Genomic DNA, 57,671 nt, shown 5'->3' on the forward strand with positions numbered 1-57,671 from the left:
ATTTGAAGCACTTCGCGTAATGCTTCAAGAGCGATTTATACAGAAAAAAGAGATAAATGATAGGTTATTGGAGTGGGATAGACTTTATAAGATGTTTTTTGCCCTTATAAATGAAAATAAAGCTTCTATTTTTGTTGTTTACGAGTCTGGTAAACCCATATCTATTTCCTTAAATTATATTTTTGGAGATTTTTATTTTAATGCCATAGCATCTTACAATTTAGATTACTCCAAGTTTGGACTAGGGAATGTAATTATCTATAAACAGCTAGATTGGTGTATAACCAATAAATTTAAGCATTACGAAATGGGTAGGGGAGATTATGACTATAAGAGAAGGTGGAGTAATCAAATTTATATCTTAGATCATTTTTTAGCAATTCCGAAGAAAACAAATTTCACATCAGCTTTAGCCTTTAAAATTGAAAGTGTTAAAATTCAGTTTTTTGAATTTTTGCGTTCTAAAAAGTTAAATCTGATTTATAATAATATAAAAAACAAACTACATTTTTTAAATAAAGAAAAACTAGAACTAGAATATCGTTGCAGTGCTTTTAATGACATGGAAGCTCTAAAAAGCATGGAAGTATTAAATTATGAGCAAAATGATTATTTAAAATTGTTGAAGCCTATTAACGACTTTTTATTTTCTAATTCAGCTCATAAAAGTATATTAAAAGTGTATAAAACGCCAAATAAATCAGAATTTGTATTGGCAATTAAAAATAAGTTTCAAAAAGTTAACTTGTTATAAATCAAGCCTGTTTTTATGAAAAAGAATTTAAGTAAATTAAATTTATTTTTAGAATTATTTCAAAAAGGACAAATCCCTAATTGTTATTTGGGTATTAAATATAAAGATCAAGATATATTAAAAAAACTTATTACAGTTACTAATACAAATAACTTAGTTTATTCTCATAGTCTATCTCCTAATTACCTTGAGTATTATGTAAATAAAAAAGAGTATAAAATTGTTAAAATTAAGCAGGCCAATAAAGGGTATGCCATTGATGTTGGGGAGTTTGAAAATTTACAAACATTTTTGGAGGTACAAATGAGTCGTAGAACAAGAAAATCGATAAGGCAATCTATGAGAGGTTTAGAAACTAATTGTAAAGTAAGTTATCGGATGTTTGGTAGCGATATTTCTCAAGATGAATATAATGCCTTGTTTGATGAATTAAGGATTATGCTGGATGATAGGTTTGAGGAGAAAAATGAAGCTGACGAAAAATTAAGCCAATGGTCGGAAATTAAATTAGATTTTTATGAGGCTTTGAACCGTAATAAGGCAGCTATGTTGGTAATTTACAATTCTGATATTCCAATTGGAATATCATTAAATTATTTGGTAAATAATATACTTTTTTGCTGGATATCGGCTTATAATACAAATTACGCAAAATTTAGTTTAGGTTATGTTAATCTTTATAAGGTTGTAGAATGGAGTCTTGAAAATAACTATAAGCTAATAGAATGGGGATATGGCGACCATGATTATAAAATTAAATGGAGCAATAGTGTTTATAATTTTGAACATCATATTATTTACAAAAGGAATTCTTTTATAGGTGTTTTGCTAGGTAAATTTGAATGTAGTAAAGTCTATACCAAAGAGTTTTTAAAACATAATGGTATAGTGGATTGTATGAAAAAAATTAAAAGTAAGCTGAATTGATTTTTATAGCTATAAAAATTACTTAAATAATAAATAAAAGCCTTGAAATTTTAAACCTATGTCAACCTTAATTACTAATCGAGTTAATTTTTATGATGCTATTTTTGAAAGACAAATTATGCCAGATTGTATTTTGAAAATTGGTTACAAGGATACTGGTATTTTACTATATAGTGATGATGATAACTTAAGTAAAGGTATAGAGCAAGAAAACTTCTCAATTCAAATTATACCAGAATATCTTGATATTGGTTATCAAGACCATTTAACTAAAAAAGTAATTAACGAGTATCGATTAGGTTATGCCTCAAAATTAAATGATTTTAAGGATGTAAATAGCTATTTAAGAAGTCAATACGGGAAAAACGCTAAGCCTATTTTAAAGAACGTTAAGCGCTTAGAAATGTGCTTTGATGTTAATTATGTTTTTTACCATGGAGAGATTAAAAAATCGCAATATGATTTTTTAATGGAAGCGCTGCGTAACATGCTTACTAAAAGATTTAAACAAAGAAATGATGCTAATTTTCGCCTAAATGAATGGCAAGAGTTACTTCAAAGAACATACAAGCTTATAGAATTAAAAAAGGCATCTCTTTTTGTTATTTACAATAATGATGAGCCTATCCAAATCAATGTACAGTACCATGTTAAAGATATTTTAATTGGGTCTATAGCTTCTTATAATATAGATTATCAGGTATTTGGTTTGGGGAATACAGGGGTCTATAAACAGATAGAATGGTGTATTTCAAACAACTATTTTATATATGATCAAGGTCATGGCGATTTGGAGTATAAGCGTAGGTGGAGTAACTTAATATATAATTTTAAGCATCATGTTGTCTATTCTAAAAGTGATTTAAAATCTAAGTTTAAAGCAAATATCGAAGTTTTAAAAGTTAGCACGAAAGCATTTTTAAGAAAGAAAAAAGCTGTTGAAACTTTAAAAACAATTAAAAGTAAATTTTCAAGAGAATCACAAGACAAAACGCCCTTTGTTAAAAGCTTCGAGATTATAGAATTAGCAACTATAACGGATGAAATTAATACGTTTACATCAATAAACTGGAAAGCGTCAGAATATCAGTTTTTAGTTAAAAATATTTGTGATTTTTTGTACTATAAATTCGAACACTTTAATAATATAGTAGTACTTCAACACAATTCAGAAAGTGATATCTTTATTATTAAGGGGAAAAATGCTTATCAAAAAGTGGTATTTCATTAAATATGCCTGTTAATTGTATTCTAACCATATTTTTAATGTTGTTTAGGTCCTTAAATTTTATTTTATAATTTCACAGATATATTTAATTTATGATAATAGATTTAAGAAGTGATACAGTAACCAAACCATCGAAAGAAATGCTAGAGGCAATGATGGATGCTCAAGTAGGAGACGATGTGTTTAGAGAGGATCCAACAATTAATAAATTAGAAAAGCATATTTCTGAAATGTTTGGCAAAGAGCAAGCCTTGTTTTTTCCTAGTGGAACTATGGCAAATCAAACAGCCATAAAATTACATACCACTCCTGGAGATCAAGTAATTTGCGATAAATACGCCCATATTTTTAATTATGAATCTGGTGGTGCTGCATTTAATAGTGGTGTGTCTTGTAATTTGATTAATGGAAATAGAGGGATGTTTACAGCTAAGCAAGTTGAAGAAGCTATAAACCCAGATGCTTATTATTATAGTAAAACAGCGTTAGTTGAAATTGAAAACACCACAAATAAGGGGGGTGGAGCAAGTTGGGATTTTAAAGAAATCCTAAGGATTAAGCAAGTTTGTAAGGATAATAAATTAGGTTTTCATTTAGATGGTGCACGATTATGGCATGCCTTAATTTCTAAAAATGAAACTACTAAGCAATACGGCGAAGTATTTGATACTATATCGGTTTGTTTAAGTAAAGGCTTGGGAGCACCAATTGGATCTGTATTAGTTGGAGATTCTGAAATCATGTCTAACGCACTTAGAGTTAGAAAAATCTTTGGTGGCAATATGAGGCAAGCGGGTTATTTGGCAGCGGCTGGATTATATGCTTTAGAAAATAATATGTCGCGTTTAAAAAGTGATCATAAAAAAGCAAAGGAAATTGGAGCGGCTTTAAAGAGTTTGTCGATAATTGCAAGTGTAGAGCCTATTGAAACTAATATTGTTATTTTTCAATTAAAGGAATATATTGTTGAGCAACAATTTGTAAAGAAACTAGCTGATAAAAATATTTTTATTATAAGTATGGGAAGTAGAAAGCTAAGGATGGTTACACATTTAGATTATACAGATAACATGCACGAAATATTATTAAAACAGCTAAGACTTATATAATAAGTAATTGGTTTATATAATTAGGAGTAAATATCCAAAAAAAAAAAAGAGGAGCTAAATTAGCTCCTCTTTTAATTATGTGTTTACACTAAAAATATTAATGATGATGACTGTAATATCTACATTTGCTATAGTATTTACAACTCCAGTGTCTGTAACATTTAGGCTCTGGTTTAACGTACTCACATAGCTCACCACCATTACTGCTAGCACCACTAATTACATTAAATACACCTTTTTCATATCCTGGTCCTATATTAACATCACAATCGGTTGCTATTTTAGTGTAGTAACAGTTGTTAATGTATATATATATGTATTTACCAAAAGTGCCATCATGGTTAGCACCACTAATACTAATAGTTTCACCTGGTTGTACACTTCTGTTACAGTAAATTCTTTTACCGTAGCAAGTGTTTTCATTTCTTTGTACAATGTCAATTTTCTTAGCACATCCCCAATCAAATTCTAATTCTAATTCAGTTACTTCTCCGTCACAATCACTACAAACGTCTTCTTTTTCAGGAACTTCTCTAGTAATTATAAGAGATTGAGATGTGGTAGAAGCAAGAACAATAGCGATTTGTTGTCCACATTGTGGAATAAAACCTTCTCCAGCTTCAGCAGCAGAAACTAATTCCAAACCTAAACTTTCGTTATATGTTTTATCGTTATCCCATTGGTTTATAGGATCGCAAGACAGGTAATCACAATCATTTGTACAGTTGTTTCCTTCACCTTCAATAATTTGCCATATAGCCCATTGGATATGACCGAAAGTATAAGTTCCACCTAGTGGACTTTCAGTACCAATAATATCTTGGTTTAATAACCAGTTAATTTTATCAAAATCATGAGCGTTTTCAAATAAAGGAACTCCAGCGCTTTGCTCTAAACCACTTAGGTCTTCGTAACTTGAATACACATCATATGTGTAAGTAGCAGGAATGCTTATAGTGCCTTCCAAATCGGCACAATAACCATTGTTATCAAGACTTGCTAAGTCACCTTCAGCAATATCAATAGAAATAAAAGCTCCACCAGTATCGCTACAAGCAGCAAATTTAGTATTCACGGTTACCGTTTCTGGTAAATTTAATTCAAATCCTTCGATATCTGGCTCACATGATGATGAACCTCCAGAATAAGACTTACTTGCTAGAGAGAAAGAAAGGTCTTGAGCTGGCATATCAGCTGTTAAATCATTGTTTAAAACAAATGTTTCGTCCTCTTCGCCATCAGAGACTAAGATTTCGTTTTCCATTTCTAATTCGTTTAAAACCACTTCTTCTTCAGAAAGAGCAGAAGCGTCTTCTGTTACTGTCTCATTTTGACAGGAAGCAAATGCTACGAGCATCGCTAACAATAAAATTTTGGTAAGATTTTTCATAATATAATATTAGTTTTTACAATTTACAGTTACAAAGATATCCTAAGGAGCAGATGTTCGCTGTTTTTTTAGATTAAATACCAAACTATTAGTTTTATGAATTTTTGCTTACATCTTGTCGGTTTTATTTACATTTCATAAGGTATTTTAACTTTAAATCATGAAGTTAAAAACAATTTTATTATGAATTTAACGTTTTACAGAGCTCTATTTGAAAATAAATTATTAAAAGCGAATTTTATATGAATTTATAATAAAGGAAGCGTTTTTACTTAAACATGTCCATACCAGGAATATTGGGCATGCCATCCTTGGCTACAGCCGCCAATTCTGTCTCATTTATTTGAGTTGCTTTCTCAATGGCCTTATTTAAGGTTATAACAAGATAGTCTTCCAATTGCTCTTTATCCTTAAGCAACTCATTATCAATTTCAATAGATTTTATTGTTCTATTGGCTGTTAAAGTTACTTTTAGCTTGTTGTCGTTACTCGCTTCATCAATTAAAACGGTATCTAAGCGCTTTTTTGTAGCTTCAACTTTTTTCTGGGTTTCTTTAAGTTTACCCATCATATTCATCATATCTCCAAACATAATTTTAAATATTAGTTATTTTAATACAAAGCTATTTAAATTTTCTATTTTTGGAAGCTTATATTTTATGAATTAATACGCTTTAATTGAAAAACACAAATCAATATCCAGTAGCAAAGAAAATAGCCAAAGAATTAACAATTCATAACGACACACGTATTGATAATTATTATTGGCTTAATGATAAGGAGAACCTAGAAGTAATTGAGTATTTAAATGCGGAAAACGCTTTTACTAAGTCCGTGCTTAAGCATACTGAGGAATTTCAGAAGACTTTGTTTGAAGAAATGAAAGGCCGAATTAAAGAGGATGATACATCTGTACCTTATAAATTAAATGGGTATTGGTATTTAACTAAATACGAGACAGGTAAGGATTACCCCATTTATGTACGTAAAAGAGATACTTTAGATGCAGAGGAGGAGTTGCTTTTTGATTGTAATGGTATGGCAAAGGAGCACTCATATTTTAATTTAGGAGGTATTTCTATTAGTCCTGATAACAAATTAGCAGCTTTTTCTACCGATACTGTTAGCCGACGTCAATATACTATTCAAGTAAAAAACTTAATTACAGGTGAGATTTATTCGGATAAAATAGTAAACACAACAGGTAGTGCTACTTGGGCGAATGATAATAAGACTTTGTTTTATGCCATGAAAGATGAAGTAACCTTGCGCTCTCATAAAATATATAAGCATAAACTAAACGCTGCAAACGATTCAGATGAAGTTGTATTTCATGAAAAAGATGAAACATTTAATACCTTTATATATAAGACAAAATCAAAAAAGTATTTAGTTATAGGGTCTTCAAGTACATTATCTTCTGAATATCGATTTTTAAACGCTGATACACCAGATGGCGATTTTAAAATTTTTCAAAAACGCACAAAGGATTTAGAGTATAATATAGCCCACTATAATGAAAGTTTTTACATTATTTCTAATATTGATAATGCTACAAACTTCAAGATTTCTACGTGTAATGAAACTAATACAGGCAAGGCGTTCTGGAAAGATGTTATTCCGCATAGAAAATCTGTGTTAATTGAGGATATAGAGATTTTTAAAGATTATTTAATCGTTAATGAGCGCGAAAACGGACTTAATAACATTAGGATAATTAGTTGGGATAAAAAGGAAGACTATTATTTACCGTTTAATTCAGAAACCTACACTACATATATAGGTAATAATCCCGATTTTGATAGTGATTTATTACGCTATGGATACAATGCCTTGGACACTCCAGGTTCTGTAATAGATTATAATTTAAAGACAAAGCAAAGTGAAGTAAAAAAAGAACAGGAAATACTTGGTGGCGCATTTAAAAAAGAAAACTATGAGTCTAAGCGCATTTGGGCAACAGCGTCTGATGGTGTAAAAATTCCTATATCGTTAGTATATAGAAAAGGCGTAAAGCTAGATGGTTCAAACCCTGTTTTACAATATGCCTATGGTTCTTATGGTTCAACCATCGACCCTTCATTTTCAAGCGTGCGATTAAGTTTGCTCGATCGTGGTTTTATTTATGCCATTTCACATATTAGAGGAGGAGAGTATTTAGGTCGCGAATGGTATGAAGATGGAAAATTACTCAATAAAAGAAATACGTTTACAGATTTTATAGATTGTTCTAGGTGTCTAATTAAAAAAAAATATACATCTAACAAGCATTTATACGCTTACGGAGGATCGGCAGGTGGTTTGTTAATGGGAAGCATCATTAATATGAATCCCGAATTATATAATGGTATTTTGGCCGCTGTGCCTTTTGTAGATGTGGTTACAACAATGCTAGATGATTCTATTCCTTTAACAACAGGTGAGTATGATGAATGGGGTAACCCAAATCATCCAGAGTACTATAGTTACATGAAATCATATTCTCCTTATGATAATGTTGAAGCTAAAAACTATCCTAATATGCTTGTTACTACAGGTTTGCACGATTCGCAAGTACAGTATTGGGAACCAGCAAAATGGGTAGCGAAATTAAGAGAATTAAAAACAGATTCAAATAAATTATTGTTTCATATTGATATGGATTCTGGCCATGGAGGAGCCTCTGGGCGTTTTGAAAGTTTAAAGGAATTAGCCTTAGAGTATGCGTTTTTACTAGATTTAGAAGGAATTTGTGGTTAATAAAAAAAAAAGTTTTATTTTTGTCCGGTTTAAATTATGATTAATTGCATAATTATGATTTATAAAAAGCTTATATGAAAAACAGAAATCAAGTATTTGATAATGTATTAGATTTGGTAGGCAATACTCCGCTTGTTAAACTAAATAGAATAGCTTCGAAGTTTAAAGGTAACTTTTACGCAAAAGTTGAATCTTTTAACCCAGGACACTCATCTAAAGACAGAATAGCACTTTATATTATAGAAGAAGCCGAAAGAAAAGGAATTTTATCTCCAGGCGATACCATTATAGAAACTACCTCTGGTAATACTGGATTTAGTATTGCAATGGTAAGTATCATAAAAGGGTATGATTGTGTTTTGGCAGTAAGTTCTAAGTCCTCGCCAGACAAAATAGATATGCTAAAAACAATGGGAGCAAAGGTTTATGTTTGTCCAGCTCACGTTAGTGCAGACGACCCAAGATCCTATTACGAAGTAGCTAAGCGTTTACATAGTGAGATTAAAGGTTCGGTTTATATTAACCAATACTTTAATCAATTAAATATTGATGCGCATTATAGATCTACAGGTCCAGAAATTTGGAATCAAACCGAAGGTAAAATAACGCATTTAGTAGCGTGTAGTGGAACAGGTGGTACTATTTCTGGTACAGGAAAGTATTTAAAAGAACAAAACCCAGATATAAAAATTATTGGAGTTGATGCTTTTGGTTCTGTTTTAAAGAAATATCACGAAACTAGAGAGTTCGACGAAAAAGAAATATATCCATATAGAATTGAGGGGTTAGGGAAAAACTTAATTCCTTCTGCCACAGATTTTGATGTTATAGATGAATTTATTAAAGTAACAGATGAGGATAGTGCCCATACAGCAAGGTTAATTGCTAAAAAAGAAGGTATGTTTGTAGGATATACTTCTGGAGCAGCTACCCAGGCATTACTTCAACTTGGCGACGACGGATTGTTTAAAAAAGATGATTATGTAGTTGTTATTTATCCAGATCATGGCGCTCGTTACATGAGTAAAGTGTATAGTGATAAATGGATGAGCGATCAAGGTTTCTTTGATAGCGTAAACGAGGCGGCTGCAGAAAATATACAATACATTAAATAATAGAATTATTAGGATATAAAAAGAGGTAATATTTTGCTAAAATGGTAAAATGTTACCTTTTTTTGGTTTTGTTAATAATTGAGCCTTAAAAATTATGCTCAAACCATATAAATATTTAATTTTGCAGTTACTAACTAAATACTAAAAGCTTCTTTAATTTTAAGCATATCTTGTTTAATTCTCTTTAAAAGCGATTAACTAGTTGTAGTTATGTCTTAATTTTAATAGCAATACGATTATAATAAATGAAAGATTTATTCGAAAAAATTTACAAAGACAAAGGGCCATTAGGTAAATGGGCGTCACAAGCAGAAGGTTACTTTGTATTTCCTAAGTTAGAAGGAGCAATTTCTAACCGTATGAAATTTCAAGGAAAAGATGTTATTACCTGGAGTATCAATGATTATCTAGGTTTAGCAAATCATCCTGAAGTACGTAAGGTTGATGCTGAAGCAGCTGCTGAATATGGTTCTGCTTATCCAATGGGAGCTAGAATGATGTCTGGTCACACAGATTTACATGAAAAACTTCAAAATGAATTAGCATCATTTGTTAGCAAAGAAGCTGCTTATCTTTTAAATTTTGGTTATCAAGGTATGGTTTCTACTATAGACGCATTGGTAGCTAAAGATGATATTATTGTTTATGATGTTGATGCGCACGCATGTATTATTGATGGTGTTCGTTTACATATGGGAAAACGTTTTACCTATAAGCACAACGATATTGTTAGTTTAGAAAAGAATTTAGAGCGTGCTACTAAAATGGCCGAACAAACAGGTGGAGGGATTCTTGTAATTTCTGAAGGTGTTTTTGGAATGCGTGGTGAGCAAGGGCGCTTAAAAGAAATTGTAGCACTTAAAAAGAAATTTAATTTCAGATTATTTGTTGATGATGCTCATGGTTTCGGAACTTTAGGAGCAACAGGAGCAGGTGCAGGTGAAGAGCAAGGTGTTCAAGATGATATTGATGTTTATTTTGCAACTTTTGCTAAGTCTTTAGCAAGTACAGGAGCTTTTATTGCGGGAGATCAAGAAATAATTGATTACTTAAAATATAATTTACGTTCTCAAATGTTTGCAAAATCTTTGCAAATGCAATTGGTGGTTGGTGCACTTAAGCGTTTAGAAATGCTTAAAACTATGCCTGAGTTGAAAAATAAATTATGGGAGAATGTTAATGCATTACAATCTGGTTTAAAAGAGCGTGGTTTCGATATCGGTACAACTCAAAGTTGTGTAACGCCAGTATACTTAAAGGGAAGTATTCCTGAGGCTATGGCTTTAGTAAGAGACTTGCGTGAGAATTACGGAATATTCTGTTCTATAGTAGTTTACCCTGTTATACCTAAAGGGTTAATTCTACTTAGATTGATACCTACAGCAACACATACTTTAGAAGATGTTTCCGAAACTCTAGATGCTTTTGATGCAATTAGGGACCGATTAGAAAACGGAACATACAAGCGTTTATCTGCAGCTTTAATAGCTGCTATGGGCGAGTAGATTATCACATATATTTATAAAAAAAATCCGATTCAAAATTGAATCGGATTTTTTTTATGCAAGATTTTTTCTGAATGTTTTTCGTCGTTTATAAACTTCTGGCGAAAAGTGCTTCCATATTTTATGAATGGCTTCGTTATCTTCTAACTCCGGAGTTCTGTAGCAAGTTTCTATGCCTTTAGCTTTAAAGGTTTCGTAGTATTCATTAAATATTACAGCATGAACCCCTTTGTTTTGGTAGTCTGGATGAATGCCTATTAAATAAAATATAACGTCTTTACTATTCTTTTTTGCATTTAATATATGTCTAAATCCAAATGGAAATAATTTACCATTCATTTTCTGTAAAGCTTTAGCGAAAGCGGGCATAACAATAGCGAAACCAATCATTTTATCATCTTTATCTACAACAAATTTGATGTATTCAGGATTTATAAAACTTATAAATTTCTTTTTAAAATAGGCTTTTTGTACCTCATTAATAGCAACAAAAGAAGACAGGGATGCGTAGCTTTCATTAAATAAATCGAACATTTTATCTGCATAGGGCATAACCTCTTCTGTAGTTGTTAATTTTAAAGCTTTAAGTTGATAGCGTCTTTTAATAAGTTCTTGTGCTTTTTTGAAAAACTCGGGCTTCACATTTTCAAAAGGAAATTTACTTTCAGAATATGATTTTTCAACCTCGTAACCAGCATCCCTATAATGTTTAGCATAGTAGGCATGGTTGTACCACGTTACCATTGGTGCTATAGAATCGAAACCTTCTGTCATTACACCAACTTTATCTAAATTAGAAAATCCTACAGGACCTTCTGTATATTCCAAGTTATAAGTTTTTCCAATTTTTTCTACTTCATTTAATAGTGTTTTAGATACGTCTTGATCATCAATAAAATCAAACCATCCAAAACGCATTTTTTTTATTTTCTGCTCTTTAATTTCTAACCAGTTTACTATAGCAGCTATTCTACCTACTATAACACCGTTTTTGTATGCTAAAAACAGTTGTGCTTCTGCATCATCAAAAACAGGGTTTTCTTTTTTACTAAAGGTTTTTATTTCTTGGCTAATAATAGGAGGAACCCAGAATTCTGAGTCTTTATAGAGTTTAAAAGGAAACTTTACAAAAGCTTTTAGTTCCTTTTTATTTTTTACTTCTTTAAGTGTTATCATATATTTTGGTTAGCAATTAATGAGGTTTAATCATCAAAATCTACGTCTTTCTTTTTGCGTTTATTAATTTTTTCAGGATTATCTGCTTCTTTATTCTTTTTCTTCTTTTTTCCTTTAGCTTCTGGTAATTGAAATCCGCCTTGATCATCAGCAGACGTGCCGTTGTCAATCTCTTTATCCTTATGGAAATCCAAGCGGTAAGACGCTCCAAAATTAACACCAAATACCGATGGTGTGTCTTTAGTGTTAAAGGTTGCGGCGGTGTCTAATTGAAAGTTTTTAGATAATAAATAGGCGCCACCAAATCTAAAAAGATTGTCTGCATAAAAATCACTATGTATACCTTGTGTTTCACCAAAAACAACCCATTTAGGACTAAAGGAGTGTGTTAAAGTTAAAATATATTGAAAATCAGATTGTTCTGTTCCAATTCTGTCTTTTATTAAATTCATTACAAACACCCATCCTCCAGAAAAATTGTTTTGCGTAGCAATCATTACCTTAGGGCTAAACCCTTCAATACCAGAATAGGTGTAAGGATTAGGTTTTGTGTCGTAATTTGCTCCTAAGTATACAGATACTGCAGGAATTAAAGTTTTCCATTTAAATTGTCTATTAGCTTTCCAACTGTAAAGGTTAGGTTTATCCTCTTCAGCGTTCTTATAAGGGTCGTATACAAGGTATTTAGCGCCTATAGCCAAAAATTTAAAATTACCTCGATCTTCATCAGAAGAAAAATTGGAAGCAAATGTTTTTGTGTCATTTTGGTAGGTACCTTCAATATTTAATTCTAATTCTTCAAATAATAGTCCGTATCGTGCGGCAAAATCAACTCCAAAACCAGAAACTTCATAGGCTGCTGCCGGTGTTCTTTCTTCCTTAACACTATAAGGTCCTATTTCTAATTGTGCCACATTGGTACCTACAGAAAAAGCACTTCTAGATACTCCAGGTCTATTAGAATTAATTACATCTGTATATTGACAAAATGCCTGAGTAGTTACTAAGCATAGCAGGAAAAATAATTTAGATTTTATTGGGGTCATAATACTAAGGTTTAATTTTTTCTTTAATAAAATGTATTAAAGGTTGTCAAATATAGATATTTTATGCTTTTTTTATCATTCTTGAGCCTTTTTTAAACGGATAGAATTGTATTTTTGTTAAATTAAATCATAAAAGTAAAAAAATGGGTTTATTAAAAACCATTCTTATAATAGCCTTAGTATATTACGGAATTAAAATTCTTTCTAGGATTTTCGCGCCTTTACTGCTTAAATTCGCTGCTAAAAAAGCCGAAGAACGTTTTGGAGGTCAGTTTGGTCAATTTCAAAAAAGACAAAATCAACAGTCTCAAAAAAAGGAAGGCGAAATAACTATTGATAAAATCCCGGAAACAAAAACTTCAAACAAAAATGTTGGAGAATATGTGGATTATGAGGAAATAGAGTAGTGCTCTCTTTTTAATTGTTTCGCTTACTAGGAATTATGCCCTTAAAGTTTAGTAATCTCATTATACTTAATTCTGAAAAATTATAACTATTTTTCAGAATCATTTTCTTAAATACGATTCATGCCATTATCAATTAAAAAATTATTACCCCACGTATTAGTTTTATTAGGTTTTATAGTAATTTCATTAGCATATTTTAGTCCTGTTTTACAAGGTAAAGCTATTTATCAAAATGATATCGTGCAGTACATTGGTATGAGCAAACAGCAAAAAGACTTTAAAGCTGATACCGGCGAAGAAACGTATTGGACCAATAGTGCTTTTGGAGGTATGCCAACGTATCAATTGGGTGCAAAATACCCGCATAACTACATTAAAAAATTAGATTTAGCCTTACGGTTTTTACCTCGTCCGGCAGACTATTTATTTCTGTATTTGTTAAGTTTTTATGTGTTTTTACTAGTGTTAAAAGTCGATTTTAAATTGGCTGCTTTAGGCGCTCTAGCCTTCGGTTTTTCTACGTATTTAATTATAATTTTAGGAGTTGGGCATAATAGTAAAGCGCATGCTATAGCTTATATGCCGTTGGTTTTAAGCGGTATCTTATTGGTGTTTCAAAAACGATACATTCTTGGTTTTTTACTAACAACTATAGCTATGGGGTTGGAGTTAGTATCTAATCATTTTCAAATGACGTACTACCTAATGTTTTTGGTTATCATATTAGGTATTGCATATTTAGTAGATGCTTATAAAAAACAAATGTTGCCTCATTACTTTAAATCCCTTGGTATTTTGGTTGTTGCTGTTATTTTATCTATAGCGCTAAATGCTACTAACTTTTTAGCTACCAACGAATATGTTAAAGAGAGTAAACGTGGTAAAAGTGAGCTGACAATCAATCCTGATGGTTCGCCTAAAGAAATTACAAATGGTTTAGATCGAGACTATATAACTCAGTTTAGTTATGGTATTGTGGAAACTTTTAATCTATTTATACCTCGTTTTACAGGTGGAGGAAACTCCGAAGATGTTGGTAAAGGCTCTGCTACTTATGAAGCCTTTAGAAAATTAGGAGCAACCACAACTCAAGCAGCACAGGAAGCGAGTCGTGCACCAACGTATTGGGGCGACCAGCCTATTGTTGAAGCGCCAGCATATATAGGGGCAGTCGTATTATTTTTATTTGTTTTTGCTCTGTTTTTAGTAAAAGGCAGATTAAAATGGTGGCTTGTTGGAGGTACATTACTGTCTTTATTGTTGTCTTACGGAAAGAATTTAGGTTTTTTAACGGACTTATTTATTGATTTTGTACCGCTATATAATAAATTCCGAGCGGTTAGTTCAATTCAGGTTATTTTAGAATTATGCGTACCGGCTTTAGCTATTTTCGGGTTGGTGAGGCTTTTTAGTGATTATGAAGGTAAAGAAGTTAAGCTTAAAGCCTTAAAATATTCGGTAGGTATTACCGCAGGTTTGGCTTTGTTGTTTTTGTTGTTTAAATCGTCTTTATTTGATTTTGTTGGAACTAACGATGGTTTTTATCGTCAAAATTACGGGCAAGATTTTGTTGATGCTCTAAAAGCAGATAGAAAATCTATGTTTACAGCAGATACTTTTAGAACTTTGGTTTTAGTGTTATTATCAGCGGGTACTATTTATTTCTTTTTAACCGAAAAGCTAAAAGAAAAATGGGTTATTGTAGCCTTTGGGGCATTAATCCTTTTTGATTTGGTTGGTGTAGATAGACGCTACGTTAATAATGATGATTTTGTTTCTGGAATTCAAATGAATAAACCATTTCAGGCAACAGAGGTGGATCAATATATTTTAAAAGATAAATCGCATTATAAGGTGTACGATTTGGTTTCAGGGCCATCAAAACCATCATATTACCATAATTCTTTAAATGGTTATAATGCGGCGGAATTAAGACGTTATCGCGAAGTATTCGATTTTTATATTTCTAGAAACAATATTAATGTGCTAAATATGCTAAATGCAAAGTATATTGTAGCGCAAGATGAAGAAGGAGGAGCGTTTCCTTTTAAAAATGAAAGTGCTAATGGTAATGCTTGGTTTATAAGTGCTTTAGAAGAAGTAAAGTCGGCTAATGAGGAAATTAAGGCCTTAGATAGTTTAGATTCTAAAAACAAGGCGGTTTACATGAAACCTGCGTTATTAGATGAGAATATTAAAAATAGTTATGCCGTAGATTCTTTAGCGCGTATTGATTTAAAGGCGTTTACACCTAACTACTTAAAATATGAAACCAATAACTCAAATGATGGTTTTGCGGTGTTCTCGGAAATCTATTACCCTAAAGGCTGGAAAACTTTTATCGACGGAAAAGAAACAAATCATATGCGCGTAAACTATATTTTACGTGGTATGCAAATTCCAAAAGGAACACATATTATTGAGTTCAAGTTTGATCCAGATGTGGTTAAAATGGGAAGTAAAATAACCTTAGCAAGTTCAATATTGTTAGGTTTATTAATACTTGGTGGTTTGTTTTATGAGTTCAAAAAGAATAAAAGTGTCTAAAAAAACGCTAATAATAACCTACTATTGGCCACCTGCTGGCGGACCAGGTGTTCAGCGTTGGTTGAAATTTGTTAAGTATTTACCAGAGTTAGACATTGATCCTATTGTTTTTATTCCAGAAAACCCTAATTATCCTATTGTAGATGAAAGTTTGGAGCTTGAAGTATCAGATAAAATAACTATAATTAAACATCCAATAAAGGAGCCATATAGATGGGCGGGGTTATTTTCGAAAAAGTCTTCAAAAACCATTAGTAAAGGGATTATTTCAAATGAGAAACAGCAGACTTTTGTCGAAAAGGTTATGCTTTTTGTGCGTGGAAACTTTTTTATACCAGATGCTAGAGTAGGCTGGGTAAAGCCTTCGGTGGTCTATCTTGGTAATTATATTAAAAACGAAAATATAGAATCTATTATTACTACAGGGCCGCCACATAGTGTGCATCTTATTGGTTTAGAATTAAAACAGAGGTTAGGCGTAAAGTGGTTAGCAGATTTTAGAGATCCATGGACAACCATTGGTTATCATAAGCAGCTAAAGTTAATGGCTAGTTCTGGAGCTAAGCATAAAGCTCTAGAGAAACAAGTTTTAAACACTGCAGATCAAATTATAGTTACAAGCTTTACTACTAAAAAAGAGTTTGAAGCTATAACCAGTAAACCCATTGAGGTTATTACAAATGGTTATGATAACGAAGCTCATGTAGATTTTAATTTGGATTCTAAATTTACTTTGGCTCATATAGGTTCTTTATTATCCAAAAGAAATCCTGAAATATTTTGGAAAGTTCTAAGCGATTTGGTTATCGAAAACTCAAGTTTGGCTAAAGACCTACAACTTAATTTTGTTGGTTTTGTTAGTGATGAAGTATTAGGTTCTATTGAAAAGTATGATTTAAGTAATTATGTTAATAACATAGGGTATGTGTCGCATAAAGAAGCTATTAAATTTCAAAAACAATCTCAAATTTTATTGTTGATAGAAATAGATTCAGAAGATACAAAGTGTATAGTTCCGGGTAAATTGTTTGAGTATATGGTTTCAAATAGACCTATAGTTGCTATTGGTCCAAAAGATTCCGATGTTCAGGAAATTATAAAAGAAACCAATACGGGGCACTACTTTAATTACAATGATTACGACTCATTAAAAAGAATTATCTTAGAGCATTATAATGCTTTTCTTAATAATAGTTTACAAACGCATCCCGTTGGTTTGCAAAAGTATCATAGAAAAGCGCTCACCAAATCATTAACTAGTTTATTATAATGGGCGTCGTTGCAACACAATCCTTTAAGAATATTATTTCAACCTATTTAGGGTTTTTTATAGGCGCTATAAATACATTATTTCTTTATACTGAGTTTTTAACCGACGATTATTACGGAATGGTAGGGTATATGCTGTCTTTGGCTTATGTTATTATGCCGTTAATGTCTTTTGGTATGCATAATACTTTGGTTAAATTCTATTCTACATTTAAAACAAGAGTGGCGTTAAATAGTTTTTTAACACTAATGTTAATACTGCCTATTTGCATTATACTTCCATTAATATTGATTGTCTATTTTAGTCATGATGCCATTGCTGATTTTCTATCAAGTGAAAATGAAATAATAAAAGGTTATTTATGGCACACCTTTATTATAGCGGTTGCTTTGGCTTATTTTGAAGTGTTTTTCGCTTGGGCAAAAGTGCAAATGCAAACGGTGTTTGGGAATTTCATGAAAGAAGTTTTTCATAGGGTTGGCACTATGCTGCTGTTGCTTGCATTGCATTTTGAGGTAATAAGTTTGGAGCAGTTTATGGTTGGCCTTGTGGTTATTTATGTATTGCGGATGTTGGTTATGAAAGTGTATGCTTTTAGTATAAAATTACCAGTTATTACATTTAAAAAAGTAAGTGGGTTAAGTAGTATTTTAAAGTATTCTGCTTTAATTATTGTTGCAGGCCTAATAGCTACTCAGCTTTTGGATATCGATAAAGTTATGATGGGGCAGTACCTAAACCCTATGCGGAATATTGCGTATTACAATGTAGCTATTTTTATTTCGACAGTTATAGCGGTGCCGCAACGCGCTATGCATCAATTATTGTCGCCTATGTCGGCAAAATATTTAAACGATCGAGATTTTAATTCCTTGGAAGATTTGTATAAGCGTAGTTCTTTAAGCTTATTTGTAGTTGGTGGATTAATTTTTTTATTAATTATTTTAAACATAAACCAATTATACCTTATTATAGATGAAGAGTACAGCGTAGGCTTGTATGTTGTACTTTTAATTAGTGTTTCTAAACTTTACGATTCGCTTTTAGGTAGTAATAATGCCATTCTATTTAATAGTGATTATTATAGATTGGTTTTAATAATAGGTGTTGTTATAATAGCGGTAATGATTTTATTAAATATTGTGTTAATACCCATGTACGGCATAAATGGCGCTGCGATTGCCACCTTTGTAGCGGTTTTTTTATACAATACCATAAAGCTGTATTTTGTTTACAGAAAGTTTAAAATGTTTCCGTTTACTAATTCTACCTTAAAAATAGCTTGCCTTTTACTATTTTGTGCGCTCCTGTTTTACTTTTGGGAGTTTCCTTTTCATCCTATTTTAAATATAGGAATCAAAACCATTTTAATTAGTCTGCTTTATATTTTTGTTATTTATAGGTTCAATTTATCTGATGATATTTCAGCGGTTATTAAAAAGTATTTAAAGCTGAAATAATTGCTTATTATTTCCGCGAAAGCGAAAACAATAACCGTGTTTAGTGGGGAATAGGGGATTGAATTGTGAAGAGTTCTGCATTTATTGAAATAACTAAACTCACGTAAAAAGAAAAACCCCACGATGTTGCTTTGAGGCAAACTTTTCGTAGGGATTTTCAAACTAACCAACCAAAATTGTTATGATCTTCGTCTTGTCGATGTCGATCTTGTATTGTTGCTAGAGGTACTTCTGCTTTGTGTTGCTCTTTGTGTTCTGTTTTGCGTAGACTTCGAAACTGTACGTTTTTGAGTTGTTCTTGGTTTACTTACAGTACGTTGAGCTACTTGCGTACTTCTAGTTTTATTATTGTTTCTATTATATGTACGTGTATTTGTTGCTTTTGGTTTTTGAACTGTAGTAGTTTTTTTATTACGTGTTACCGTATTGTTTCTAGTACTTGTTCTATTACCAATATTATTAGTGTTTCCTGTAGTTCTTCTGTTAACTATTTTAGTGTTATTTCTATTAGTTGTTGTTGTTCTTGAAATGTTATTATCAGTTCTATTATCGCGTCTGGTAACTTGCTTATTTGCTTTACCATTAGTTCTAGTGCTTCTATTTACTGTGCTATTTGCGCGTCTTGTGTTTGAGTTGTTGTTAGCTACAGTTCTTTTATAGTTTGCATGTCTATTAACTTGTGTTACATTTCTTTTGCTTCTATTTACGGTTGCGTAACTTCTGTTTCTAGAAATTGTATTTCCTCTTCTAGTTGCAATAGCTGTTCTTGGTCTGTAATTGTTTTGAAACGCTCTATGATACGTGTAACGTACAGGGTTGTAAAATTGTCTGTAAGGTCTGTTGTATACTACACAGTAGTCTCTAGCTGGGATGCTGTAATATCTGTGCCATGGTCTAAAAACATAGCCTCTGTTGTAAATATTGATAAACCCAGAGTAGTGAGAAAACACATTGTTTCTGTAATATACATTTAAACCACCAATACGGTTTATATAACCAAAGTTGTTATAATAGATGTTTACATTTCCTGCTTGACTAATACGGCCGTAGTAATCATAGTAAATAGGAATATTTTCTATTTGAATTATTGCTCCGTATTCATCATATTGCACGTAAGCGTTGTAATCGTAACCAGTATTAAAACTAACGTTTACGTTTCTTGTGTTAATACTTACTCCAAAATTAGAGGTGTTTCTAAGTAAATTGAAATCGAATTGTCCATCTCTAAAAACAGAAAACTCTACACCATCTACATTAAATATAAAAGAGTTTCCATAACCTCTATAATATGTTGCGGCTTCATTTGCGTTTGTTTCGGTGTTGGTTGTGGTTGCGTTAACAGTAAATCCTGTAAGGACTAAACCTGCTAATAAGAATATAAACTTTTTCATAACTATAATTTTTTATGGGTTACTGTTTTAGTAATTACAACCATCGTGCCAAAAAACGAACATAGGGTTTTAGGCCTTGTAAACATTGAAGAAATAATTTAATTATATGTAGATTTGGAAGTCTTTTAGATTGATATTGATTAAAAAAAATAGAGTATTTACTATTTGTATTGTGTGTTGGTTAGATTGTAAATGGTTTTATTTATTATCAATTCTGAAACATTAAAAGAATAAGGATATTTAAATAATTTTTTAAACAATAAGAAATTTGATTTAATACATACAGCTTTATTTTGAGGAAGCTCTGAGTTTATTGTTAGGTTTGCTGTTAAAACCAAGAGCAAATGCATTAATAATATTTAAAAAGAGTGTAATTAGTTACCAGCTGAATCTCTTTGTGGTAGGTAAGTGTGTATAGGTTAAATATTATAAATAAAAAACCTCGAAGCCATACAACTTCGAGGTTTTCATCTTTAACTAAACTAACTAATCTCAAAAAAAAATTATCTTTTATACTTTTTATTATGCCTTGTTTTTACGTAATGTTTTACTTGTCCTCGGGTTTTAACAATTTGTCCTTTTCGATTATAGACAACTTTTAAACCGCCAACTTTGGTTAAAACAGTATGCTTATTTCGGCTGTAGCTCATGTTAACGGTTCCAGCGCGGGTAATACGTCCGTAACGATCGTAATTTATGTTTACATGGCCAATGCGTTTAATTTTTCCAAATCTGTCGTGGGTAATTGTTAGACCTTTATTAGAGAAACGTGTATATTGTACATTGGCATTTGGGCCTCTATAACTTGTGTTTCTATAGGTGTTTCTTTTATATGCTAATGGATTAAAGTGTTTTGTGTGTTTTGCATTAAAATCGAAACTACCATCTGAGAAAATTAAAAACTCCACACCGTTTTCTTTAAACGTAATAGGTTGCGATAGGTGATTGCTTTTTCTTTTTTCTAGCTTTATGTTTGGTTTGTGTGTATTGGTTTCGGTTGCTGATGCAGTTGTTAATCCTATCAACAAACTTGCAAATACTAGTACTACTCTTTTCATAATCATAAGGATTTCATTGTGCCTACTCTTTAGCTTTTCGGCTTTCGCTTTGTTGTTTAGTGGTTTTCAATTTGCGTGCCAAAAAAATGGTTAGTTTGTTGAATTAACTTGGTTTTAACAATCTTGTTATTGTTAGTTGGTTGGTTTTTAGTAAGTTGTGGTTTGCGCTAAAAAAGAGATGTTTCTTTTTTAAGAGGGAGTTATTTTATTGAAACACCTCTTTAAAAAAAAGAAATAAGTAAAATGGACTAGTTTGTGGTGTTAAACCAAAATGTAGCAAATAGGTGCGTTAGGGATTGAGCAATTGTTGGAGCTCCTCGAAGAGAGCGACTTGTGAAAGCCCGACCCTTGTGGTAACGCCCAAATAATTAAAAGTGAATTAAAGTTTTTCTTTTAAATATTTACCAATTTGAGATGCTTTTATGTTAGATATTTCCTCTGGAGTTCCTGTTGCTACTAGATTTCCGCCTTTTTCGCCGCCCGTTGGGCCAAGATCGATAATATGATCGGCACATTTAATTAAATCGATATTATGCTCGACAACAATAATAGAGTGGCCTTTGGCTATTAAAGCATTAAAAGATTTTAGTAGCTTTTGAATGTCGTGAAAATGTAGTCCGGTTGTAGGTTCGTCGAAAATAAATAGTGCTTTTTCTTTATTGTTTCCTTTACCTAAAAATGAAGCCAATTTAATGCGTTGTGCTTCGCCACCAGATAGGGTAGACGAGCTTTGTCCTAAAGTAACATAACCCAAACCAACATCTTGTAGTGGTTGGAGTTTGTTTTTAATTTTGGTTTGCTCGGTAGCCTCGAAAAAAGCAATGGCATCGTCGATGGTGGCGTTTAAAATATCGTCTATGTTTTTATCGGCAAATGTAACTTCTAGGACTTCCTTTTTAAAGCGTTTGCCTTTGCAGGTTTCGCATTCTAGATGCACATCGGCCATAAATTGCATTTCAATGGTTACTTGACCTTCACCCTTGCAAGTCTCACAACGCCCGCCATCTACGTTAAACGAAAAGTGCTTTGCTTGGTAATTTCGTATGGTGCTTAATTTCTGTTTTGAAAACAGCGCACGAATATCATCGTATGCTTTTATATAGGTTACCGGATTGGATCTTGATGAGCGTCCAATTGGATTTTGATCTACAAATTCGATGTGATTTATATTGCTAAAATTACCTTTTAGCTCGGTAAATTGTCCTGGTTTATCTCCAAAATCGGTAAGTTTCTTTTGAAGCGCTGGGAATAATATTTTTTTTACCAATGTACTTTTTCCACTACCTGAAACTCCTGTAATTACGGTCAGCATGCCTAAAGGAAAGCTAACATCAATATTTTTTAGGTTGTTTTCGCGAGCGCCAATAATATCGACATGGTATTTTGATGTTCTGCGCGTTTTTGGAACTTCTATTTTTAACTCTTCGTTTAAGTATTTGGCTGTTAAGGATTGCGATGCTAAAATATCGGTATAAGTGCCATCTGCAACTACATGTCCGCCAAAGGTTCCTGCTTCGGGGCCAATATCGATAATGTATTCGGCGGCTTTCATGATATCTTCATCATGTTCAACCACAATTACTGTGTTACCTAAATCGCGTAAGGATTTTAAAACAGAAATAAGGCGTTCGGTATCTTTAGGATGTAGGCCAATACTAGGTTCGTCTAAAATATACATGGAACCAACCAAACTACTTCCTAATGATGTTGCTAGGTTTATACGCTGACTTTCGCCACCGGAAAGGGTGTTCGATTTTCTGTTTAGCGTTAAATAATCTAAACCAACATTGGCAAGAAATGATAGCCTGTTATTTATTTCTTTTAATAATCTATTGGCTATATGCGTATCGTGATCGTTTAGTTTTAGCGATTTAAAGAAGATGGTGAGCTTATCTAATGGCATTTCTACCAAATCGGTAAGTGTGGCGCCGGCAATTTTTACGTAATTAGCTTCTATACGTAAGCGCTTACCGTTACAGGTTTTGCATTTGGTTTTACCGCGGTAACGTGATAACATTACCCGATTTTGAATTTTATAAGCTTTAGACTCTAACTCGGCAAAAAAGGAGTTTAAACCTTCAAAATGTTTATTTCCTGTCCAAACCAATTGTTTTTGGGAATCGCTTAGCTCAAAATAAGGTTTATGAATAGGAAAATCGAATTTATGAGAGTTGTTTACCAATTGGTCTTTATACCAACTCATGCTTTCTCCTCGCCAAGCAAAAATGGCACTTTCATATATGGAAAGCCCTGTGTTTGGAATTACTAAATCTTCATCAATACCAATAATATCCCCATAGCCTTCGCATTTTGGACAGGCGCCATAAGGATTGTTAAAACTGAACAAATGCACATTAGGTTCTAAAAAATTAATGCCATCTAATTCAAATTTATTGCTAAATGGTCGTTGTTTGTTATCGCTTAAGGTTTCGATAATACATTCGCCTTTACCTTCAAAAAATGCGGTTTGTACGGCGTCTGCTAATCGGTTATAAAAATCCTCTTCATTTTTGGTGATCACTCTATCTACAACTAATAGTATGGTGTCTTTTTTGGTTATAGACAGAGCTTCGTCTATTCTTACAACATCGTCGTTAACTTTTATACGTGCGTAACCTTGCTGGTTTAATGTTTTTAATTTGTCTTCAATGGTGCGTCCTTCTTCTAAATAAATAGGAGCGAGGAGAAGTAGTTTTTCTCTTTCTGGAAATGTTTTAATGTATTCTAAAACATCTGTGACCGTGTCTTTTTTCACTTCTAAACCAGAAACTGGTGAGTAGGTTTTTCCGATTCTAGCAAATAGTAGCTTAAGATAATCGTAAATTTCGGTAGTTGTACCTACTGTAGAGCGTGGATTTGTAGAATTTACTTTTTGCTCTATAGCAATAGCAGGGGCAATGCCTTTTATATAATCTACTTTTGGCTTGTTTAATCGCCCTAAAAACTGACGTGCATAACTTGATAAGCTTTCTACATAGCGTCGTTGACCTTCGGCATAAAGCGTATCGAAAGCTAAACTTGATTTTCCTGAACCAGATAAGCCCGTAATAACCACTAATTTGTTTCTTGGAATAACAACATCGATATTTTTAAGGTTATGCAGTTTTGCACCTTTTATAATGATGTTTTCTTTTGGGTTAACTTCGGAAATATTAGTGTTCATAGGATGTTTGTCGAAATAATTTGTAAAGATAATACAAGTGGACGAGCATAAAAAATAACCGTTTATCGAATAAAAAGTTAAAAAAAATTATGATTTATTGTTTTTTAGGAACGATTGTTGTTATATTTGACTTATAATAACTTCATAAACACGTATCTATAGCATAAAATTACTTTTAAACTTAATAACCCCCAAGCAACGAGGTTTTACTTCGTGCATTAAAAGTAAACATTATGCAACAAGAACTTATTACAGATGCGACTCTAGTAAGCAACTACATTAAAGGTGATGAAAGCGCACTAGAAATTTTAATTAAAAGGCACAAACAAAGGATTTACAGTTTTATTTATTCAAAAGTATACGACAGAGATGTTGCAGAAGATATTTTTCAGGATACTTTTATTAAAGTTATACGTACACTAAAGCGAGGTGCTTATAACGAAGAAGGTAAGTTTTTGCCTTGGGTAATGCGTATATCGCATAATTTAGTGATAGATTTCTTTAGAAAAAATAACCGGATGCCTAAATTTGATAATGCGGGCGATTTTAATATTTTTTCTGTTTTAAGTGATAGTAGCTTGAATGCCGAAAAAACGATTATTAAAGAACAGGTAGAACATGATGTAAGACGATTGGTTGATGAACTTCCTGATGATCAAAAAGAGGTGTTAATGATGCGTATTTATAACGATATGAGTTTTAAAGAAATATCTGAAAGAACAGGTGTTAGTATTAATACTGCGCTAGGAAGAATGCGTTATGCGCTTATTAACTTACGTAAAATAATAGATAAGCATAATATAGTTTTAACGAATTAATGCAATAAAGTAAATGTTGTTTCGTTTTCTATTTGAATTAACCTTTTAAATAGATATAATGGAAAAAATTTACTCTGAAAATTCTTTAAAAAACATTGAAAAACTTGAGCCGAAAGGGGAGACAGTTAATTTTCTTCTTAATTACTCAAAAGCTTTAAGTGTTAAAAATTATAATAACATGAAGTTTGAAACACTTCTGAATTAAATACAAATAAATAAAAAGCCCTGATTCTATGAATTAGGGCTTTTTTGATTTATAATACTCGTCCAAAACCGATTGTCTACCTATAGTTTTAGTAATAATATCTTTTTCTAAATCCCAACCTCGAGCGGGAGAATATTCACGACCATACCAAATAATTTGAAGATGTAAGTCATTCCACAATTCCTCTGGAAATAAACGTTTCGCATCTTTTTCGGTTTGTGCTACATTTTTTCCGTTGGTTAAATTCCATCTGTACATTAATCTGTGGATGTGAGTATCAACAGGAAATGCAGGAACACCAAAGGCTTGGGACATAACTACGCTCGCTGTTTTATGGCCAACGGCAGGTAATTCTTCTAAATATTCAAAACTTTGTGGTACTTCGCCATTATGTTTTTCAATTAATATTTTAGATAAGCCGTAAATACCTTTGCTTTTCATTGGTGATAAACCACAAGGTCTAATAATTTCTTTAATTTCTTCTACCGACATTTTAATCATATCAAAAGGATTGTCGGCACGTTCAAATAATAAAGGGGTTATTTGATTTACGCGAACATCTGTACATTGCGCCGAAAGTAAAACGGCTATTAATAGGGTGTAAGGATCTTTATGGTCTAACGGAATTGGTATTTCAGGGTAAAGCTTGTAAAGTGTGTTAATAACAAATTTTACCTTTTCTTGTTTAGTCATAAGTTGTATTTTTGATAAAAATCAAAGTTAAGACTATGAATACACTAAAACAAGGCGATGCTGTTCCTAATTTTACAGCTAAAGATGAGCAAGGAAATAATATTTCGTTAAGCGATTATAAAGGTGAAAAACTGGTTGTGTTTTTCTATCCAAAGGCAAGTACACCAGGTTGTACGGTTGAAGCTTGTAATTTAAGAGATAATTACACCGAACTTAAAGCGCAAGGTTATGAGCTGTTGGGTGTAAGTGCAGATTCTGCAAAAAGACAATCAAATTTTAAAAATAAACATGAGTTTCCTTTTCCGTTATTAGCCGATGAGGGTAAAACGGTTATTAATGCCTTTGGTGTTTGGGGGCCTAAAAAGTTTATGGGTAGAGAGTATGACGGTATTCATAGAATGACTTTTTTAATAAACGAGCAAGGTGTTGTAGATCGTGTTATTCAAAAAGTAAAAACCAAAGATCATGCGGCGCAAATTTTAGAAAATTAATTAACCAGTGTGTATAAAAAAAACGGCTATTTATATAAAATAGCCGTTTTTTATTTTTTTTATTGTGTTTTACTTTTTCTTTCTAGTAATGTTTCTGCTTAAGGTGAGAGGCCTTCTAGTGTATCCAAATAACCTGTAGTCTTTAATTAACTCTGCAGTTCCTTCTGGTACCATTTCTTCCCAACCTTTTTCGCCTTGCGAAATTTTTCTTAGTATTTCTCTAGAAAATATATTCATGATGCTTTCATCGTAATCTTCTATATCGATAACTTTTCCGTTGTATTTAAAGAATTTGTATAATTCTTTCATACGCGGGTAAACTTTTAAATTTTCACTAGTAATAAGCTCTCCTGTTTCGGAGTCCCTCATTGGGTATAAGTAAACTTTCAAGTCTTTAAAGAATAATTTGCCAAAGGCTTCTAGAATACCCCCGCTCATATGGCGATAGTATTTTTCATCAAAAATATCAACTAAATTACTAACACCCATGGCTAACCCCATTCTAGCTTTTGTATAATTAGAGAAGTATTCTACTACTTTAAAGTATTCTTGAAAGTTGGATATCATAACCGATTGTCCTAGAGAGCATAATAAATCTGCACGATCTATAAAATCTTGCTCGTCAATTTCACCTTCGGCTCTTAAATTAGATAATGTAATTTCAAAAACCACAACAGTTTTCTTTTCATCCACTTTATTTTCCTTGATAAACATTTCGTATGATTTCTCATACATTGCCATGTTTACTTTGGTTACCGGTCTAAAACTACCTCTAAGAGCTAAAATGTTTTTCTTATAAAACACACGAGCCGGTAAAACGTTGGTGCCGTCTGGACCAAACATTACGGCATCCGTCATGCCATTTTTAACAAGCTGCAAACTCATTAATCGGTTGTCGATATCTTTAAAAACAGGTCCTGAAAAGTTAATGGTGTCAATTTCTAACTGGTCTTTATCTAAGTGATCGTATAAATAACGCAATAACTTTTTAGGTTCATTATACTTGTAAAACGCACCGTATATCAAATTTGTACCTAGAACACCAAGCGTTTCTTGTTGTAGTCGTGCATCAGTTTCTTTAAAACGTAAATGCAGGATTATTTCATTGTATTCAGCTCCAGCTTCAACTTGATATTTAATTCCTACCCAGCCATGACCTTTAAATTGCTTAGCAAAATCTATGGTTGCAACGGTATTGGCGTACGTAAAAAATATTTTATTCGGGTTTTTTTCACGGGTTAGCCTATTCTCCATAAGGTCCATTTCGTGAGCAAGCATTTTTCTTAAACGCGCTTCTGTTACGTAGCGTCCATCGTCCTCGGCACCATAAATGGCATCACTAAAATCTTTATCGTAAGCAGACATAGCTTTAGCAATAGTTCCTGAGGCTCCTCCAGCTCTAAAAAAATGACGACAAGTTTCTTGTCCAGCGCCAATTTCCGCAAAGGTTCCATAAATGTTTGCGTTTAAGTTGATTTTTAATGCCTTAGATTTTAACGATGGGATATCGTCAAACTCTTTATCGCCAGTAATGGTTATTTCCATAATTTATATAGGTTACGTCTTGTCCTTACAAAGGTATCAAATAAGTATAGCAAACAAAAAAATAAACTTATTTTTGTAAAAACTTAAAATTTTTGAAAATTACTTTCCTCGGTACCGGTACTTCTCAAGGCATTCCAGTTATAGGAAGCAATCATCCAGTTTGTTTAAGCGAGAACCCTAAGGACAAGCGCTTAAGAGTGTCTGTTTTAGTAGAGTGGGATAATTTTACTTATGTAGTAGATTGTGGGCCGGATTTTAGATATCAAATGCTAAGGGCACAGGTAAAACGAATTGATGGTATTGTGTTTACTCATGAGCATTCCGATCATGTTCTAGGTTTGGATGATATTAGGCCGTTTTATTTTAAGCAAGGAGGTATTTCCATTTATGGACATAAGCGCGTTTTAAAATCTATAAAAAAACGATTTGATTATGTTTTTAAAAAGGAAAACAGGTATCCAGGAGCTCCAGAAGTTATAACTCACAGGCTTAAAAACAAGCCTTTCAAGTTGAAAAATTTAACGGTTGTTCCTGTAAGCGGTAAACACCATGAGTTGCAAGTTTTTGGTTTTAAGTTTAAGGATTTTGCGTATTTAACCGATATGAAAACGGTTTCGGATAAGGAGGTTGAAAAAATTAAACATGTAAAAGTTTTGGTGGTTAATGCTTTACGTATAGAGCCGCATCACTCGCACTTTAACTTAGAGGAAGCGCTGGAGTTTATAAGAAAGGTTAACCCTGAAAAGGCCTATTTAACACATATAAGTCATCTGTTAGGGTTTCACGATGATGTTGAGAACAAGTTGCCGAACAATGTGTTTTTGGCTTACGACGGATTAAAAATAACAGTTTAAATAAAAATTATAATGAAGCAGAGAATTTTCATGTATTTATTTGTGTTTACGGCGCTTTTGGTGTTGTTTCAATATGTTAGCTCGAAACGAATTTTTGAGGATATCGACAAGCAGTTGGTAACAAGTAATACGCAGCTTAAAAAATATAAGGACTCTGTTGCTGTTTTACATAATGATATTCTAGAATTATCGCATTTCAATCTTTATAGAAATGAAGACGCTATTAGTTATTTTGAAAATGATGGCTATAAAATAGATGAATTGATTCCGTTTATTAAAGATGAATTGTATAAGATGAATGAAGTAAAAGGCGATCACCCAATTATTCCTTATGCTTCAGGTGAAGGGAGAAAGATGCTTTTGAATACAGTAAAAATGCTAAATCATAAATGGATTATAGCTGATTTTTCCGATGGTCAATATTGGGGAGAAGTACTTCTAACTTATGAAATTACGCAAGAAAAACAACTAAAATTTCAACTAGTAGAACATTTTTTATATCCTTTTGATTGAATAATAGTTTTCTAATAACATAATGAGGAAAGCTGCTTAGTCAATTTTAATAGCTATTCCTTTTTCTTTTCGCTGGGGCTCGCCTTCGTTAAAAGAAGCTTTTGCGTATTCAAAAGTGTACGAGCTATCTGTGGTGGTTAATATTTTCATATGGATAGGATCTTTCTCTGCGATTGATTTTGGGTTTATCTTGTATAATACAAACTCGCAATCATTTATCCATTTCACTTCAGAGCTGTCTGTTTTCCCATCATAAAAATTAATACTATAGCGTTCTGTTCTCTTAAAGTTAGCGCTTTTTGAAACGCCATCTACAGCGTAGTCAAAACGAAATGTACCTGTTTTGTAATCTTTACAGTTTCTTGTTGATTCATAGCAGCTTGTTAAACTAAGAAGAAAAGCTAAAAGAAATAATGCACGCATATTTTGTTGTTTTGCTTACAAAGCTACTAAACAATACTGTTAATTTTCGTAGTTTTTAAAACTTCCGTCAGAATAAAATACAACAATACGATCTATTGTTTTTTTGCTATCGATTTCAATTGGGGGTAATTTGGGGATTGAAGGTGTTGCTGTGATATTTTCTTGAATGGGCTCTTTAGTTTTTTCTTCAGAAGGAAAAGCTCCCTTGCCGTTAAATAACCAATACAAATCAACTTCGGGGAAGGCGGAGAGTACTTTTAAAATAAAGTCTAAACTCGGTTTGTTTCGGCCTGATAATATATGTGAAATACTGGAGCGTTGTACACCAATTTTTTCGGCAAAAGAAGACGCAGACTCACCGTAGTAATCTATAACTTTTTGTAGTCTTTTAATAAAATCTTCTGTGTTTATCATTGTAAATAGTGGTCTGGGGTAATCGCTGTTACAAATGTAACAATATAACTTTAAATCAGGAAATATATTGTGTTGAAATTGTTTTTTATTTTAAGTTTTAGTTTAATTTAAGTTATTTAATTAACTGGAAATATGTGTTTTATGTAAAAATTTTAATTCAGGCAAATTTTTGTGATTGAAAAATTGTCTAAAACTCAACTTTATGTTTAATATTGTAAACAAAGTATCCAATTTTAATGTTTACAAATGTAAAAACTTAATTGTTTACATTTGTCTACACAAAATAATCAAGATGCAATTACAGGATATTAAGGTGTTATTTTTACAGCACAAAGAAGATCAATTATCTCATCGATATATAACCAATAAAGACATTGAGCCTTTGTTGGAAAAATTATCAAAACATGTTCAAGTAGAAACTATTGGTAAATCTGTTTTATCACATCCTATTTATGGTTTAAAAATTGGAAGTGGTAAAAAAAGAATACTCATGTGGTCTCAAATGCACGGTAATGAGTCGACCACTACTAAGGCTATATTCGATCTCTTAAATAGCTTTTTAGATAGCAAAACGGAGCTTAATTACATTTTAGAAGCTTGTACCTTATATATCATTCCTATTTTAAATCCTGATGGTGCTTTAGCTTATACTAGAATTAATGCTAATCAAGTGGATTTGAATAGGGATGCTCAAAACAGAACACAGCCGGAAAGTGTAGTGCTTCGCAACGCTTTTGAGAAGTTTAAACCTCATTTTTGCTATAATTTACATGGACAGCGCACTATATTTAGTGCGGGAAATACAAATAAATTGGCAACCGTTTCTTTTTTAGCACCAGCGCAAGACGAGGCCTGTACAGTTACGCCTAATCGAAAAATAGCCATGGAGGTAATTGGGGTAATGAATAGCGCTCTGCAGGGTATTATACCCGATCAAGTTGGCGTGTATGACGATGCTTTTAATTTAAATTGTGTTGGAGATACATTTCAAAGTGAGAACGTACCAACTATTTTGTTTGAAGCAGGACATTCTGCTAATGATTACGGAAGGGAGGTGACGCGTGAGTTGATCTATATATCATATTTAGCATCGTTAGACTATATAGCTAAAACAGAGGTTACGGGAAGTGCTTATGAGCCTTATTTCACCATTCCAGAGAATGGAAAATGCTTTCTTGATTTTATTATTAGGAATGCAAAAGTAAACGGCATTTTGGTAGATGTTGGCGTATTGTTTCAAGAACGTTTAATTGATAATAAGGTGAAATTTATACCAAAAATAGAGAAAATTGAAAAGTTAAATGCATTTTATGGACACAAAGAGATTGATGCTAAAGGGGTTGCCATTTATAACGGAGAAGGTGGTGAATTGGAAATAGGTTACGAAAACGTTTTCGTAATATTAAATAATGAGAAATTATTGCTTTTATCGAAATAAAACATAGAAATAGTTCTGTATTTTTAATAAAAATGTATTAATTTTGCCTCATATATAAGAATAGTTAATTATGGGAAAAATCAAATTAGACGAAATAGATCATCAAATTCTTGACATGTTAATCGACAATACAAGAATTCCTTTTACTGATATCGCAAAAAAATTATTAATTTCTGCAGGTACAGTTCATGTTCGTGTAAAAAAAATGGAAGAAGCTGGGATTATTAAAGGTTCTTCATTAATGTTAGATTATAAAAAATTAGGCTATTCATTTATTGCTTACGTAGGTGTTTATTTAAATAATACGTCTCAAACTAAATTTGTTTTAGAGCGAATTAATGAGATTCCTTTTGTTACTGTTGCACATATTACTACAGGTAAGTTTAATATTTTCTGTAAAATTAGAGCAAGAAGTACAGAGCACGCTAAAGAAGTTATCTTTTTATTAGATGATATTGAGGGTGTTTATAGAACAGAAACTATGATTTCGTTAGAAGAGAGTATAAACGATAAAAAACGTTTGATGCATTCTATTTTTAATGATATGTAAATTTAAAAGTAAAGAATATATTTTAAAGCTCTGTGAAAACAGGGCTTTTTTAGTTTTATAACGTAACCTGATTTTTGATTTTAGTTGTTATTTTGGCATTGATGTAATATTTTTTACCGTTTAAAGAAAGTATTTGGTAATATTCTCGACTTCAACCATATTTGAGTAATATTTAGAAAAACATGATATTTAATTCTTTAGAGTTTTTTTTATTTCTTTTTGTGGTTTATGCGCTCTATTGGTTAGTGTTTAAAAAAAGCCTTAAAGGACAAAATATTTTACTTCTTATTTCAAGTTATATTTTTTATGGCTGGTGGGATTGGAGGTTTTTGTTTTTAATTGTTTTAAGCACAATCGTTGATTATTTTATAGGCATTACTATTTATAAAACAGAAAAGCAAAAGACCCGGAAAGCTTGGTTATGGGTTAGTGTATTATTTAATTTAGGGTTATTAGGTTTTTTCAAGTATTATAATTTCTTTGTAGATTCTTGGATCGATCTATTTTCGGTCTTAGGTTACAGTTTAAATAGCACTTGGACATTAAATATTATTTTACCTGTTGGTATATCCTTTTACACGTTCCAGACGATGTCTTATTCGTTTGATATTTATTATAAAAAATTAAAGCCCACCAAAAACTTTTTGGCCTTTGCAGCTTTTGTTAGTTTCTTTCCGCAGTTAGTTGCTGGTCCTATAGAAAGAGCTTCTAATTTATTACATCAAATTATAAATAAAAGAACATTTAATTATAATCAATGTGTAGGGGGCTTAAAGCTTATTTTATGGGGTTTATTTAAAAAAATGGTAATAGCGGATTCGTTGGGACCTATTGTTGACGATATCTTTACAAATTATTCTAGCTATTCGGCGTCCACTTTAGTTTTAGGAGCGGTATTTTTTAGTTTTCAAATCTATGGTGATTTTAGTGGGTATTCTGATATAGCCATTGGTACAGCTAAGCTTTTTGGAATAGAGTTAAAATCTAATTTTAAATTCCCATATTTTTCAAGAAATATTGCGGAGTTTTGGGTACGTTGGCACACCTCTTTGTCCGATTGGTTTCGTTACTATGTTTATATTCCATTAGGAGGCTCTCGTAAATCAAAATTAATTTCAATTAGAAACATTGCCATTGTATTTTTAATTAGTGGCTTATGGCATGGTGCTAATTGGACCTATTTGTTTTGGGGCGCTTTTCATGCCATAGCATTTGTTCCTATATTTTTATTGGGCAAAAATTCAAAATATAAAAACTCTATAATAGGAGAGCACTCATTATTACCATCAATAAACGAAGTACTTCGAATGGTAATGGTTTTTAGTCTTGTGACCTTTTCGTGGGTGTTTTTTAGGTCGGCTACTATAGCTGATGCATTTAGCTATATTTTAAGAATGTTTTCGGAGTTTACGTTTCATTCATATAGACATCCAACAGGCTTCAGGATGATTGATTATTATGTTTTAATCGCTCTTTTTGTAGTTTATGAATATATTATAAGACGTGACGAACGTGCACCGTTTAAATTTAAATCTAAGTACATTCGGTTTATTGCGTATGCAATTGTTATTCTGTGCATGTTGTTGTTTTATGATAGCAAAATAGATCGATCTTTTATTTATTTTCAATTTTAATTATTTAAAGAGCTTAGAGATGAAAAAAATATTTTTTAAAGGTGCTTTTTATGGTTTATTGATTGTTTTAGTTTTAGAGCTAGTGGTTAGAGGGTTTCATTTAACTAAAGATTATCCAGTTCGAATTATTGATGAAAATAAAGTGGAGAAGTGGCAACCTAATCAAAATGGATTTTCTGTTACAGGAAATAGGCGTCAAAATTTTTCCGAATTCCGAATAAATAATTCTGGTTTCAATTCCTATCGCGAATTTGCACCTTCAAAAGAGAAAAAAGAAATAGCGTTAGTTGGAGATTCATACATAGAGGGGTTTCATCAAGACTATCAGTTTTCTATTGGAAATAAAATAGAAAAGCAATTAACCAATTTTGAAGTTTACGAATATGCTTATGCGGGCTATGATTTTGCCGATGAACTTAATTTAATCAATCAGTTTAAAGATGATTTTAATCTAATTGATTACGTTTTTATAGATCTTAAATTTAAAACAGATTTGCAAAGAGGTGAGTATACTGTAATTCCGGATAGAATGAACTTAGAAACTCCGTTTTATAGGAACTTACGTAAATTTAAATTGCTAGTATACTTAAATAGTATAGGTATAACAGGAGATTTAAAGACACGTTTTAGAGAATTAGTAGCCTTCAAAATAAAACCGAATACAACACCTAAGAATGAAAACAAGCTTCAGGAAGTTGATGAAATAAATCCTAAATATTTAGCTAATTTTAATAAGTTGGTAGAAACTTATAATTTCGATAAATCAAGGTTTGTTCTCTTATTAGAAAAAAGAAATACACCAAATGCGTTTAAAAATTATTTAAAGGTAAATAATTTTAAATTTATAGATTTAACTACTGATTTAGAGACGTCTAAAAGACCTACGACATTAATTTATGATAGTCATTGGAATGATAATGGCAGGAGTATTGTAGCGAATGCTATTGTGAACTACACCAGGCAATTGGAATTTAAGAACTAAAATTTACCGTAAATTAAGTTTTCTTAAAATAAAACTACTCGTTCTGTAAATAGTTGGTTTTAGATCGCTTAGCATGTATTTAATAGGCGTATTGTTAAAAATAAACTTTAATTTTAATAACTGGCTTTTATCTCTTTTAATACTTTTTACTAAGCCTTTTAGAAGCATAAAATCAATTAATTTATAATCAGGAGTTTCAAACGGTTTATTTAAACTTGATAAGTAGTATAAATATGGGAAGTTTATGCCTGCAAATAAAGAAGCTTCTACAGATCCCCAAAATCGTGGGTTTATTTCTACAACCTTAAAATTTTTAGCTTTTTCATCAAACCTCATGTCTAGATGTGCTACTCCAGACCAATCTAAAGATTTCATTAAGGTTTTTACTTGATTTAATATGTCGTCTTGCTTAACAAATTTAAACGATATTTGAGGTGCAAATTTATTACCTCCAAACATGTTTGGCTTTTGTATGGTATAGGCTAAAACCTCACCATTTTTGCATAATACACTGCAATCAATATCATAACCTTCAATATAATCTTGTACAAGGTAATTGATTTTGGAGTCGTTAGAATTTAGAAACTCCAAAAATTCAGATTCTTCTTTAAAAACTTTAATACCTAAACCGCCTCCAGGGCTTTCAATAGGTTTAATTAATATGGGGTAATCTACCTTGCTTAAATCGGGTGTTAACCCTTCTGCAATTACTTGGCTTTTAGGATAAGGCAAGCCTAATGTTTTTAAATACTCAGTTAAAGTACCTTTATTGATAGCTTTTTCAAAATTGCTATGAGATGGGAGAAGGGCTAATTTATTTGGTAACCTAATTAAATCTTTATATTTAGTAATAAGCCGAATGCTATGCTCAAATATGGGCATAATCAAATCAATGTCTTGATTTTCAGTTATGTCATTAATGTTACTAATATAATCGACATCAGATTCTGTTTTTGGGCGGTAATAGAACTTATAAACCTTTTTTGAGTGCTTCATAGGTATGTCAGCATCATCAGACATAACATGGATTTTTACCCTTTTAATTTCCGAAAGGCAATTTAAAACTATCATTAAAACTGGAGCCTCTCCATCGGGTATAAGAATAGATATATTTTTACTAGGCATGATAATAGTTATTTAATTAAGTTCAAAATTACTTGTGGCATATCAATATAATTCAAATATTTAAAAATAATCCGGAATAAATATACTTTCCATATTATTTCGATATTATGTATAAATAACAAGATAAAACTTACTTATAGCAGAGTGATTTTATAATAATTCATTTTTTATTGGACATTTGGTTTAATTAAATCGATCAAAAATTATTTTTTAAATAAAGTTAATCATAATTTTTTTAATTATAATTTAACTCCTAGAGTCTAGTTGTTAACTTATAAATCATGAAAGTTTTACATATTGATTTTCGTTGTTATTTTTTATTATATAACTATCATTTTCAAGCTGAAAGAGTTCAATAGCTTCAAAATGTAAATTATTAGCGTATAAAAAGTTGTAAACTTCTTTTTTAAGTTCCGAATTGGTTTTTTCCAATAGCGACAAGGGTTTCAGACTCATATTAGCAATATCAGTATCTAAAATAGATGTTATTTGGTAATATTTTGGTTCTGGTGCTTTTCTGTTTTTTAGTTTAAAGATTGTCTTATAATAAAAATCATTGACTCCTTTTTGTCTTAAGTATTGCTTAAGTTTAAGTTTAGCAGCCACGAAAGCTGCTAGCCCACTTGATATAATTGATTTTTCATAAATTAAATGATACTCGTAATTATAGATTTTATTACACCAATCTTTTTTATATCCATATTCTCCTTTATAAAAATCGAATTTATTGAAGCCTTTATCAGTAAGAGCTTCAAATAAATTCATTATGGTAATGGAGCCTAAACCAAATTTATAATAATTAACATCAAACACCGGAATTACTCCAACAGTGAGCGAATTAAAGTGGTAACATAAATAAAGTGAGATTGGGTTTTTGTTATTATATACGACATAAAGTGAGGCTTCACCATTAGCAATCATTGGATGAATTGTGTCGGTGTAAAAGTCCCAAAAATAACCATCTGTTACGGGGTAAAATTCTTTTCTTGATTTAAATTTCTCAATTAATAAAGCTTTAAAAGCTCTCATCAAAGCTAGATATGTGTCTTTAGGTATTACTGTTTTGTAAAATAATTGATAAGATATATTAAAACACCTTTCTAGTTTTTTTTTTCTCCTATTAATGTTACCAATTTTTTTTCTACCAACTTGTTCAGAAAAGTAATCATCAATAGTTTTATATTCTGAAAAATCAGCCATATAGGCTTCATTTTCTGGAATTCGCTTAGTTTTTAATTTGGTATAATAGGATGTATTTGTATAATTTATATTATCATAATTGGGTATATTATAAATAACTAGGAGTTTGTTTTTAAAATTAGAGGGTCCAATTCTTTTTAAATCATAACTATTGCTAATCATTAATAAGCTACCACCAATACTACTAAAAACGGGTAGTAACTTGCTTTTTAAAAACGTTACACCATCTATAAAATTAAAATTATATAACTTAACTTCTTTGGAGTAATGAGATTTCCATTTGTCTTTAAACAATTTAGAAGACGATAGGGCTTTATTCATTTTTTTATCTATTTATCCTTAAGTTAAGTATTGCTTTTTTCTTCCCATCTGTACTTAGGGAAGAAATCGGAATTAGCATCTTCCGAGAAGTTTTTATTTAAAACTAAGGTATTATAAACGTCTTCGTTAACAATATAAGTCCATACTTTAAAAGACTTGTAATGATTTGATAAGGAAGACTTAAATTTAAATAAACTGTCTTGTTTGTTGTTTAATCCACCACCTAAATTAAAATAGTTAAAACTTGTACCGGAGTAATCCAATCTCACTTTGTCAAATAATGCCCGAATCGGAGAGAGGTGTAAATAATCGGTATGAGTACCAGATAAATGGTATTGAATAATCCCATTTGTTTTAATCATTAATGCAGCCGAAACGGTATTTTTGGTTTCTTTATCAACAGCACAAATTATATCTGTTTCAAATTCATTGCTATTTATAAAATTTAAAAAATAGTTCTTACTAAAATAGTAACTTTTATGCGCGTTCACGCGATCCATATTTTTGTAATACAAATCAATAAATGCATCTAATGCTTTTAAACTATTTATTTTTTTAATATCAAGCATTTTTTGTGCTTTTCTTAAATACCTTTTTGTGGTGCTAGAAAAGCCTAATTCTTGTGCTTCAAAAGGTTCCTGTAAATCCAAGTATACAACTTTACCAAGTGCTTTAATAGCACCTATGTTTTCTAGAATATTAGCCTGGTTTTCTATAAACGGATGTAATCTGCTAAATACAGAAATTATATTTTGTTTTTTTAAAAATGCATTTAAATGTTTTTTAAAATTGGTGTTGTCAAAATTAGCACCTATATTTTTATTTAATGGGCCAGCATATCCGTAAACAGAAGTGGCATCAAAAAAAGGAGTGCCTTCAATAGGTCTAATAATTAGAGGTAAACAAATTACAGTATCTCTTTCATGGTATTTTATTAATATCGAAGTTTCATGGTCTAATTTGGATAATTGGTGGTAATCAAAAGTATGGTAAAAGTCATAATGTGCCACTTCTTCCAAGGTTTTTTGCCAAAGAATCTTTTCTTTTATTAAGGTTACGCTTATATTTATATCTATTTTTTTCATTGATAGGGTTTTATTTTTCATTTACAAAAGAAACTATTTAGAGTATTCATTTTTGGGGCGAACAAAAGGTTATCCATTATTAAATCGATAAAATGGAAAGAAGTATTTTTTAATTTCATCTATATGAGTATTATTATAATCTTTATGTTTGCTTATGCATAGCTTTTCGTAAACTTGATAATTATTTATTTTCCTACCTGTATAGAAAACAATATCATCATCCTTCGGAAAAAAGGCTTTTTTACTTTTATATAAGCCATCGCCATCGCTTAAGCCTCCACCTAATACGTAATGTTTTAATTTATTTTCAATGGCCCATTTAATAATTTCTACACGTAAAAAATCATTTGGTCTATGACTGAAGTAGTTGGCATCTGTGCCTCCTAAAAAAGCAAATAATGTATCGTTGTTTTTAATAATTAATTCTGCAGATATAGGCAAATCATTAAAATATGAATAGGCTATAAGGATTTCAGATCTATGATTTGAAATTAATTCTGTAAAATATTGTAAAGAAAAAAAATATAGCTCTTTTGCGTTATTTCGTTTCATAGTTTCTGTATAGATTGTATAAAACGTGTTAATTTCTTCTTGAGTTATTTCTTCTTCTTGAAGAATTTTAAAGGTCAAGTTGTTAGATTTTGCCTTACGATAGTTGTTTCTAACCTTAGGAAGGAATTTTTCCCATTGCAGTTCGAAATCAGACTCTAATGTGCCTTTAACATTTAAAAGCGTTGAAATGAGTAAGCCAGAATAGCTAATGTAATTTCTGTTTAAGCTAAACCTAATAAATTCTGTAACGACATTCTTTTTTTCATACCAACAATCTATGGCTTTCCAAAAGGCTTGTAAATCGATTGAGTTGACTTGTTTGTCATCATATAAAGGGCCATTATAGCCATATGGAGTTATAGTATCAAAACATTCCTCCTGATCGTGTTTTGTGTCTATTTTCCTTAGTATTATTGGCATTATAATTTTTACCTCTCCATTTATTTTAAATTGAAAGCACTTTAAGGTATCCGTTTCGCTAACAAAATATTTTAAGTGGTCGTATGAATAATATACGTTATTGTTCCAATTCTCTTTAAGTAAGGTTTTATACTCTTCAATTTCTTCAGTACTGTTTAATTTTTTACTTACAAAATTGTATTTTTTATTAAGGTTTTCTACCGGGAAAATATCATTATATAATATTTTAGATAATATTTGAGATAGCCATATTATTCTACCACAATGTTCTACATGCCACACCGCCTTGTTTTCAATTACATTACCCGCTAGCATTGGGCCCATTACATGAAGGTTTTTGCTGCATTCTAAGGCGTTATTTACGTGAAACCCTATGTTTGATTGATTAGGTACGCAATATTTTTTTTGCAATAAGTTTTTATAAAGTAATGGCAGATCGTCATGTTTTAAATTTTTACTACCAACACAATTAATAATAATATGGAATGCATTTGGGTTCGTTAACGTTTTACCTGTTTTGGTATCTACATAAGCCAAAATATAATCCCCGTTACTATCTTTTACTAAATTGCTAAATCTACCTGCAATATGTTCAAACCTATTTTTACGTTCTAGATTGTCAATTACATTGGTATAATGCTGTCCTGCACAGCGTTGTCTTTTTCCTATGGCGTTTCCATATTCGCACGCAAATATTTCAAGCTCTTTTTCATTTAAAGATTTTAATAGTACGCCAAAGGATTTCGAAATAATATCTACTGTTGATGCAGGACCTAAATTAATTTCATCAGCGAGGTCCAAATCTTTATAAGTAGCTTCAGCAATAGTTTGTGCTGTTAATTTGTTACAATTTTTTAAGGCTTCTAGATGTATAGGTTTAAATTTTTCTTGCCCTTCAATATCTATGGTAGTATCAGGGATTCGCCCTTGGGTAGAAAGAAATGTAAAATTCGTATTTTTAAATTCTTTGCTTTTAAAATCGTTAATTTTATATATAACCTCTAAGCCACTAGCGTTAGCACCAACAATTAAAATATTTATTGTTTTATCGGCATTTGTGGTTATAAAATTTTGAATTTTATCAAGAGATACTTTTAGTTCAGGTTTATAAGGGTTATTTAAAAACAAGAGATTGTCCTGTTCAATAACTCTTTTATTTTTCCAGAGATTATTTGTAGGCAAGGAGCCCACGGAAAGGACTACTTTTTTGGATTTAAGATCTTCTTTATCTTCTAGTTTTATAGTGTAAACGCCATTTACACGCTCAATATCAATGGCTTTTGCGTTAATTTTATTTAACTCAATTTTATTAGATTCGCTAAGCTTTTTAGTTTTAGCCTTAATTAATTGGTCCATGTAGCAACCAAAAAAGCGTCTAGGAATAAATAAATCTTCCCATCTATTGTGTTTTATATCGTCATGGTTGTTAGTCAACCACGCTTCTGTTAATACACCTCCTTCATTTTTAAGTTCTTGAAGTAACCAATTTTTATTACTATTTAGCCAGGCAATAAATAAACCTAATTCCGGCTCAATTAAAAAATTTCTTAAGGACGTGATTAGAAGTGTAGAAAACCCAGATCTTTCACCATATGGTAAACCTAAATTAAATTCATGGTATTTCTCAATAATATTTAAGGTTATTTTTTTATCATTAGTTTCATTATTATTAATGAGTTTTAAAAATCTTAGAATACTAAAGGAGGTTGATATACCCGATCCAATAAAAGTTAAGTCTGTAATTTCTTTAGTATTGTCCACTTTAATCGTGTTTTTTAATTTTAATAATTTTTCCGGGATTACCTACAACAGTAGCGTAATCAGGTACATCTTTCAATACAATTGTTCCAGCACCAATAGTACACCATTTTCCGATTTTTACTTTTGGAATTACGACACAGCCAACTCCAACATGTGATCCTTCGCCAACCTCTACATGCCCACAAAGTGCTGCCTTTGGTGAAATATGAGCAAAATCTCCAATTATATTATCATGATCAACACTTGCTCCAGTGTTAATTATAACATGCTTTCCAATTACCGTGTTTGGTTGTATAATAGCTCCAGCAAAAACAACTGTTCCTTCTCCAATTTTAGAAGTCGGTGAAATTATAGCGGATTGATGTATGGCCTTTTCGTAATTGCAATTTAAAAATTCCGATATTTCAGCGCGTTCTGAATTTTTTCCAACGGCAATTATAACGGGAGCACCTTCATGCGGAAAATTTAAAATATTCTCTCTTGCTCCAATAGCTACATTTTTAGAGGCATGATGAACTTGCTCTGGTTTGTCATCAAAAGTATCTAAAATCTCATAGCCATTTATACGCATAACTTCTTTAATAACATGCGAATGACCTCCTGCGCCGTAAATTCTAACTTGATTTTTATAATTAGGAGTCTTTTTCATAATAATTTAATAACTATGTTTCTTAAATAAATTTCATATACTAAAAAAATCTAACTAACCTTATTGTCTTTTCTAATGATATTTAGCATGGTTTCAACATTAGTATTGTCAACAGCAACATCTTTGGATGAAATAACTTTAAAAACGGTTTTAAAAAAAATGCTTAAATCTAATTTAAAAGATAGGTTATCTACATATTCGGCATCAAAATTTAACTTGGTATCCCAATCTAAATTATTTCTGCCATTTACTTGGGCGTAACCCGTAATACCTGGTTTTACTGTATGTCTTTTTTGTTCGTTTTTGGTGTAATAAGGCAAATACTGTGGTAATAAAGGCCTAGGGCCAATTAAAGACATATCGCCTTTTATAATGTTAAATAATTGCGGCAATTCATCAATAGATGTTTTTCTCACTAGTTTACCAATGGTAGTTAAGCGGAATGTGTCTGGTAATAAATTACCTTCGGCGTCCTTCTTATCGTTCATGGTTTTAAACTTAATTATTTTAAACAATTTTTCATTTTTCCCCGGTCTTACCTGAAAAAAGAAAGGTTTACCTTGATTTGCAAATAATAGTAATATAGTAGCTATAATTATTATTGGAGACAATAAAACTAAGGCAATAAATGCAATGATGTAATCTAAAAGTGGTTTTATTACGTTTTTATACATCCTAACTTAAATCAGTTTCGATTGGATAGCCTTTATAAGGTCACCAATATTATTCATATTCATTAAATCCATGAGCTTAAATTTTATATTGAAATCTTGCTCAATTTCCGTTATAATCATCATGTGTGTTACAGAACCCCAATCTTCCACATCATTGGCAGTTGTATCGTTATTTAAAACAAAATTTTCGTGCTCCAATACTTTCACAAAAGCAGCTCTTATTTTTAGTTTAATATCTTCTTCGTTCATAATGGTATGTTAGTTTTTTATAAATTGCGTTCTTAATGTGTTTCTGTCTATTTTTCCATTTATACTAAGAGGAAATTCTTTTATAAAACAAATATATCTCGGAATCATATAGTCTGGCATTTTTGCTTTCATATAATCAAAAATATAGTCTGTGTCAAATTGCTCATCTTCAAAGGCTAACCCTAACTCAGAGTTACCTAAGTCGTTAGTGATATCAATTGCTACTATATTGGATTTCTTCTCAGAAATAGCCTTGGCATGAAATTCAATTTCGGCTAATTCCACTCTAAATCCACGAATTTTTACTTGAAAATCTACTCTTCCTATATACAAAAAGTCGCCATCTTCATCTTCTATACAAAGGTCTCCTGTTTTGTAATACCGTTTTGTTTCACCATTTTTTTCAATATCTATAAAACTTAAAGCGTTACGTTCGGGGTTTTTCCAATACCCAGGTGTCATTTGTAATCCAGCTAAATATAATTCGCCTTCTGTATTTAATGGGACTTCTTTATTGTTTTTATCAACAATTAAATGACTTGTGTTTTTTAAACGGGATCCAATTGAAATTATACCATTTAGCGTTTTATTACTTGTATGCTCATCGTACTTGTAATAATGACTGTAGACAGTAAACTCGGTTGGTCCGTAGCCATTAAAAATTTTAGCGTTTGGTATGCAACTATTACTCCATTCTTTAGTAATGTTTTCATACAATGCACCACCACCAAAACAACAATAGCGAACATGTTGCGCGTTGATTTCAGGAAAATAAGGACGCAAATAGTTTAAAATAGAAGGCACCATAGCAAGTACCGTAAGGTTTTGCTCTTTAATTAGTTTATAGATATAAAAATACTTAATGGCGTTTTTTGGAATAGTATATATGCAAGACCCTGCAATTAAAGGAAATACTGTGGTTGCAATAGAAAAATCGAAGGTAAGTTCGAACATTTGCAAGCATCTATCGGAAGCCTGTAAGTTAAAGTCTGGTTGAGTATGCATAGCATCTACTATGCCATTTAAGTTGGTATGCGTTATAGGTACTCCTTTTGGCATACCTGTTGTTCCCGACGTGAATATCATATAAGCGATTGCATCAGGTGCTATTGCTTTTAATTCTAAATTAATTTCTGTTGGGGCTAAAGTTTTTGAAGCTATAACATTATAGTCTGTATACACAGATTTTTTCGATGAATCTATAATCGTTTTCGTTTCAGTAGAATTAAAAACATGAATATTTCTTTCAATAGGAGTAAAGTGGTTTACTGGTACATAGGCTTTTCCTTCTAACCATAGGGCGATCATGCTCGCGTAAGTTTGTATATCGTCATTAGCAATTAATCCAATTAACTTTTCCGAACTATCCACATGGTTTGCAATATGATATCTTATTTTAGAAATTTCTAATGCAAAGTCCTTATATGTGTAGGCTATATCATCAATATAAAAAGCATCCTTGTTGTAATGCTTTATTATAGACTCCTTTAAATTAGTTAAATATTTCATAGTGTTTTTAATAAAAATGCCCGTCTCTATTAAACATGGTTAGGCTATTATAATCAAATACAGTATCATTATGCACAAGACCCTTTTTTCTCACTTTATGCGTAAAAACAGTAAAATAACGTTTGTTTAAATTATCAGACAACTCGGTATCATCTGTAAAAATAAAATTCCGCTTTGATTTTAATAAATTCTCCATTAAAACATCCACACAAAGATCATAATTATCTGGATCTTCAACCAAAAAGTATTTAACATTAAATTCGTTGTAATTAATGATGTATGATAGAAAACCAATAACTACATCATTTTTCATAATTTTTAAATTATGAATACGAATATTGTCACTTACTCCTGGTTGTAAATTGGTATAAGGTCTTTTATGGTTTACAGGCACTTGCAGGTATTGAGTATTGCTAAGTTGCCAATTCACGTAATCTTTAGTCTTCAAGATAAGATCCTTAGTGCACAATGGTTTTATAAAATCCCAAGTTGCCTTATCCAATTCATTTATAAACTCGTAAGTTAAAGCTTCTGTTTTTTTACCTAGTTTATTTCTATTTATAAAACGTACTATTTTTCCTGTAAGTCCATCTATAATATCCATAAGGAATTTTATAGGTTTTAAAAAAGGAAAACGTCCTAACAACATAGAACGGTCTAAGCTAAAAAATATGGTGTGCCTTAATCTTGATGCGATTACACTAAAAGGTCTTTTATCATAAAACTCTTGGACATTCTCAGTGTACCCTTTAATAACCACTTGGTTTTGTACTAGTTTAACAGCGTAGTCATAAATATAAGTACCTAAAATAGAGTCTTTGTAACGTTTAACTACCCACCAATCAATCATCCAATATACCTTTTTAGAGGGTTGGTCTGTCGTATTTATTAAATCTGGAAACATATAAATAAAGGCTACCATTTCGCTGTTTTCCCAGGCTAAAATACCACAACTATCCTCTTCTTCAATTCTGTTATTAGAAACTAACCAAATAGCTTTACTCTTAGCCATAGGCGCTACACCCGATTTCCAAAATGTATTATTTTCAATATGCTCTCTTAACTTACTTTTAGTTAAGTTAATGATTTCTAAATCTTCACTCATTGGTTTTGTTATACGTGTTGGTATTCAGTAAAAGCAACAATCTCTTTCAAATATATAATTATATGATTAGCATTTAGGTTTCATTTATATATTTACGTTATTAATGACTTTTTTTTCGATGAGAGGTCATAAAAATCTATATAAACAAGTAATACAAAGCTCATTTAATTTGTAAGAGAATAAATCTTAAGCACCGGTGCCATGAAATTAGTCTAAATATGGTTTAATATTTTCAACTAGATCATTGTTCAAAAGGGTAGCGCCTTTATGGTTTAAATGGGAGGGATCGTAAAATAGATTTATTTTATTAAGGTAATTGGTTGCGATTATATAGTTGTAAAATGGAACACCTTGAGATTTAACTATAGCTTTAATGGTTGTAACGGATGGGGTATTTGCTAAATCCCGCTTATCATATTTTGGAGAGCTTACAAATATTAATTTCACCTTATGTTTTTTAGCCTCGTTAATAAAATCCTTAAGTAACCGGACAAAAATAGGTTCTACCCTTCTGTATAAATCTTTTTAGGTGGATGTTATATTTTAAAACATGTACATGGAAGAATCTTATGCAGTTTTCAAATTTTTTTAGGCTACCAAATATAATAGGAGCACGGTAGGTAAAAACACGAAAAATATGGCAGAATTAAATAACATCTATTTGTTTTCTAGATTTTTATATTCTTGTAGTAAGCCGTCCCAAATTACTTGTCGTTGGTAACGCTTTACAATAAGTTCTCTACACTTAGCCTTATCGTATTTATAGGTTTCATTATATACATTTAACATGGCGTCGTATAATGCCTCAGCGTCTCTAACGGGAATAATACAGCCATTTTCGCCCTCAATAATAATTTCGTTACACCCATTTATATTGGTAACAATAGCTGGTAATTCCATGGCACCTGCTTGCATAACCACATTAGGAAACCCCTCGCGGTAACTCGGGAAAGCCAAAACATCTGCAATGGCAAAATAAGGTCTTACATCTGTAGCCCAACCCGTAGATATAATTTGTGGATTGGTATCTTTAATTTCTAAAGTCCTTTCATCTAAGGGATCTAATTCTGTTTCAAAATCTCCTACAAGCAACAATTTAACATTTTTATACGTTTTAGAAATACTATTAAAGGCTTCTAAAAGTTCTTTAATACCTTTATCTGCTACCAACCTGCCAACGAATAAAAACACAAAATCGGTTTCATTAATATTTAAACTCGCTTTTAAATTCTTCTTTTTGTTAATATCAAATATATTAGGATTGAATTGTTCTACATCGATACCATTAGAACTTCCATTAGCAATAACTTTTAGTTTTTTTGTTGTTGTGAAACTTTCCTCAAGAATAATATGGTATAAACCATGTGAGTTAGGGTATATCATAGTAGCAAAGGCATACGTTATTTTCTCCACTGTATTTAATAACCACCTTTTTTTTCCGGTAGCCACAAGTAGCGGTAAACCAGCAATGGTATGTAATCTATGTGGTACTCCAGCAAATTTTGCTGCAATCATAGAAAGGGTTCCTGCTTTTGGTGTGTGGGAGTGTACTATAAAAGGTTTCTCTTTTTTAAATAACTTGTAAAGTTTGTAAGCTGAAACTAGGTCCTTAAAAGGTGTAATTTTCCTAGTCATATCGATACCAATAGTTGGAATGCTTTCTTGAAGTGCTATTTTTTTAAGGGAGTTATGCTTATCATTTGATGACACTCCAATAATATCGTAATGCTCCGACATAAATTTAAGTTGACCAAAAAGTAACTTTGAAAGTGATGCCGGAACTGTTGTAATTCTAATAATTTTTTTCATAAAACCGTTATTATTTGCTAATTCCAAGATTGAGTAAATATATAAAACTTATTCTTTTAAGACAGTGGTTAAATATTACGATAAAAATTGGTGTACTAAAAAAACTCCTTTATGTTTAATTAACTATTTCTATTTTTTTAATAAAATCAGTAATTATTTAGCTATTAATTTTAAAAATAGGCTTAAGGAAAAAAATAATTATGTAAATAAACAACCTGTGTTTAAAGATTTGTTTATTAGTGTGTTATAGTTGTTAAAATTTGTTAACAATTGGACTATACTGATCATTTAGGTTATAATTTTGTTTTTTTTTGAAATGAAAAAATCCAGATCAAAATTTTAAACGTAACTAAATCAGTGATGTAGGTAAAAAAAAAGCGGATAATCGTTAAATTATGCGTTTTATCGAAAATATTGTAGTTAATTTAATAGATTTATCGATTTAAATTGACAGTTTATCGGTTATTTCAAAAAAAAACTATATCATTGAACAACTTATTATTATGTCCTTTAATTATTTAGTATTATGAAGATTACAATTAAAAACCTTGCTTTGGCAATAGCAACGATGTTTGCGCTAACATCTTGCAACAATGAAGAGTTATTTGTAGATGAAGCTGTCTCAACGGAATTAACAGTAACAGATGAAGTTAAAGAAGAAATTGAAAATCCTATAGACCCAAATGATCCTTGTGATTTCCAATTATACAGCGCTAAAGCGAATTCTACTATTATTATAGATTGTATAATGGATTTAGAAAATAAAATAGTTAATCTACCAGCAAATATAAATCTTGTTTATGAAGGTGGGGATATCATTAATGGTACTTTAAATTTTTCTAAAGCATCCATTATTGATGGTGCTTTATTAAATTCATCCTTAAAGATAGAAGGAGAAAGTCCACAATTAAAAGATCCAACCTTTAATTTTCTTAAAGAAAGATGGGATATAGTAGAAGGAGTTGTTGACGATCAAGTGTCTTACACTAATAAAATACTATTAAATGAATTAATGGTAATGGTTAAAAAATTAGGAGCGAGTACTATAAAAATAGATGCTTTAGACGCTTATTTTCAAACGCGACCTGGATTTAATGGAACAGAACTATGGCAACCCGAATTAACAGCAATCCAAGTACCTTCAGATATACATTTAGTAATGACGGAGAATACGCAATTAAGAGTACAACCTAATGATTTTAGAAACACAGTGTTGTTAACTCTTTTTAAGGCAGATAATGCTATTGTAGAAGGAGGTATATTTTATGGCGATAGAGATACACATGATTACGATACATATAATAAAACAAATCATGAATGGGGTCATTTAGTTCTTGTTAAAGCAAGCAATAATGTTACGGTTAAAGGCATGACACTTATTGATGCGGGTGGTGATGGCGTAACTATAAATTCTTTAGGTCATTCATTTTCTTCGGGCTATATTCCAGCAGAAAATGTTTTGGTTACAAACAACAAAATAATTAGAGCAAGGCGAAATGGTATTTCTATTACGGGTGGCGAAAATATAATTATAGATGGAAATGAGTTTATAGATTCTGGTGTTGATACAGCATTATCCAAGGGAACGGCACCGGGATGGGCTCTTGATGTAGAACCAGTTTGGGGTAATGGTGTAAAGTATGAAATTGTAAATCATGTTATTATAAGGAATAATATAGAGCGTGGGTCTGAAAATGGAGGTTTTATTAATGCAAGAGGTTCTTATATAACTTACGAAGGTAACGACATGGAGAGTTCTATAGTAATAGGGCAAACAGATAATTCTATAGTTAGAAATAATACTTTTACCCGTAATCCTGATAGTAAAAGTTTACACGTAGCAATTTATGCAGGAGATTATGACGATAAAGGGTATAATCATAGCAATGAAGTATATGGTAATACAATAATAGGTTTTGCAAAAGGTATTTGGTTAATGGAATCTAATATGGATATTCATGATAATACCATTATAGATTGTGGCTCTGCAATTCAAATTTTACATTCAAAAGATTCTAAAATTCGAGATAACGCTATAATTAACGAAACAGGAGGAGAAGGTATTAGTAATTTTACCATTAAGTATATGGATAATATAGACATCTATAATAATGTAATTAAGGTAGGTGGTTCTCCTTTTAGATTTACAAACGTTAATTATTCGGAAAGTGATCCGGCAGTTCATCATAACATAATTCGTAATAATGAGGTTACATCTTATAAAAATGCAAATTCAAGTTTTAAAACTATATTAGGTTTTGATTTTAAGGATAATATATGTCATAATTCTGGCATTAGGGTGCAAAATGTTAGAGAAGCTAATATTTTAGATAATGATTTTAATGATGGGATTATAAGAATTAGTGGTAATTATAATGCAGACATTGCTATTGTTGAGAATACTATTTCTGGAGGTAACTGTTTTAACGACGACAACACCTTAGATTATGTTGCTTCAAATATTGTAAAAGAGAATAATACCTGTGAGTAAAGCTATCTAATTAAATAATGAAAAGGTGAGAAAAGGGGGGGTAATTCTTTTCTCACCTTTTTTTCTTATCAGTAAGTTTTCATATTGAGTATATATCCTCAAACCTATTCCTAGAAAATATAGATTTAATAGTATATTTTTACTTTTAATCGATTTCACAATAGAAAAAGGTTATAATACGTTGTTTAGTCCTTGAATTTTTATGTTTAACTCCTTAGATATTTTCTTAGCACCATGTATATTTAAATGGTCCACATTATAAAATAGAGAGTCGGGATACTTCTTATTAGTCAAGTTCCAATAAGGAACATCATAAAAATCGCTTATTTTATTAATTTCCACAAGATTTTTATTTACAATGTCCTTGTTTAAATTTTCATTAAAATATTTGTGGCAAGGTAAAGTTATTAAAATAGGAGTAATTTTTTCTTTTTTTAATGTTTTAATAAATTCGTTTAAATTATTAATAATATTATTTTTTTCCCTAAAGCCAGCTTCTAGTTGCTCAACTCTTTTTTCTGCGCTAGGGGTATTTATCACGCTCCAATTAGTAGTATTATGCGGTACAAATCCATTATATGAATTGGTTTTTCCCCTTTGTAAATGCTCTCTAATGGTTTGCTTAAAGCCTAAGGCATATACCCATGATAAATCTTCAATAAAGTAATTTTTCTTATTATAATCTATTTTGTAGTAATAGTGATAAAAAATATCTCTAGCCTTGTTATGTGTATAATATAAACTATGGTAGTCTATACTTACTAAAACATATTTTAAATTAGGCATTTTTTTAATTTGCTTTAAAGTTATGGCTTTATCAAAATAAATTGTTTGAGAGCCAAAAGCCATGTTGTAAGTAAACAAATCAAATTCTCTAGGATCTATACCGTTCATTGCGTGTGAGTTGCCTAAAACTAAAATCTCTATAGAGTCTGCCTTAGCTGTATACTCTTTCCACTTTTCTTTATATAAGCTATTAGAGTCTCTAACTAGTATTTCAAGTATAATAAACAAAGCTAATATGGGAAAAATAAAAAAGAATAAACCTTTTATAAATTGTTTCATGATATTCTAAAATTGAAAGTAAATAAATTGTTGTTCTTCTCCCTGAAAATAGATTATGCAAAGTATTAAAAAATAGTATAAGCCCCATCGTACAGGTTTATAAGAACTTGTTTTTTCTATGCCATACTTTCCTGTTCTGCCAAACCACTCTATTAAAATAAAAACAAAAACAAGACATAAAGTTAATATTACTTTATTTAGGTTTTCAATATTTGGTGTACTTAGTAAGGTATTAGAAAAAATTCCAGCAATATAATTTAAAGCATGATCTAATGTATTTGCTCTAAAAAATATCCAAGCAAATACGGTTAACATAAAGGTTATAATCATTGATAAAAATTCTTTAATACTAGGTGAATATTTTCCTTTGGCAACAATGTCTAGGTTATTTCGATTATTATTTGTTAACATAATAGGTAAAAAATAAATAGCATTCAATGCGCCCCAAATTATAAAAGTCCAGTTGGCACCATGCCAAAAGCCACTTACAATAAAAATAATAAAGGTGTTCCTTATTTTTATCCATGTACCACCTCGACTACCACCTAGAGGTATATATAAATAATCTCTAAACCAAGTAGATAGTGATATATGCCAACGCCTCCAAAATTCAGCAATATCTCTAGAGAAGTAGGGGAAATTGAAATTTTGCATTAAATCGAACCCGAATAGGCGAGAGGTTCCAATGGCTATATCAGAGTAACCAGAGAAATCTCCATAAATTTGAAAAGTAAAGAAAATAGCACCTAAAATAAGTGTACTTGCATTCATATCATCTGAATTGTTGAATATTTGATTTGCAAACTGTGCACAATTATCGGCAATAACTACTTTTTTAAATAAGCCCCATAATATTTGACGCATACCATCTACTGCTTTGGAATAATCAAATTTTCGTTTTTCATAAAACTGAGGGAGTAAATGTGTTGCTCTTTCAATTGGTCCAGCAACTAATTGCGGAAAGAAACATACAAAGGCAGAAAATGCAATTAAGTCCTTAGTCGGTTTAAGTTTACGTCTATAAACATCTATAGAATAACTTAAGGTTTGAAAAGTGTAAAAACTAATACCTACTGGCAGCACAATATTTAAAGTGCTTGTTTGTATATCTTGCCCTAAGAAAGAAAAAGCGGTAATAAAATTATCTAAAAAGAAATTATAGTACTTAAAAAAGCCTAGAAATCCTAAATTGACTAAAATACTAGTCCATAATAAAAGTTTACGATGCGATGTTTTCTTTTGTTTTGTTAAAGCAATACCTATACTATAATCTACAAGGGTGCTAAAAATAATTAAAGATAGAAATCTCCAATCCCACCAGCCGTAAAAGAGATAACTGGCTATGGTTATTAATAGGTTTTGTAGTTTTAAGTTATTATTGGTAAGAAACCAATATAAAATAAATACAATGGGAAGAAATATGGCGAAATCTATAGAGTTAAATAGCATGATTATTTTAAGTTATTAGCCATTAATTTTATTTTATTCTTTTCCTATATTGAAAATATGCGAAAGAAAGTAATCTACTCGTTATACTTTTAGGTTTTACTTTATTTAAGTTTAAGTCTTGAAAACTTGAGAATTTATTTTTGTTTTTTATTAAAAACTGTTCTAAGTTATAAAATGCTTTATCATTCATCCCTTGAGGATGATAACACATAGTAAATACTCCAGGTAATGATACTGGTCTCGCATGGCCAAGTTGTTGCGGAATAAAAATAAAATTATGTTTTTTGTAGGGTTTTAAGCCCATGGTATCACTAATTATACTAATATCACTTTGGGATTTCAAAGCCTTTAGTGTATTTAAATCAAATGTATGACCAGGAGCTACAAAAATTTTAGGGGAAAGACCTTTCTTTTTAAGCTTTGTATATCCTTTTCTTATTTTGTCTTCTTGTTCTGCTAAAGGGACTCCGGCAAATTCAGATCTATTATGTATAGGATTAATACCACCTTCTTTGGTTTGAAATACATGGTTATTACCGTGTAACCCAATTTCCCATCCTTTTTCCTTTAATTTTTTTGCCCATTCCCAAAAAGCATCTCTAGGAGGGTCGTACATTTGTCCAGGATCTTCGTTATTAGGAATTATAGCGACTAATGGTTTTATATTATATTTATCTAATAAGGCTTCCATTTTTAGCCACCTTTCCCATTTCATGGTTTCGCAGGCGTCGTCTAGTCTAAATAAGTATGTCATAGTTTTATTAGAGTGTTATATAAGTTTATTTCTTTCCTAATAGTATGATTTATACTAAAATCTTGAGCACGTTCAAGACAGTTGTCAACAACTTGATTATAATAGGTCTTGTCAGTTAGTAATTTGTTTATTTTTTTTACCAAAGTAGTATTATCATTTATAGGAAATAAAACACCAGCTCCCTTAACAATGTCACCTAAACCAGGCGCATTTGAGGCTATAAATGCTTTTCCCGATGCCATACCTTCAATACATGATAAAGAAAGACCTTCGTGATGCGACGATAAAATAATAATGTCAGATGCTTTTAATATACTTACAACATCCATTCGTATTCCTAAAAAAAAGACACGATGTGAAACTCCTAGTTCTTCAGCTAAGATTTCACATTCAACGCGAAGGGGACCATTACCTATCAAAATAAGAACAACATGTTCTTGTAGGTCTCTTAAAGATTTTATAACTGTTTTTTGATCTTTTGGGTACCTAAAAGAAGAAACTTGGGTAATTACACTTAAGGAGTCATTAATATTGGGTGATATCCTGATTCTATCTATAGCTTTGGTGCTTCTTATAGTATTTAAATTAATACCATTTTCTATTAATTTGAATTTATCATTATTAAAATTTAAGTGTTTCTTAATGTTAATATCTACTTCCGGAGATATAGTAATAATTTTTGAGTATTGTGCGTATATAATTTTATCGAATACTTTAAATAGGTATTTTTTACGTCTATTATTAGAGGTACTGTGCTCTGTATAGACCAATTTTGTTTGTGAAAAGCTTAAAATTTTAGCTAAAGCAACCCAATATAGTGAAGGGAAAATATGTACATGTACAATATCATATTTTTTTAAAAGCGGAATTATTTTAAAAATTAAAAAAGGATTATATATCGATTTATTTCCTAATGAAATAATGGAACAACAATTAAGTCTTTTTAAGGCTTTTAAAAAGGGGTAGTTGTAACCATTTAAAATGGCCAAGTCCGTTTTTATATTTTCTTTGTTAAATAAGGGTAAAGATTCCAATATAAGTTTTTCTGCGCCACCTGTATCTAAACTATTTATAAGATGAAGTATTTTCATGTCCCTATATTTACTTTGTACTTCCATTACATTTATTTCTTTGTGATAGCTAATTATTTTCTTATTCTATAAAGGATGTAGAAGTGAAGTAATATCCCAAACGGTAAAGCTAGTAAGGTTATAAACTTTTTAGGATTTTCGTTTGCGAAAAACCACTTTTTTGTAAATAAACATGAAGATATATAATGTATCGCTCTAGTAAACGTGTATGTAAAGCTTTTAGAGTATTTCATTTCCAATATTCTGGAGTATCTAAAACCATTAGGGCTTTTTTTATATTGCTTTAAAATGTTTTTAGACGACCCGTCTTCTAGATACTCAATAACGCAAAAGACCTCATTACTACATATAAATTTGTGTTTTTGACCAATCATCAAGTACAACGTCCCTAAAGGGACTAAGCGTTCAACTTTAGTAATTGGATATAAGGGGTATTGCTTTACAATATCGGTTCTTAAAACCAATTTTTTATCACCTTTAATTTTATAATCTAATTCTAGTTCTGCTAGTGTAGAGTATTTTAAATTATCCGGAATTACTCCTAATATCTTACCGTCTTTAAATGCGTCTAAACCTATAATACCTGCAATATTTGTTTTATCAGGTTCGTTATTCCAAATGTCTAATATTTTTTCAACCGCATCTTCCGGCATATAATCATCAGAATCTATACAAACATTTAGTTCGGTATCTATAATATCATATGCAGTATTATGCCCGCTATGCATACCTTGGTTTTTTTGGTAATGGTATTGTATTTCAATTTTATTTTCTAAAATCCATGAATTTACAAGCGCTTTAGTATCGTCTTGAGAACCATCGTCTATAATTAGCCATTTAAAATCTTTATTAGTTTGTTTAACTAAACTGTTGTAGCAGTTACCTAAGCAAAAGGCTCTATTATAGGTTGGTGTAAAAACGGTTAATGATTTCATAGTTTTTAGTGTTTATTTTGCGTAATATATTAAGTACATTAAAAAAGTGAACATAAAATAAGCGGTTACAATTTTAGCTATCATAATTTGTTGATATTTAAATAAGGATTGTTTTAATACAGGATATATAATTACAATCGCCATAAGAAACCATGATAAATAAGCGAAACGATTAGAGAAATTAGCGCGTATTACTAAAATCCAAAATGTGTTACAAATTAAATAGGTGTTTAACAGTTGGCTGTAAAAAGGATCTTTAAATCCTTTTTTAACAATAAAATACCAACCAGCAAAAACGGGAAAGAAACTGTAAAAAATAAAATCCCAACGAAACGATGTATCTATTTCAGTTTCCGTATATTCTCCTGTTAAATAACCAGCCAGTCGGTCGTCTCCAAAACCTAAACTGGTAAATATAGTTATAAAAACTGAGCCAAGAACTAATGATACAGGTATGGCTATAACCCATGCTTTTAAATACGTTTTGGGGTTGTTGTAAAACATAGTTAGAACATATGCCATAACAGGTAATAGCATCGATTTATGAAATAAGACGGCTATTATAAAAAAGATAGCCATAGTTGTTTTTTTACTAGGGTAACATAAACCCCATAAAAAAAAAGAGGTTGCTATTCCGTTTCTAATACCATTAGTGCCATAAGTATAAAACGAAAAGGATACTACAAACATTAAAAAGGCATAGAACCAATATTCTTTAAAGTATTTTTTAGAAATAAAATATGTAGGTAAAACATATAATGCTTCTGTAATTAGAAAAAAGACATTTACATTAACAATACTAGATAATAATTTCATATAATAATGAAATAACACATCTTTATCCGTAGTTACTTGAACGCCATTAGCATAATTAATAAAATATTTTGAATAGGTACGCATGTCTCCAAAATACTTTCCGCTTATTGGGCGTAAGCCTAAATACAATATGATTAAGACCAATAGAACTAGTCCGGAAGTACGTAAGAACTTTAAGTTTTTTTCATCATTCAATGGTAGCAAATAGGCGTGTAAGAGATTTGCCAATACCAAGAATAAACAAAAATATATGAGTACATCGAAATAGTATGGTAATGGTATAAAATCGAACATAATATCTATTACTTTTTACTAAAAACGTAATGTTTTATTGTTAAAATATTATAAATTTAATTATTAGTGTTTCTAATCAGATTTACTAAATTATTTAGACCAATAATTCTTTGATTGAAATTATTACTAATTGTGTTAGTCGAATTATAGGCGTTTAATCTTATAATTTTTGATAAAATTTGAAACTTAACATGCTCTATTTGTCTATCTTTTATATTTAAGAATAACTCGTTGTCTTTCCATTTATCCCAAGGTCCTGGAATATTTAAAACCCTTAATAACTCTGCTTTAGGGGCTGTACCGTATGGTATTTTTTTATTAAATTTTATTTTAGAAGTATTTTTAAATGCGATTTGTGGTTCTCTAATAGGAAAAGAATCGAAATCTAAACTATCATCTAATAATTCATCATTCTTAATATTATTGTCTGATAACCTAATTTGGGGAATAGAAATATATTCTGTTGTTTCTTCTATATGATTTACAATGTTTTCAAATAATTTGTTAGTGAAATAGGAATTAGAATCCAAAACAAAAGTCCACTCATACCCATGCTCTTTACCATACTCCAAACAGAAGTTTCTAGATCCATTGTTATTGATTAGGTATAGGTTATAATTATATAATTTTTTTATAAGGGATTGACGATTCTTAAATTCAGAATTCATTAAATATTCTAAATAACTAACAATAATGTTTTTTTTCTTAGTAGAATTTAATTTCCTATCAATTTGTTGTTGTAAATTACGATTGTATTTAATCTTATTAAATTCATCTATATTAAATGGAATGTCAATAAACTTAAATTTATACTTATCTAGTAATTGTTTTATTTTAGTTTTTTTATTTGTATCGAAAATCCTGTTAAGAAGGTATATTTTTTCCGTGTCAGGAAAATTTGCTTCATTCAAAAGAGTAAATTCCAAGTTTTGCAAAGTTTGGTTATTTCCATGTAGCCCTGGTAAATCATTTCCAAGAATTCTAAATATTAAATACTTTTTTTGCATACATTTTTTTAATTTATGATATTGGTAGATGACTTATAGTTTTTTGCAAATCATTAGTTTTATAAATTGGTTGTATTTTAATTTAAGGTTTCCTTCTTAAATAATTTTAACCATTGCGGCATAATTTTTTCTTCGGTTAACCTTCCCATATTATTTTTTGCGTGGTATCCTAAAGATTTTAATTTGGTTGGATCCTTCATTAATTCAATTAAATTCTTAGCAAGCTGTTTTATATTTAAATACTCTACTAGTATGCCGTCCTCGTTATGCTTTATAATGTGTCGAGGTCCATTGGGGCAATCAAAAGACAATATGGGTAATCCACAGCCCATGGCTTCTAACAATACCATTGGAAAACATTCTGTTAAAGAAGACATGACGTATATAGAAGAATCTAACATTTCTGATTCTAAAGTCTTTGTAGCCCCTTTTAAAAAGATATTGTTTTCTAAGTTTAAAGTTTTA

Annotated in this window: 49 protein-coding genes (2 of these 49 only partly in view); 20 read left to right on the forward strand and 29 right to left on the reverse strand. The window is 30.9% G+C overall.

Annotated elements, in window-relative coordinates:
• The 4 genes from HNQ90_RS08450 to HNQ90_RS08465 form a co-directional block, all read left to right on the forward strand.
• Window positions 1-754, forward strand: partial view of a GNAT family N-acetyltransferase gene (locus tag HNQ90_RS08450; protein WP_144115960.1) — the 3' portion only. The gene continues 410 nt to the left of window position 1, outside the view; only the last 754 of its 1,164 coding nucleotides appear in the window; its start codon lies beyond the left edge, outside the window; its stop codon occupies window positions 752-754.
• A gap of 15 nt (window positions 755-769) precedes the next feature.
• A complete protein-coding gene (locus HNQ90_RS08455) occupies window positions 770-1,681 on the forward strand; it encodes a GNAT family N-acetyltransferase (protein ID WP_144115959.1) in 912 nt (303 codons plus the stop codon).
• Between the two features lie 58 nt (window positions 1,682-1,739).
• The gene (locus HNQ90_RS08460) at window positions 1,740-2,912 is read left to right on the forward strand and encodes a GNAT family N-acetyltransferase (RefSeq protein WP_144115958.1); all 1,173 of its coding nucleotides are present in this window, start codon (window positions 1,740-1,742) and stop codon (window positions 2,910-2,912) included.
• An 89-nt stretch (window positions 2,913-3,001) separates the two neighbouring features.
• Window positions 3,002-4,018, forward strand: coding sequence for a threonine aldolase family protein (locus HNQ90_RS08465; RefSeq protein WP_144115957.1), 1,017 nt, complete (start codon window positions 3,002-3,004; stop codon window positions 4,016-4,018).
• Window positions 4,019-4,115: 97 nt separating this feature from the next.
• Here HNQ90_RS08465 and HNQ90_RS08470 read toward each other — a convergent pair whose 3' ends face one another.
• Entirely contained in the window at window positions 4,116-5,408 is a 1,293-nt protein-coding gene (locus HNQ90_RS08470; protein ID WP_144115956.1) for a hypothetical protein, read from the reverse strand.
• Window positions 5,409-5,676: 268 nt separating this feature from the next.
• Window positions 5,677-6,000: a YbaB/EbfC family nucleoid-associated protein gene (locus tag HNQ90_RS08475; protein WP_144115955.1), complete on the reverse strand. Its 324-nt coding sequence runs from the start codon at window positions 5,998-6,000 to the stop codon at window positions 5,677-5,679.
• A gap of 86 nt (window positions 6,001-6,086) precedes the next feature.
• On the opposite strand from HNQ90_RS08475, the gene HNQ90_RS08480 reads away from it, so the two are divergent.
• From HNQ90_RS08480 to capB, 3 genes are all read left to right on the forward strand, one after another.
• Window positions 6,087-8,147 carry a S9 family peptidase gene (locus HNQ90_RS08480; RefSeq protein WP_144115954.1) on the forward strand — a complete coding sequence of 687 codons (2,061 nt, stop codon included), beginning with the start codon at window positions 6,087-6,089 and terminating at the stop codon, window positions 8,145-8,147.
• 74 nt (window positions 8,148-8,221) lie between these two features.
• Complete coding sequence (capA, locus tag HNQ90_RS08485; protein ID WP_144115953.1) at window positions 8,222-9,262, forward strand: cysteate synthase; 1,041 nt, start codon at window positions 8,222-8,224, stop codon at window positions 9,260-9,262.
• Window positions 9,263-9,507: 245 nt separating this feature from the next.
• A complete protein-coding gene (gene capB, locus HNQ90_RS08490) occupies window positions 9,508-10,767 on the forward strand; it encodes a cysteate-C-fatty acyltransferase (RefSeq protein ID WP_144115952.1) in 1,260 nt (419 codons plus the stop codon).
• Between the two features lie 54 nt (window positions 10,768-10,821).
• Here the strand turns inward: capB and HNQ90_RS08495 are convergent, their stop codons facing one another.
• Together HNQ90_RS08495 and HNQ90_RS08500 are read right to left on the reverse strand one after the other, a co-directional pair.
• On the reverse strand, window positions 10,822-11,943 hold the full coding sequence (locus tag HNQ90_RS08495; protein WP_144115951.1) for a GNAT family N-acetyltransferase: 1,122 nt from the start codon (window positions 11,941-11,943) through the stop codon (window positions 10,822-10,824).
• A 26-nt stretch (window positions 11,944-11,969) separates the two neighbouring features.
• Window positions 11,970-12,989: a transporter gene (locus tag HNQ90_RS08500; RefSeq protein ID WP_144115950.1), complete on the reverse strand. Its 1,020-nt coding sequence runs from the start codon at window positions 12,987-12,989 to the stop codon at window positions 11,970-11,972.
• Between the two features lie 143 nt (window positions 12,990-13,132).
• Here HNQ90_RS08500 and HNQ90_RS08505 point away from each other — a divergent pair, with 143 nt between their 5' ends.
• The 4 genes from HNQ90_RS08505 to HNQ90_RS08520 all read left to right on the forward strand — a co-directional run bounded on the left by HNQ90_RS08505 (window position 13,133) and on the right by HNQ90_RS08520 (window position 18,673).
• Window positions 13,133-13,396: a DUF4834 family protein gene (locus tag HNQ90_RS08505; RefSeq protein ID WP_144115949.1), complete on the forward strand. Its 264-nt coding sequence runs from the start codon at window positions 13,133-13,135 to the stop codon at window positions 13,394-13,396.
• Window positions 13,397-13,516: 120 nt separating this feature from the next.
• Window positions 13,517-15,943: a YfhO family protein gene (locus HNQ90_RS08510; protein ID WP_144115948.1), complete on the forward strand. Its 2,427-nt coding sequence runs from the start codon at window positions 13,517-13,519 to the stop codon at window positions 15,941-15,943.
• Complete coding sequence (locus HNQ90_RS08515) at window positions 15,915-17,213, forward strand: glycosyltransferase family 4 protein (protein WP_144115947.1); 1,299 nt, start codon at window positions 15,915-15,917, stop codon at window positions 17,211-17,213. The genes HNQ90_RS08510 and HNQ90_RS08515 overlap by 29 nt, the downstream gene beginning before the upstream one ends.
• The gene (locus tag HNQ90_RS08520) at window positions 17,213-18,673 is read left to right on the forward strand and encodes an MATE family efflux transporter (protein ID WP_144115946.1); all 1,461 of its coding nucleotides are present in this window, start codon (window positions 17,213-17,215) and stop codon (window positions 18,671-18,673) included. The genes HNQ90_RS08515 and HNQ90_RS08520 overlap by 1 nt, the downstream gene beginning before the upstream one ends.
• A 179-nt stretch (window positions 18,674-18,852) precedes the next feature.
• On the opposite strand, the gene HNQ90_RS08525 is transcribed toward HNQ90_RS08520, so the two are convergent.
• The 3 genes from HNQ90_RS08525 to uvrA form a co-directional block, all read right to left on the reverse strand.
• Window positions 18,853-20,064, reverse strand: coding sequence for a hypothetical protein (locus tag HNQ90_RS08525; protein WP_144115945.1), 1,212 nt, complete (start codon window positions 20,062-20,064; stop codon window positions 18,853-18,855).
• Between the two features lie 503 nt (window positions 20,065-20,567).
• Complete coding sequence (locus tag HNQ90_RS08530; RefSeq protein ID WP_144115944.1) at window positions 20,568-21,122, reverse strand: hypothetical protein; 555 nt, start codon at window positions 21,120-21,122, stop codon at window positions 20,568-20,570.
• A 379-nt stretch (window positions 21,123-21,501) separates the two neighbouring features.
• Window positions 21,502-24,285, reverse strand: a complete 2,784-nt coding sequence (gene uvrA, locus HNQ90_RS08535) for an excinuclease ABC subunit UvrA (RefSeq protein WP_144115943.1) — start codon at window positions 24,283-24,285, stop codon at window positions 21,502-21,504.
• A gap of 233 nt (window positions 24,286-24,518) precedes the next feature.
• On the opposite strand from uvrA, the gene HNQ90_RS08540 reads away from it, so the two are divergent.
• Window positions 24,519-25,103, forward strand: coding sequence for an RNA polymerase sigma factor (locus tag HNQ90_RS08540; RefSeq protein WP_144115942.1), 585 nt, complete (start codon window positions 24,519-24,521; stop codon window positions 25,101-25,103).
• A gap of 238 nt (window positions 25,104-25,341) precedes the next feature.
• Here HNQ90_RS08540 and HNQ90_RS08545 read toward each other — a convergent pair whose 3' ends face one another.
• On the reverse strand, window positions 25,342-26,001 hold the full coding sequence (locus HNQ90_RS08545; protein ID WP_144115941.1) for an endonuclease III domain-containing protein: 660 nt from the start codon (window positions 25,999-26,001) through the stop codon (window positions 25,342-25,344).
• 35 nt (window positions 26,002-26,036) lie between these two features.
• Between HNQ90_RS08545 and bcp the strand changes: the two genes are divergently transcribed.
• On the forward strand, window positions 26,037-26,492 hold the full coding sequence (bcp, locus tag HNQ90_RS08550) for a thioredoxin-dependent thiol peroxidase (protein ID WP_144115940.1): 456 nt from the start codon (window positions 26,037-26,039) through the stop codon (window positions 26,490-26,492).
• 69 nt (window positions 26,493-26,561) lie between these two features.
• On the opposite strand, the gene HNQ90_RS08555 is transcribed toward bcp, so the two are convergent.
• Window positions 26,562-28,037, reverse strand: a complete 1,476-nt coding sequence (locus HNQ90_RS08555; protein ID WP_144115939.1) for a nucleotidyl transferase family protein — start codon at window positions 28,035-28,037, stop codon at window positions 26,562-26,564.
• Between the two features lie 92 nt (window positions 28,038-28,129).
• Between HNQ90_RS08555 and HNQ90_RS08560 the strand changes: the two genes are divergently transcribed.
• Both HNQ90_RS08560 and HNQ90_RS08565 read left to right on the forward strand, forming a co-directional pair.
• Window positions 28,130-28,891 carry an MBL fold metallo-hydrolase gene (locus tag HNQ90_RS08560; RefSeq protein ID WP_144115938.1) on the forward strand — a complete coding sequence of 254 codons (762 nt, stop codon included), beginning with the start codon at window positions 28,130-28,132 and terminating at the stop codon, window positions 28,889-28,891.
• Between the two features lie 12 nt (window positions 28,892-28,903).
• Window positions 28,904-29,404 carry a hydrolase gene (locus tag HNQ90_RS08565; RefSeq protein WP_144115937.1) on the forward strand — a complete coding sequence of 167 codons (501 nt, stop codon included), beginning with the start codon at window positions 28,904-28,906 and terminating at the stop codon, window positions 29,402-29,404.
• A gap of 36 nt (window positions 29,405-29,440) precedes the next feature.
• Here HNQ90_RS08565 and HNQ90_RS08570 read toward each other — a convergent pair whose 3' ends face one another.
• Together HNQ90_RS08570 and HNQ90_RS08575 are read right to left on the reverse strand one after the other, a co-directional pair.
• Window positions 29,441-29,827: a hypothetical protein gene (locus tag HNQ90_RS08570; protein ID WP_144115936.1), complete on the reverse strand. Its 387-nt coding sequence runs from the start codon at window positions 29,825-29,827 to the stop codon at window positions 29,441-29,443.
• A gap of 39 nt (window positions 29,828-29,866) precedes the next feature.
• Window positions 29,867-30,241, reverse strand: coding sequence for a helix-turn-helix domain-containing protein (locus HNQ90_RS08575; protein WP_144115935.1), 375 nt, complete (start codon window positions 30,239-30,241; stop codon window positions 29,867-29,869).
• A 292-nt stretch (window positions 30,242-30,533) separates the two neighbouring features.
• Between HNQ90_RS08575 and HNQ90_RS08580 the strand changes: the two genes are divergently transcribed.
• From HNQ90_RS08580 to HNQ90_RS08595, 4 genes are all read left to right on the forward strand, one after another.
• Window positions 30,534-31,679 (forward strand): M14 family zinc carboxypeptidase, encoded by a 1,146-nt coding sequence (locus tag HNQ90_RS08580; protein ID WP_144115934.1) that lies wholly within the window; start codon window positions 30,534-30,536, stop codon window positions 31,677-31,679.
• 70 nt (window positions 31,680-31,749) lie between these two features.
• Window positions 31,750-32,229 (forward strand): Lrp/AsnC family transcriptional regulator, encoded by a 480-nt coding sequence (locus tag HNQ90_RS08585; protein WP_144115933.1) that lies wholly within the window; start codon window positions 31,750-31,752, stop codon window positions 32,227-32,229.
• 182 nt (window positions 32,230-32,411) lie between these two features.
• A complete protein-coding gene (locus tag HNQ90_RS08590; protein WP_144115932.1) occupies window positions 32,412-33,863 on the forward strand; it encodes an MBOAT family O-acyltransferase in 1,452 nt (483 codons plus the stop codon).
• A gap of 19 nt (window positions 33,864-33,882) precedes the next feature.
• A complete protein-coding gene (locus HNQ90_RS08595; RefSeq protein ID WP_144115931.1) occupies window positions 33,883-34,845 on the forward strand; it encodes a hypothetical protein in 963 nt (320 codons plus the stop codon).
• Between the two features lie 3 nt (window positions 34,846-34,848).
• On the opposite strand, the gene HNQ90_RS08600 is transcribed toward HNQ90_RS08595, so the two are convergent.
• From HNQ90_RS08600 to HNQ90_RS08645, 10 genes are all read right to left on the reverse strand, one after another.
• The gene (locus tag HNQ90_RS08600; protein WP_144115930.1) at window positions 34,849-35,970 is read right to left on the reverse strand and encodes a carboxylate--amine ligase; all 1,122 of its coding nucleotides are present in this window, start codon (window positions 35,968-35,970) and stop codon (window positions 34,849-34,851) included.
• Between the two features lie 279 nt (window positions 35,971-36,249).
• Entirely contained in the window at window positions 36,250-37,491 is a 1,242-nt protein-coding gene (locus HNQ90_RS08605; RefSeq protein ID WP_144115929.1) for a GNAT family N-acetyltransferase, read from the reverse strand.
• A gap of 23 nt (window positions 37,492-37,514) precedes the next feature.
• On the reverse strand, window positions 37,515-38,576 hold the full coding sequence (locus HNQ90_RS08610) for a GNAT family N-acetyltransferase (RefSeq protein ID WP_221279796.1): 1,062 nt from the start codon (window positions 38,574-38,576) through the stop codon (window positions 37,515-37,517).
• Window positions 38,577-38,645: 69 nt separating this feature from the next.
• Entirely contained in the window at window positions 38,646-41,309 is a 2,664-nt protein-coding gene (locus HNQ90_RS18090) for a GNAT family N-acetyltransferase (protein WP_144115928.1), read from the reverse strand.
• Window position 41,310: 1 nt separating this feature from the next.
• The gene (locus HNQ90_RS08620; protein WP_144115927.1) at window positions 41,311-41,958 is read right to left on the reverse strand and encodes an acetyltransferase; all 648 of its coding nucleotides are present in this window, start codon (window positions 41,956-41,958) and stop codon (window positions 41,311-41,313) included.
• Between the two features lie 50 nt (window positions 41,959-42,008).
• The gene (locus HNQ90_RS08625) at window positions 42,009-42,632 is read right to left on the reverse strand and encodes a sugar transferase (RefSeq protein ID WP_144115926.1); all 624 of its coding nucleotides are present in this window, start codon (window positions 42,630-42,632) and stop codon (window positions 42,009-42,011) included.
• A 6-nt stretch (window positions 42,633-42,638) separates the two neighbouring features.
• Window positions 42,639-42,881, reverse strand: coding sequence for an acyl carrier protein (locus HNQ90_RS08630; protein ID WP_144115925.1), 243 nt, complete (start codon window positions 42,879-42,881; stop codon window positions 42,639-42,641).
• A 9-nt stretch (window positions 42,882-42,890) separates the two neighbouring features.
• Window positions 42,891-44,390: an AMP-binding protein gene (locus HNQ90_RS08635; protein ID WP_144115924.1), complete on the reverse strand. Its 1,500-nt coding sequence runs from the start codon at window positions 44,388-44,390 to the stop codon at window positions 42,891-42,893.
• 7 nt (window positions 44,391-44,397) lie between these two features.
• The gene (locus HNQ90_RS08640) at window positions 44,398-45,495 is read right to left on the reverse strand and encodes a hypothetical protein (RefSeq protein ID WP_144115923.1); all 1,098 of its coding nucleotides are present in this window, start codon (window positions 45,493-45,495) and stop codon (window positions 44,398-44,400) included.
• A 657-nt stretch (window positions 45,496-46,152) separates the two neighbouring features.
• The gene (locus HNQ90_RS08645; RefSeq protein ID WP_144115922.1) at window positions 46,153-47,304 is read right to left on the reverse strand and encodes a glycosyltransferase family 4 protein; all 1,152 of its coding nucleotides are present in this window, start codon (window positions 47,302-47,304) and stop codon (window positions 46,153-46,155) included.
• A 526-nt stretch (window positions 47,305-47,830) separates the two neighbouring features.
• On the opposite strand from HNQ90_RS08645, the gene HNQ90_RS08650 reads away from it, so the two are divergent.
• Window positions 47,831-49,795 (forward strand): NosD domain-containing protein, encoded by a 1,965-nt coding sequence (locus HNQ90_RS08650; protein WP_144115921.1) that lies wholly within the window; start codon window positions 47,831-47,833, stop codon window positions 49,793-49,795.
• Window positions 49,796-49,966: 171 nt separating this feature from the next.
• Here the strand turns inward: HNQ90_RS08650 and HNQ90_RS08655 are convergent, their stop codons facing one another.
• The 8 genes from HNQ90_RS08655 to HNQ90_RS08690 form a co-directional block, all read right to left on the reverse strand.
• Entirely contained in the window at window positions 49,967-50,860 is an 894-nt protein-coding gene (locus tag HNQ90_RS08655; protein ID WP_144115920.1) for a hypothetical protein, read from the reverse strand.
• A gap of 6 nt (window positions 50,861-50,866) precedes the next feature.
• Complete coding sequence (locus HNQ90_RS08660; protein WP_144115919.1) at window positions 50,867-52,309, reverse strand: MBOAT family O-acyltransferase; 1,443 nt, start codon at window positions 52,307-52,309, stop codon at window positions 50,867-50,869.
• Between the two features lie 28 nt (window positions 52,310-52,337).
• Entirely contained in the window at window positions 52,338-53,063 is a 726-nt protein-coding gene (locus HNQ90_RS08665) for a DUF2334 domain-containing protein (protein WP_144115918.1), read from the reverse strand.
• Window positions 53,060-54,154, reverse strand: coding sequence for a glycosyltransferase (locus HNQ90_RS08670; RefSeq protein WP_172625839.1), 1,095 nt, complete (start codon window positions 54,152-54,154; stop codon window positions 53,060-53,062). Before HNQ90_RS08670 ends, HNQ90_RS08665 begins: the two co-directional genes overlap by 4 nt.
• A gap of 53 nt (window positions 54,155-54,207) precedes the next feature.
• Complete coding sequence (locus HNQ90_RS08675) at window positions 54,208-55,089, reverse strand: glycosyltransferase family 2 protein (protein ID WP_144115916.1); 882 nt, start codon at window positions 55,087-55,089, stop codon at window positions 54,208-54,210.
• Between the two features lie 12 nt (window positions 55,090-55,101).
• The gene (locus tag HNQ90_RS08680; protein WP_144115915.1) at window positions 55,102-56,199 is read right to left on the reverse strand and encodes an EpsG family protein; all 1,098 of its coding nucleotides are present in this window, start codon (window positions 56,197-56,199) and stop codon (window positions 55,102-55,104) included.
• A gap of 56 nt (window positions 56,200-56,255) precedes the next feature.
• A complete protein-coding gene (locus HNQ90_RS08685) occupies window positions 56,256-57,206 on the reverse strand; it encodes a hypothetical protein (RefSeq protein ID WP_144115914.1) in 951 nt (316 codons plus the stop codon).
• A 77-nt stretch (window positions 57,207-57,283) separates the two neighbouring features.
• Window positions 57,284-57,671, reverse strand: the final stretch of a protein-coding gene (locus tag HNQ90_RS08690) for a glycosyltransferase family 4 protein (protein WP_144115913.1). It continues 737 nt past the right edge of the window; 388 of the gene's 1,125 nt are visible here — the last part of the coding sequence; the start codon falls outside the window, past its right edge — the gene reads right to left on this strand; it ends in the stop codon at window positions 57,284-57,286.

This window comes from Algibacter amylolyticus (assembly GCF_014202225.1).
Classification (GTDB): domain Bacteria; phylum Bacteroidota; class Bacteroidia; order Flavobacteriales; family Flavobacteriaceae; genus Algibacter_B; species Algibacter_B amylolyticus.

Bases quoted from the DNA above. Each gene is read 5' to 3' on its own strand.
- HNQ90_RS08455 (WP_144115959.1), top strand. From the start codon at position 770: ATGAAAAAGAATTTAAGTAAATTAAATTTATTTTTAGAATTATTTCAA.
- HNQ90_RS08460 (WP_144115958.1), top strand. From the start codon at position 1,740: ATGTCAACCTTAATTACTAATCGAGTTAATTTTTATGATGCTATTTTT.
- HNQ90_RS08465 (WP_144115957.1), top strand. From the start codon at position 3,002: ATGATAATAGATTTAAGAAGTGATACAGTAACCAAACCATCGAAAGAA.
- HNQ90_RS08470 (WP_144115956.1), bottom strand. From the start codon at position 5,408: ATGAAAAATCTTACCAAAATTTTATTGTTAGCGATGCTCGTAGCATTT.
- HNQ90_RS08475 (WP_144115955.1), bottom strand. From the start codon at position 6,000: ATGTTTGGAGATATGATGAATATGATGGGTAAACTTAAAGAAACCCAG.
- capA (WP_144115953.1), top strand. From the start codon at position 8,222: ATGAAAAACAGAAATCAAGTATTTGATAATGTATTAGATTTGGTAGGC.
- capB (WP_144115952.1), top strand. From the start codon at position 9,508: ATGAAAGATTTATTCGAAAAAATTTACAAAGACAAAGGGCCATTAGGT.
- HNQ90_RS08495 (WP_144115951.1), bottom strand. From the start codon at position 11,943: ATGATAACACTTAAAGAAGTAAAAAATAAAAAGGAACTAAAAGCTTTT.
- HNQ90_RS08500 (WP_144115950.1), bottom strand. From the start codon at position 12,989: ATGACCCCAATAAAATCTAAATTATTTTTCCTGCTATGCTTAGTAACT.
- HNQ90_RS08505 (WP_144115949.1), top strand. From the start codon at position 13,133: ATGGGTTTATTAAAAACCATTCTTATAATAGCCTTAGTATATTACGGA.
- HNQ90_RS08510 (WP_144115948.1), top strand. From the start codon at position 13,517: ATGCCATTATCAATTAAAAAATTATTACCCCACGTATTAGTTTTATTA.
- HNQ90_RS08515 (WP_144115947.1), top strand. From the start codon at position 15,915: ATGAGTTCAAAAAGAATAAAAGTGTCTAAAAAAACGCTAATAATAACC.
- HNQ90_RS08520 (WP_144115946.1), top strand. From the start codon at position 17,213: ATGGGCGTCGTTGCAACACAATCCTTTAAGAATATTATTTCAACCTAT.
- HNQ90_RS08525 (WP_144115945.1), bottom strand. From the start codon at position 20,064: ATGAAAAAGTTTATATTCTTATTAGCAGGTTTAGTCCTTACAGGATTT.
- HNQ90_RS08530 (WP_144115944.1), bottom strand. From the start codon at position 21,122: ATGAAAAGAGTAGTACTAGTATTTGCAAGTTTGTTGATAGGATTAACA.
- uvrA (WP_144115943.1), bottom strand. From the start codon at position 24,285: ATGAACACTAATATTTCCGAAGTTAACCCAAAAGAAAACATCATTATA.
- HNQ90_RS08540 (WP_144115942.1), top strand. From the start codon at position 24,519: ATGCAACAAGAACTTATTACAGATGCGACTCTAGTAAGCAACTACATT.
- HNQ90_RS08545 (WP_144115941.1), bottom strand. From the start codon at position 26,001: ATGACTAAACAAGAAAAGGTAAAATTTGTTATTAACACACTTTACAAG.
- bcp (WP_144115940.1), top strand. From the start codon at position 26,037: ATGAATACACTAAAACAAGGCGATGCTGTTCCTAATTTTACAGCTAAA.
- HNQ90_RS08555 (WP_144115939.1), bottom strand. From the start codon at position 28,037: ATGGAAATAACCATTACTGGCGATAAAGAGTTTGACGATATCCCATCG.
- HNQ90_RS08565 (WP_144115937.1), top strand. From the start codon at position 28,904: ATGAAGCAGAGAATTTTCATGTATTTATTTGTGTTTACGGCGCTTTTG.
- HNQ90_RS08570 (WP_144115936.1), bottom strand. From the start codon at position 29,827: ATGCGTGCATTATTTCTTTTAGCTTTTCTTCTTAGTTTAACAAGCTGC.
- HNQ90_RS08575 (WP_144115935.1), bottom strand. From the start codon at position 30,241: ATGATAAACACAGAAGATTTTATTAAAAGACTACAAAAAGTTATAGAT.
- HNQ90_RS08580 (WP_144115934.1), top strand. From the start codon at position 30,534: ATGCAATTACAGGATATTAAGGTGTTATTTTTACAGCACAAAGAAGAT.
- HNQ90_RS08585 (WP_144115933.1), top strand. From the start codon at position 31,750: ATGGGAAAAATCAAATTAGACGAAATAGATCATCAAATTCTTGACATG.
- HNQ90_RS08590 (WP_144115932.1), top strand. From the start codon at position 32,412: ATGATATTTAATTCTTTAGAGTTTTTTTTATTTCTTTTTGTGGTTTAT.
- HNQ90_RS08595 (WP_144115931.1), top strand. From the start codon at position 33,883: ATGAAAAAAATATTTTTTAAAGGTGCTTTTTATGGTTTATTGATTGTT.
- HNQ90_RS08600 (WP_144115930.1), bottom strand. From the start codon at position 35,970: ATGCCTAGTAAAAATATATCTATTCTTATACCCGATGGAGAGGCTCCA.
- HNQ90_RS08605 (WP_144115929.1), bottom strand. From the start codon at position 37,491: ATGAATAAAGCCCTATCGTCTTCTAAATTGTTTAAAGACAAATGGAAA.
- HNQ90_RS08610 (WP_221279796.1), bottom strand. From the start codon at position 38,576: ATGAAAAAAATAGATATAAATATAAGCGTAACCTTAATAAAAGAAAAG.
- HNQ90_RS08620 (WP_144115927.1), bottom strand. From the start codon at position 41,958: ATGAAAAAGACTCCTAATTATAAAAATCAAGTTAGAATTTACGGCGCA.
- HNQ90_RS08625 (WP_144115926.1), bottom strand. From the start codon at position 42,632: ATGTATAAAAACGTAATAAAACCACTTTTAGATTACATCATTGCATTT.
- HNQ90_RS08630 (WP_144115925.1), bottom strand. From the start codon at position 42,881: ATGAACGAAGAAGATATTAAACTAAAAATAAGAGCTGCTTTTGTGAAA.
- HNQ90_RS08635 (WP_144115924.1), bottom strand. From the start codon at position 44,390: ATGAAATATTTAACTAATTTAAAGGAGTCTATAATAAAGCATTACAAC.
- HNQ90_RS08640 (WP_144115923.1), bottom strand. From the start codon at position 45,495: ATGAGTGAAGATTTAGAAATCATTAACTTAACTAAAAGTAAGTTAAGA.
- HNQ90_RS08645 (WP_144115922.1), bottom strand. From the start codon at position 47,304: ATGAAAAAAATTATTAGAATTACAACAGTTCCGGCATCACTTTCAAAG.
- HNQ90_RS08650 (WP_144115921.1), top strand. From the start codon at position 47,831: ATGAAGATTACAATTAAAAACCTTGCTTTGGCAATAGCAACGATGTTT.
- HNQ90_RS08655 (WP_144115920.1), bottom strand. From the start codon at position 50,860: ATGAAACAATTTATAAAAGGTTTATTCTTTTTTATTTTTCCCATATTA.
- HNQ90_RS08660 (WP_144115919.1), bottom strand. From the start codon at position 52,309: ATGCTATTTAACTCTATAGATTTCGCCATATTTCTTCCCATTGTATTT.
- HNQ90_RS08665 (WP_144115918.1), bottom strand. From the start codon at position 53,063: ATGACATACTTATTTAGACTAGACGACGCCTGCGAAACCATGAAATGG.
- HNQ90_RS08670 (WP_172625839.1), bottom strand. From the start codon at position 54,154: ATGAAAATACTTCATCTTATAAATAGTTTAGATACAGGTGGCGCAGAA.
- HNQ90_RS08675 (WP_144115916.1), bottom strand. From the start codon at position 55,089: ATGAAATCATTAACCGTTTTTACACCAACCTATAATAGAGCCTTTTGC.
- HNQ90_RS08680 (WP_144115915.1), bottom strand. From the start codon at position 56,199: ATGTTCGATTTTATACCATTACCATACTATTTCGATGTACTCATATAT.
- HNQ90_RS08685 (WP_144115914.1), bottom strand. From the start codon at position 57,206: ATGCAAAAAAAGTATTTAATATTTAGAATTCTTGGAAATGATTTACCA.